The 56,016-nt window shown below is 67.6% G+C and carries 50 protein-coding genes and 1 riboswitch (2 of these 51 cut by a window edge); of the genes, 24 read left to right on the top strand and 26 right to left on the bottom strand.

From position 1 onward, the window contains the following. On the bottom strand, positions 1–753 hold the 5' portion of the coding sequence (locus tag ABQJ54_RS08675; RefSeq protein WP_367853896.1) for an aldo/keto reductase. It extends 240 nt beyond the left edge of the window; only the first 753 of its 993 coding nucleotides appear in the window; its start codon is at positions 751–753; its stop codon lies beyond the left edge, outside the window. A 104-nt stretch (positions 754–857) separates the two neighbouring features. Here ABQJ54_RS08675 and ABQJ54_RS08680 point away from each other — a divergent pair, with 104 nt between their 5' ends. Next, positions 858–1,760 carry a LysR family transcriptional regulator gene (locus ABQJ54_RS08680; protein WP_367853897.1) on the top strand — a complete coding sequence of 301 codons (903 nt, stop codon included), beginning with the start codon at positions 858–860 and terminating at the stop codon, positions 1,758–1,760. A 15-nt stretch (positions 1,761–1,775) separates the two neighbouring features. On the opposite strand, the gene ABQJ54_RS08685 is transcribed toward ABQJ54_RS08680, so the two are convergent. Together ABQJ54_RS08685 and ABQJ54_RS08690 are read right to left on the bottom strand one after the other, a co-directional pair. Then, positions 1,776–2,285 (bottom strand): hypothetical protein, encoded by a 510-nt coding sequence (locus ABQJ54_RS08685; RefSeq protein ID WP_367853898.1) that lies wholly within the window; start codon positions 2,283–2,285, stop codon positions 1,776–1,778. A 142-nt stretch (positions 2,286–2,427) separates the two neighbouring features. Further along, positions 2,428–3,180: a glutathione S-transferase family protein gene (locus tag ABQJ54_RS08690; RefSeq protein ID WP_367853899.1), complete on the bottom strand. Its 753-nt coding sequence runs from the start codon at positions 3,178–3,180 to the stop codon at positions 2,428–2,430. 583 nt (positions 3,181–3,763) lie between these two features. Here ABQJ54_RS08690 and ABQJ54_RS08695 point away from each other — a divergent pair. Both ABQJ54_RS08695 and ABQJ54_RS08700 read left to right on the top strand, forming a co-directional pair. Next, positions 3,764–5,503 carry a S53 family peptidase gene (locus tag ABQJ54_RS08695; protein WP_367853900.1) on the top strand — a complete coding sequence of 580 codons (1,740 nt, stop codon included), beginning with the start codon at positions 3,764–3,766 and terminating at the stop codon, positions 5,501–5,503. 487 nt (positions 5,504–5,990) lie between these two features. Next, on the top strand, positions 5,991–6,353 hold the full coding sequence (locus tag ABQJ54_RS08700; protein WP_367853901.1) for a hypothetical protein: 363 nt from the start codon (positions 5,991–5,993) through the stop codon (positions 6,351–6,353). A 74-nt stretch (positions 6,354–6,427) separates the two neighbouring features. Here the strand turns inward: ABQJ54_RS08700 and ABQJ54_RS08705 are convergent, their stop codons facing one another. Next, complete coding sequence (locus tag ABQJ54_RS08705; RefSeq protein ID WP_367853902.1) at positions 6,428–6,826, bottom strand: acyl-CoA thioesterase; 399 nt, start codon at positions 6,824–6,826, stop codon at positions 6,428–6,430. Between the two features lie 181 nt (positions 6,827–7,007). Here ABQJ54_RS08705 and ABQJ54_RS08710 point away from each other — a divergent pair, with 181 nt between their 5' ends. Continuing rightward, positions 7,008–7,961 (top strand): FecR family protein, encoded by a 954-nt coding sequence (locus ABQJ54_RS08710; protein WP_367853903.1) that lies wholly within the window; start codon positions 7,008–7,010, stop codon positions 7,959–7,961. A 157-nt stretch (positions 7,962–8,118) separates the two neighbouring features. Further along, positions 8,119–10,461, top strand: coding sequence for a S9 family peptidase (locus tag ABQJ54_RS08715; RefSeq protein ID WP_367853904.1), 2,343 nt, complete (start codon positions 8,119–8,121; stop codon positions 10,459–10,461). A gap of 182 nt (positions 10,462–10,643) precedes the next feature. On the opposite strand, the gene ABQJ54_RS08720 is transcribed toward ABQJ54_RS08715, so the two are convergent. The 5 genes from ABQJ54_RS08720 to glnK form a co-directional block, all read right to left on the bottom strand. After that, positions 10,644–12,560, bottom strand: a complete 1,917-nt coding sequence (locus ABQJ54_RS08720; RefSeq protein ID WP_367853905.1) for a M56 family metallopeptidase — start codon at positions 12,558–12,560, stop codon at positions 10,644–10,646. A gap of 1 nt (position 12,561) precedes the next feature. Further along, positions 12,562–12,948 (bottom strand): BlaI/MecI/CopY family transcriptional regulator, encoded by a 387-nt coding sequence (locus tag ABQJ54_RS08725; protein ID WP_367853906.1) that lies wholly within the window; start codon positions 12,946–12,948, stop codon positions 12,562–12,564. A gap of 137 nt (positions 12,949–13,085) precedes the next feature. Then, positions 13,086–14,111, bottom strand: coding sequence for a ribonucleotide-diphosphate reductase subunit beta (locus ABQJ54_RS08730; RefSeq protein ID WP_367853907.1), 1,026 nt, complete (start codon positions 14,109–14,111; stop codon positions 13,086–13,088). A 229-nt stretch (positions 14,112–14,340) separates the two neighbouring features. After that, positions 14,341–16,767 (bottom strand): ribonucleoside-diphosphate reductase subunit alpha, encoded by a 2,427-nt coding sequence (locus tag ABQJ54_RS08735; RefSeq protein WP_437343342.1) that lies wholly within the window; start codon positions 16,765–16,767, stop codon positions 14,341–14,343. Positions 16,768–17,026: 259 nt separating this feature from the next. Beyond that, positions 17,027–17,240, bottom strand: a riboswitch (cobalamin riboswitch). 513 nt (positions 17,241–17,753) lie between these two features. Next, the gene (glnK, locus tag ABQJ54_RS08740; RefSeq protein ID WP_367853909.1) at positions 17,754–18,092 is read right to left on the bottom strand and encodes a P-II family nitrogen regulator; all 339 of its coding nucleotides are present in this window, start codon (positions 18,090–18,092) and stop codon (positions 17,754–17,756) included. 181 nt (positions 18,093–18,273) lie between these two features. Between glnK and ubiK the strand changes: the two genes are divergently transcribed. The 3 genes from ubiK (at position 18,274) to ABQJ54_RS08755 (ending at position 22,041) form a co-directional block, all read left to right on the top strand. Further along, the gene (gene ubiK / locus ABQJ54_RS08745; RefSeq protein ID WP_367853910.1) at positions 18,274–18,531 is read left to right on the top strand and encodes a ubiquinone biosynthesis accessory factor UbiK; all 258 of its coding nucleotides are present in this window, start codon (positions 18,274–18,276) and stop codon (positions 18,529–18,531) included. Positions 18,532–18,684: 153 nt separating this feature from the next. Continuing rightward, positions 18,685–20,184, top strand: coding sequence for a YifB family Mg chelatase-like AAA ATPase (locus ABQJ54_RS08750; protein ID WP_367853911.1), 1,500 nt, complete (start codon positions 18,685–18,687; stop codon positions 20,182–20,184). Positions 20,185–20,250: 66 nt separating this feature from the next. Next, positions 20,251–22,041, top strand: coding sequence for a cation:proton antiporter (locus ABQJ54_RS08755; protein ID WP_367853912.1), 1,791 nt, complete (start codon positions 20,251–20,253; stop codon positions 22,039–22,041). Between the two features lie 88 nt (positions 22,042–22,129). On the opposite strand, the gene aceA is transcribed toward ABQJ54_RS08755, so the two are convergent. Together aceA and aceB are read right to left on the bottom strand one after the other, a co-directional pair. Continuing rightward, positions 22,130–23,425, bottom strand: coding sequence for an isocitrate lyase (gene aceA, locus ABQJ54_RS08760; RefSeq protein WP_367853913.1), 1,296 nt, complete (start codon positions 23,423–23,425; stop codon positions 22,130–22,132). 101 nt (positions 23,426–23,526) lie between these two features. Further along, a complete protein-coding gene (gene aceB / locus ABQJ54_RS08765) occupies positions 23,527–25,125 on the bottom strand; it encodes a malate synthase A (protein WP_367853914.1) in 1,599 nt (532 codons plus the stop codon). Between the two features lie 114 nt (positions 25,126–25,239). On the opposite strand from aceB, the gene ABQJ54_RS08770 reads away from it, so the two are divergent. Then, positions 25,240–26,289: a LysR family transcriptional regulator gene (locus ABQJ54_RS08770; protein ID WP_367853915.1), complete on the top strand. Its 1,050-nt coding sequence runs from the start codon at positions 25,240–25,242 to the stop codon at positions 26,287–26,289. A 9-nt stretch (positions 26,290–26,298) separates the two neighbouring features. On the opposite strand, the gene ABQJ54_RS08775 is transcribed toward ABQJ54_RS08770, so the two are convergent. The 8 genes from ABQJ54_RS08775 to ABQJ54_RS08810 all read right to left on the bottom strand — a co-directional run bounded on the left by ABQJ54_RS08775 (position 26,299) and on the right by ABQJ54_RS08810 (position 31,517). Next, the gene (locus ABQJ54_RS08775) at positions 26,299–26,895 is read right to left on the bottom strand and encodes a 1-acyl-sn-glycerol-3-phosphate acyltransferase (protein ID WP_367853916.1); all 597 of its coding nucleotides are present in this window, start codon (positions 26,893–26,895) and stop codon (positions 26,299–26,301) included. Continuing rightward, a complete protein-coding gene (gene arfB / locus ABQJ54_RS08780; protein ID WP_367853917.1) occupies positions 26,892–27,314 on the bottom strand; it encodes an alternative ribosome rescue aminoacyl-tRNA hydrolase ArfB in 423 nt (140 codons plus the stop codon). Before arfB ends, ABQJ54_RS08775 begins: the two co-directional genes overlap by 4 nt. Before the next feature lie 78 nt (positions 27,315–27,392). After that, the gene (locus ABQJ54_RS08785) at positions 27,393–28,103 is read right to left on the bottom strand and encodes a pseudouridine synthase (protein WP_367854418.1); all 711 of its coding nucleotides are present in this window, start codon (positions 28,101–28,103) and stop codon (positions 27,393–27,395) included. An 89-nt stretch (positions 28,104–28,192) separates the two neighbouring features. Then, the gene (gene ubiB, locus ABQJ54_RS08790) at positions 28,193–29,842 is read right to left on the bottom strand and encodes a ubiquinone biosynthesis regulatory protein kinase UbiB (protein ID WP_367853918.1); all 1,650 of its coding nucleotides are present in this window, start codon (positions 29,840–29,842) and stop codon (positions 28,193–28,195) included. Next, the gene (locus tag ABQJ54_RS08795) at positions 29,839–30,513 is read right to left on the bottom strand and encodes a ubiquinone biosynthesis accessory factor UbiJ (RefSeq protein ID WP_367853919.1); all 675 of its coding nucleotides are present in this window, start codon (positions 30,511–30,513) and stop codon (positions 29,839–29,841) included. The genes ubiB and ABQJ54_RS08795 overlap by 4 nt, the downstream gene beginning before the upstream one ends. A 62-nt stretch (positions 30,514–30,575) precedes the next feature. Further along, a complete protein-coding gene (trmL, locus tag ABQJ54_RS08800) occupies positions 30,576–31,043 on the bottom strand; it encodes a tRNA (uridine(34)/cytosine(34)/5-carboxymethylaminomethyluridine(34)-2'-O)-methyltransferase TrmL (RefSeq protein ID WP_367853920.1) in 468 nt (155 codons plus the stop codon). Positions 31,044–31,091: 48 nt separating this feature from the next. Continuing rightward, a complete protein-coding gene (locus tag ABQJ54_RS08805; RefSeq protein WP_367853921.1) occupies positions 31,092–31,280 on the bottom strand; it encodes a hypothetical protein in 189 nt (62 codons plus the stop codon). A 36-nt stretch (positions 31,281–31,316) separates the two neighbouring features. Then, positions 31,317–31,517: a hypothetical protein gene (locus ABQJ54_RS08810; RefSeq protein WP_367853922.1), complete on the bottom strand. Its 201-nt coding sequence runs from the start codon at positions 31,515–31,517 to the stop codon at positions 31,317–31,319. Positions 31,518–31,778: 261 nt separating this feature from the next. On the opposite strand from ABQJ54_RS08810, the gene ABQJ54_RS08815 reads away from it, so the two are divergent. Both ABQJ54_RS08815 and ABQJ54_RS08820 read left to right on the top strand, forming a co-directional pair. After that, the gene (locus tag ABQJ54_RS08815; RefSeq protein WP_367853923.1) at positions 31,779–34,649 is read left to right on the top strand and encodes a M16 family metallopeptidase; all 2,871 of its coding nucleotides are present in this window, start codon (positions 31,779–31,781) and stop codon (positions 34,647–34,649) included. A gap of 181 nt (positions 34,650–34,830) precedes the next feature. Then, positions 34,831–35,235, top strand: coding sequence for a DUF4156 domain-containing protein (locus tag ABQJ54_RS08820; RefSeq protein WP_367853924.1), 405 nt, complete (start codon positions 34,831–34,833; stop codon positions 35,233–35,235). Between the two features lie 144 nt (positions 35,236–35,379). On the opposite strand, the gene ABQJ54_RS08825 is transcribed toward ABQJ54_RS08820, so the two are convergent. Beyond that, positions 35,380–37,461 (bottom strand): S46 family peptidase, encoded by a 2,082-nt coding sequence (locus tag ABQJ54_RS08825; protein ID WP_367853925.1) that lies wholly within the window; start codon positions 37,459–37,461, stop codon positions 35,380–35,382. A gap of 213 nt (positions 37,462–37,674) precedes the next feature. On the opposite strand from ABQJ54_RS08825, the gene ABQJ54_RS08830 reads away from it, so the two are divergent. Genes ABQJ54_RS08830 through pssA form a run of 6 tightly spaced genes read left to right on the top strand, consistent with a single transcriptional unit; the run spans position 37,675 to position 44,447 of the window. After that, positions 37,675–38,169, top strand: coding sequence for a MarR family winged helix-turn-helix transcriptional regulator (locus tag ABQJ54_RS08830; protein ID WP_367853926.1), 495 nt, complete (start codon positions 37,675–37,677; stop codon positions 38,167–38,169). 21 nt (positions 38,170–38,190) lie between these two features. Beyond that, positions 38,191–40,296 (top strand): FUSC family protein, encoded by a 2,106-nt coding sequence (locus ABQJ54_RS08835; protein ID WP_367853927.1) that lies wholly within the window; start codon positions 38,191–38,193, stop codon positions 40,294–40,296. Further along, positions 40,286–40,486, top strand: a complete 201-nt coding sequence (locus tag ABQJ54_RS08840) for a DUF1656 domain-containing protein (RefSeq protein ID WP_367853928.1) — start codon at positions 40,286–40,288, stop codon at positions 40,484–40,486. Before ABQJ54_RS08835 ends, ABQJ54_RS08840 begins: the two co-directional genes overlap by 11 nt. 8 nt (positions 40,487–40,494) lie before the next feature. Next, a complete protein-coding gene (locus tag ABQJ54_RS08845) occupies positions 40,495–41,526 on the top strand; it encodes an HlyD family secretion protein (protein WP_367853929.1) in 1,032 nt (343 codons plus the stop codon). Beyond that, positions 41,523–43,001: an efflux transporter outer membrane subunit gene (locus ABQJ54_RS08850; protein ID WP_367853930.1), complete on the top strand. Its 1,479-nt coding sequence runs from the start codon at positions 41,523–41,525 to the stop codon at positions 42,999–43,001. Before ABQJ54_RS08845 ends, ABQJ54_RS08850 begins: the two co-directional genes overlap by 4 nt. Positions 43,002–43,049: 48 nt before the next feature. Further along, complete coding sequence (gene pssA / locus ABQJ54_RS08855; RefSeq protein WP_367853931.1) at positions 43,050–44,447, top strand: CDP-diacylglycerol--serine O-phosphatidyltransferase; 1,398 nt, start codon at positions 43,050–43,052, stop codon at positions 44,445–44,447. 67 nt (positions 44,448–44,514) lie between these two features. Here the strand turns inward: pssA and ABQJ54_RS08860 are convergent, their stop codons facing one another. Together ABQJ54_RS08860 and ABQJ54_RS08865 are read right to left on the bottom strand one after the other, a co-directional pair. Beyond that, positions 44,515–45,123: a GNAT family N-acetyltransferase gene (locus tag ABQJ54_RS08860; RefSeq protein WP_367853932.1), complete on the bottom strand. Its 609-nt coding sequence runs from the start codon at positions 45,121–45,123 to the stop codon at positions 44,515–44,517. Between the two features lie 12 nt (positions 45,124–45,135). Beyond that, positions 45,136–45,342, bottom strand: coding sequence for a YdcH family protein (locus ABQJ54_RS08865; RefSeq protein ID WP_367843160.1), 207 nt, complete (start codon positions 45,340–45,342; stop codon positions 45,136–45,138). 101 nt (positions 45,343–45,443) lie between these two features. On the opposite strand from ABQJ54_RS08865, the gene ttcA reads away from it, so the two are divergent. From ttcA to ABQJ54_RS08885, 4 genes are all read left to right on the top strand, one after another. Then, positions 45,444–46,274, top strand: a complete 831-nt coding sequence (gene ttcA / locus ABQJ54_RS08870) for a tRNA 2-thiocytidine(32) synthetase TtcA (RefSeq protein ID WP_367853933.1) — start codon at positions 45,444–45,446, stop codon at positions 46,272–46,274. Positions 46,275–46,338: 64 nt separating this feature from the next. After that, positions 46,339–47,541 (top strand): amino acid aminotransferase, encoded by a 1,203-nt coding sequence (locus tag ABQJ54_RS08875; protein ID WP_367853934.1) that lies wholly within the window; start codon positions 46,339–46,341, stop codon positions 47,539–47,541. Positions 47,542–47,687: 146 nt separating this feature from the next. After that, on the top strand, positions 47,688–48,605 hold the full coding sequence (locus ABQJ54_RS08880; RefSeq protein WP_367853935.1) for a recombination-associated protein RdgC: 918 nt from the start codon (positions 47,688–47,690) through the stop codon (positions 48,603–48,605). 255 nt (positions 48,606–48,860) lie between these two features. Further along, positions 48,861–49,631: a M48 family metallopeptidase gene (locus ABQJ54_RS08885; RefSeq protein ID WP_367853936.1), complete on the top strand. Its 771-nt coding sequence runs from the start codon at positions 48,861–48,863 to the stop codon at positions 49,629–49,631. Between the two features lie 128 nt (positions 49,632–49,759). On the opposite strand, the gene ABQJ54_RS08890 is transcribed toward ABQJ54_RS08885, so the two are convergent. Continuing rightward, entirely contained in the window at positions 49,760–50,281 is a 522-nt protein-coding gene (locus tag ABQJ54_RS08890; protein ID WP_367853937.1) for a hypothetical protein, read from the bottom strand. Between the two features lie 119 nt (positions 50,282–50,400). Between ABQJ54_RS08890 and ABQJ54_RS08895 the strand changes: the two genes are divergently transcribed. After that, positions 50,401–51,012, top strand: a complete 612-nt coding sequence (locus ABQJ54_RS08895) for a methyltransferase family protein (RefSeq protein WP_367853938.1) — start codon at positions 50,401–50,403, stop codon at positions 51,010–51,012. Between the two features lie 67 nt (positions 51,013–51,079). Here ABQJ54_RS08895 and ABQJ54_RS08900 read toward each other — a convergent pair whose 3' ends face one another. From ABQJ54_RS08900 to ABQJ54_RS08910, 3 genes are all read right to left on the bottom strand, one after another. Beyond that, positions 51,080–52,066: an alpha/beta fold hydrolase gene (locus tag ABQJ54_RS08900; RefSeq protein ID WP_367853939.1), complete on the bottom strand. Its 987-nt coding sequence runs from the start codon at positions 52,064–52,066 to the stop codon at positions 51,080–51,082. A 101-nt stretch (positions 52,067–52,167) separates the two neighbouring features. Continuing rightward, complete coding sequence (locus ABQJ54_RS08905; RefSeq protein ID WP_367853940.1) at positions 52,168–54,039, bottom strand: M1 family metallopeptidase; 1,872 nt, start codon at positions 54,037–54,039, stop codon at positions 52,168–52,170. A 141-nt stretch (positions 54,040–54,180) separates the two neighbouring features. Then, a complete protein-coding gene (locus ABQJ54_RS08910) occupies positions 54,181–54,822 on the bottom strand; it encodes a glutathione S-transferase family protein (protein WP_367853941.1) in 642 nt (213 codons plus the stop codon). A gap of 171 nt (positions 54,823–54,993) precedes the next feature. On the opposite strand from ABQJ54_RS08910, the gene ABQJ54_RS08915 reads away from it, so the two are divergent. Together ABQJ54_RS08915 and ABQJ54_RS08920 are read left to right on the top strand one after the other, a co-directional pair. After that, positions 54,994–55,683: a DUF3348 domain-containing protein gene (locus ABQJ54_RS08915; RefSeq protein ID WP_367853942.1), complete on the top strand. Its 690-nt coding sequence runs from the start codon at positions 54,994–54,996 to the stop codon at positions 55,681–55,683. A 2-nt stretch (positions 55,684–55,685) separates the two neighbouring features. Next, on the top strand, positions 55,686–56,016 hold the 5' end (the start) of the coding sequence (locus ABQJ54_RS08920) for a DUF802 domain-containing protein (RefSeq protein ID WP_367853943.1). The gene runs 1,832 nt beyond the window's last position; only the first 331 of its 2,163 coding nucleotides appear in the window; the start codon lies at positions 55,686–55,688; the stop codon falls past the right edge of the window.

Consider the following 56,016-nt stretch of genomic DNA (forward strand, 5'->3'; position numbering starts at 1 on the left):
CGCCTTCACCCTGTCCACCAGCGCCAGGTTGCGCGCGAAATTCTCTCCCTGGAAGCGCGGGCTGGAACGACGGTAGTCGTCGGCTTCGAAGTCATCCGGCGAGCGGATTGCGCCGGTGAGGAAGCCGCGACCCAGCGGCGAGTAGGCCACCAGACTGATACCCAGCCGGTGGCAGGCGTCGAGCACACCGTTGCTCTCGGGATCGCGTGTCCACAGCGAGAACTCGCTCTGCAGCGCGGCGATGGGATGCACCTTGCTGGCCCGCTCCAGCGTGGCGGCGGAAGCTTCGCTCAGGCCCAGGTGGCGCACCTTGCCGGTCTGCACCAGTTCGGCCATCGCGCCCACGGTCTCCTCGATCGGCACGTTCGGGTCCACGCGATGCTGGTAGTACAGGTCGATGGTCTCGATGCCGAGTCGCTTCAGGCTGCCTTCGCAGGCGGCGCGCACGTATTCGGGGCGGCCGTTGATGCCGCGCGCCTGCGGGTTGACCGGATCGCGCATGATGCCGAACTTGGTGGCGACGAAGGCCTGCCCGCGACGTCCCTTGATCGCCTTGCCCACCAGTTCCTCGTTGGTGTGCGGACCGTACATGTCGGCGGTGTCGAGCAGGCTGAGGCCGCGCTCCAGTGCGTGATGGATGGTGGCGATGGATTCGGCGTCGTCGCGGTCGCCGTAGAAATCGCTCATACCCATGCAGCCGAGGCCGAGGGCGGAGACTTGCGGGCCGTTGTTTCCTAGCGTGCGGGTTTGCATGGGGGAATCACTCACATGGGGGAAGGTGGCGCCATCCTGCGCCGTGGCGGTTGTGGAATAAATACCCAATAATCATCATCACTATTCCACTGAAAACAACAATCATGGATCGCCTGGACACCATGCGGCTGTATGCGCGGATCGTCGAGCTGGGCAGCTTCACCGCTGCCGCCAACGACCTCGGTCTGCCCCGCGCCACGGTCACCCACGCCATCAAGCAGCTGGAGGCACGGCTGGGCGCGCAGCTGTTGCAGCGGACCACGCGCTGCCAGCGCGTCACCCGCGACGGCCAGGCCTACTACGCGCATTGCGTACGCCTGCTGGCCGACCTGGACGAGGTGGAGGCGGATTTCCGCGAGGCTGCGCTGAAACCGCAGGGCCGCCTGCGCATCGATCTGCCGGCCACGCTGGCGCGGCAGCTGGTGATACCCGCGTTGCCCGAGTTCTGTGCACGCTTTCCGCAAATCGAATTGGACATCGGCACCAGCGACCGCTTCGTGGACCTGCTGCGCGAAGGCGTGGACTGCGTGCTGCGCGTGGGCGAATTGCCGGACTCGGGCCTGGTGGGGCGGCGCGTGGCCACACTGGCCCAGGTCACCGTGGCCAGCGCCGCCTACCTGCGTCGTCATGGCAAGCCTGCCGCGCTGGCCGATCTGCAGCAGGGCCATCTGGCGGTGAACTGGGCGTCGCCCACCACGCGTCGACCCGAACCCTCGCTGGAGTTCGTGGTGAACCGCCGTCGCCGCGAAGTCAGTCTGCCCGCACGCATCACGGTCAGCGGCGTGGATGCCTACCTCGCCTGTTGCGAGGCGGGACTGGGCATCGCGCAATTTCCGCGTTATCGCATCGTCGATGCGCTGGCCAAGGGCACGCTGCGCGAGATCCTGCCCGGATTGCCGCCGCCCACGCTGCCGGTGCACGTGCTGTACGCACAGCAGCGGCAGATGCCGGCACGGTTGCGCGTGTTCGTGGACTGGCTGGTGGAGTTGATGGAGCGGCAGCAGTGATGGCCGGGCGGTGGCTCAGCGCGGCTTGATCGACGTCTGCTGCGCAAAGTACACATGCCATGCGCCGCGATCCCAGACGTAGTAATCGGCAAACCATTGCCGTCGGACCTGCCCGTTGGCGCCCTTCGATGTGCTGACGCCATAGGCGACGGCCGCGTCGCCATGCAGCAACACTTTCTCGCCGGGAAAATCCGGTATCGGCAAGTGCTTCCCTTGGTTGGCTCGTGCAAGGGCGAGCTCGTCGCTTAAGTGCCCTGTGCGGCCGTCGCCGAAGATTTCGGTGAATGTCGGCAGCAGCAGGCACGACTCCAGTGCCGCGTCGCCCGTGAGGAAGGCGACGGACCAGGCCCGTTCGAGCCGTTGGATGGTGGCCGCGTCCGGTCTTTGTCCTTGCAGCTCGTGGCGATGGCATGCCGCGGTGGCCTGTGCGTGGACAGGCATGCACGCCGCGGCGGCAAGACCCGCGGCCAAGGGCCATGCGCGTCCACGTCGCGGATGCACGAGCAGGTCGGAACGATGTTTCACGGGCATCTCTCCGGCGGTGACCTGTCGTCAAGTTATCGCCCTCGCGCAGGGCTGCCGCGGTCCTGTGATGGCCGACGGGATTGCAGTGACGAGCGGCCGGATCCCGGGAGTGGGCGGAAGGAGGCCGACGAAAAAGCCCGGCTCAGGAGCTGCGCGGCAGCACGGGCCGCGGCGCACAGGTACCCATCGTCTCGCTGCTGAGCGGCGCGCCGGCGGCGAGCAGGGCGGCGCGCTGCTCGGCCAGCGGCAGGCGCAGCGTGCAGTCTTCGTAGCGGGCCAGCTTCTGCAGGGCAGGTTGCGATTGCACCAGGGCCACCAGCGCGGCGGCGCGCGGCCAGCGCGCGGCATCGATCTCGTAGCGCACGAAGGTGGCGGTGCGGAAACAGCTGGCTATGCTGAGGTCGGCGATCGACAACGCGCCGAAGATGAAGCCGTCTTCCGGCAACTGCGTTTCCAGGTAGTCGATCGCAGCGGGAATCTCCACTTCCAGCGCCTGTGCCACCACGGCCTCGTCGGGGGCTTCGCCGAATACGCGGCGACGGATCGAACGCTGGTAGAACAACCGCCAGATCAACCCGTCGGCCAGCCGCGTGTCGGCGTATTCCTCCAGCCAGCGTGCGCGGGCGCGATCGGCGATGTCGCGCGGGTAGAGCGACGGGGTGGGATGCCTGTCCTCCAGGTACTGGCAGATCACCGAGGAGTCGTTCAGCACCAGCCCGTCGTCGATCAGCACCGGCACGCGCCGCAGCGGACTCAGCCGCGCGAAGGCCTCGTTGCCGACGAACGGCGGCATCGGGTCGATCTCGTAGTCCAGTTCCTTCAGCTCCAGACAGGCCAGCACCTTGCGCACGTAGGGCGAGAGGTAGCTGCCGATCACTTTGCGTTGCGCGGGCACGACGCTGATCTCCTGGCACTGATGCTGGGGAAAATCCTACACGAATGCCGTGGATTGTCTTCTTTGGGTATGCCTGCCTTTGGATGTCCATCGGTGCGGAAGGCGTTGCCGCGGCGATGCGGTTTCCACGCTGCGCGGGTTGCCTTCCGGTCCTTTCAGCCGCAGCTTCCCATCGCCGTCCTGCTTCGCCCGTGATGCCGTGACCGGATCCTGGCGCATGAACATCACGGCGACGATCGCAAGCGATTGCGGCGACGTGTATTCGACAAGGTCTTGCGCCGCATATCGCGGCGTCGATCACCCTTCCGGCCACGGCTGGAAGCGTATCGTCTCGCGGAAATCGTCGTCTTGCGATTTGGGGATGGGTGATCTGTTGAGCAGAGCGGCAGTCGGGACTCGAATGGCCGCAACAGCGCGCATCGCTGTGAACGATGGGGGCGTGTCAATGGGCGAGCGGGGAGCCACGCCGTCGTGACGGTTTCACGATGGCGGCGCGTCCTGTCCGGCGCAGCCATGAACGATCGCCGGGAACGCATGCCGTTCCCCGCTCCACTTCACTGTCTACATGCAGAGGTGGCTACCAATGATCAAGTCGATTTCGATGGGGAACGGTTTCACGGGCGGAACTTCCCGCCTGGTGCGGCGGGCATGCCTGCTTTCGTTTGCCGTGGCGATGGCGCTTGGCGCGACCACGACCGTGCAGGCCGCGCAGTTCCTGACCCACCACGTGCGCGATGCGGTGAGCCAGGGTACGGCGAAGCAGATCGGCGAACTTCCCGCCAGCCAGCTGATGAGCCTCGATGTGGTCCTGCCCGTGAGCGACCAGGCGGGGCTGGCAAGGTTCGTGGCGGGCGTCACCGATCCCAGCAGCATCAGCTACCGCGACTACCTCACTCCGGCCCAGTTCACGGTGATGTTCGGTCCGACCCAGCATGACTACGACGCCGTGGTCCAGTACCTTGTCAGGAATGGCTTCACGGTCACCGGCGGAAGCCGCGACGGCATGGACGTGCAGGTCGTCGGGCCGGTTTCCGCGGTGGAGAAGGCCTTCAACGTCAGGATGCGCACCTACCAGCATCCCACCGAGAACCGCATCTTCTACAGTCCCGACCGCGAGCCCACGACCGCGCTGGGCATCCCGCTATGGCATGTCTCGGGCCTGAGCAATTACTCGATCCCGCATCCCATGCTGGTCAAGCGGAGCGACTATGCGCTGGCCCACGGCATTGCCGCCGACAAGGTCGTGTCGCACGCCACCACGGGTTCGGGCCCCTCGGCCTCGTTCCTGGGCAGCGACATGCGCGCGGCCTACTACGGCGGCAGCACGCTGACCGGCGCCGGCCAGAACCTGGGCCTGTTCGAGTTCGTGGGCACCGACCTGGCGGACCTGGTGACGTACTACAAGAACACGGGGCAGACCAACAACGTGCCGGTCACCGTGCTTTCGACGGACGGCACCAGCGCTTCCTGTGTCGACTCGAGGGCCGGCGGCAGCTGCGACGACACCGAGCAGACGCTCGACATGACGCAGGCGCTCGGCATGGCGCCGGGGCTCGCCAGCCTGACGATGTACGTCGGCTCCACCGACACCGCCATCCTCAGCGCCATGACCACGCACAGCCCGCTGCCGACGACCATCGGCTGTTCTTGGGGCTGGACGCCGGCTGATCCGTCGACCCTCAATCCCTATTGGGAAAAGATGGCGGCCCAGGGCCAGAGCTTCTTCGCGGCGTCCGGCGACAGCTCGACCTGGTCGAAGCGGAACGAGGCGTGGCCCGCCGATGCCGCCTACGTCATCTCCGTCGGCGGAACCGACCTGACCACCGCTTCGGCGGCCGGGGCCTGGAAGTCGGAGACGGCCTGGGTCGACAGTGGCGGCGGCATCTCGCCCGACAAGATCGCCATCCCCTCGTGGCAGGCGGCTGCAGGGGTGATCAACTCCAGCAACAAGGGCTCGACCACCTATCGCAATGGCCCGGATGTCGCGGCCAATGCCAACTTCACGTTCTACGTGTGCGCGGACCAGACCACCTGCACGGCCAACGAGTACGGCGGCACCAGCTTTGCCGCGCCGATGTGGGCCGCCTTCGTCGCGCTGGCCAACCAGCAGTCGGCCGCCAGCGGCGGCGCGCCGGTCGGTTTCTTCGATCCGGCCGTCTACGCGCAGAACGAGTCGGGCGGCAAGCTGACCAGTGCCTACACTGCCGACTTCCACGACATCACCAGTGGCAAGTCCGGCACCTACTCCGCGGTGGCAGGCTATGACCTGGTGACCGGCTGGGGCAGTCCGAAGGCAGCGTTGATCTCGGCGCTGATCCCGTAAACGCGGCGCGCCCGGTACAGGCGTCCGGGCGTTCTGAAACCTGGCCCGGGGATGGATCCCCGGGCCTCTCCGTCCCGGTGGCGTCGGAACCCGGCAAAGAAATCAGCCTGCCTCGTCGGCAGCGACACCACGATGGGCGTGTCATTGGAATCCGGTGCGATCGTCGCGAAGCGACCGGTGGTGCGATGCGCCGGTTGCCACCAATGCATTGCGCGGGCATGTCGTCACCACCCTGGCGGTGTCAGGCGAACCCTACACGAATGGCCGGAATTGCCCGCTTTGACGTGTCGGGCAACTTGCCTAGCATCCCCAACCGATTCCGCCCCGTAGTAGCGCCGGGCGCAATCCCGCCAGGGCACAGGGGCACATTCGATCAGTCGCCGTTTCCGAAGCCGTGTCCACCGGAGGTGGCTGGTTTCGGGCGGCCCATCCTGCCTCGGCGATCACCCACCTCACGAGGAAACCGTCTGTGAAGATCAAGTCGCTCATGTTCATGTCGTCCCTGGGGCTGCTCGCGGCCTATGCGCCCCTGGCACTCGGTGCCGGTGCCCCGAAGGACGAGGCGGCCGTCGTGGGTACGCCCGCGCCCGACAGCAAGTTCGCCAAGATCCAGGTCGGCATGTATTCCAAGGAGGTCATGGACCTGATCGGTCCGCCCACCGACCAGAAGACCTACATGACCGGCAAGGCCTGGATTCCTTTCCATTTCGGCGGCGACAACTCCCGCACGGAGTTCCATTACAAGGGCGAGGGCGTGCTGACCTTTGCTGATGGTGGCGTGGGCAACGTGGGCTCGATGAAACTCATCAGGATCACGGTCAACACCTCCGAGTCCGGTTACATCCATTGATCCGGTGACCACCCGCAGTGCGGCCCGGCGCCCGCCGGGCCGCACTGCGGCCCTTCCTTGCGGCAGGGCGGGTATCAGCCTGCGGCAGGCAGTGCAGGCAGTGCAGGCACCATGGTGGGCGTACCGTTGGAATCCAGCGCGATCATCACGAAGCGGCCGGTGGTGCAGACGCGCCGGTCGCCGCTCAGCGGATCCTCGGCGGTCATCTCGACTTCCACCTGCATCGAGCTGCGACCGGTGCCGACGATGCGGGCCACCAGCTCCACCAGCTGGCCCTCGCGCACCGGCACGCGGAAACTCACTTCCTCCGAACGTGCGGTGACCACGGTGCGCCGCGCGTGGCGCGAAGCCACGATGAAGGCCGCCTTGTCCATCCATGCCAGCGCCTGGCCGCCGAACAGCGTGCCGAGATGGTTGGTGTGGTCGGGGAAAACCATTTCCAGCAGGCGGGCTTCGGGCAGGGTGCTCGGCATGGGCGGGTCCGGAGAGGGTGGAAAGCCCGCCATTCTGCCGCAGAAGCCTTGACCGCTGCCTATGACGGGCGGATGGCGCCGCCGATGTTGCGGCGCCAGATGACAGATTGTCGCAGGCATGGGCTACTGGTACCCAAGTCGTGCCGTCGGGGGACGGCAGCGGAGGTCGGGCGTCATCGTCATGGCTCGCATATACGCCGACAACGTCGTGTTCCTGATGCGTCCGGGCGAGACGGCGCGGCGACGTGTCGAGCGCGCGCCGGACCGGCGCAGCCCGCCATCCAACGACACCGCCGTGGCATGCCACGCCACGAGCGCGAATGCCTCGCTGGGATACAGTCATACCGTGGCGCCCCGTCCCGCTGTCGACAGCGGGACCCGGCAGCAAACTGGAGCGAATGCCCGTCGCGCCCCGCTGCGCTGGGTGCTGCTGCTGGCCGCCGCCTGCGTGTTGCCGGTAGCCGTGTGCACCTGGCGCGCCGTGGCCCATCAGGCCTCGCTGCAGCACTACGCCACTGCCACCGGCGAGCAGCGCAAGCTGCCGCTGCCCGGTGGTGGCACGGCCTTGCTGGATACGGATACCGCGGTCAGCACGCCTGCCGGGCAAGGGCGCGAGCTGAGACTGGAGCATGGCCGCGCGCAGTTCGACCTGAAGCCCGCGTTGTCGCAGCCGTTCGCGGTGCACGCCGGCGACGGCGTCGTCAGCGCGGCAGGCGGCCGTTTCCAGGTGAGCCGACTGGCTCACGAAGTCCGCGTGGTCGCGCTCGCCGGCACGGTGTCGGTGAACCTGCCGGCCAGCAACGAGCAGGTGACGCTGCGTCCCGGCCAGCAGGTCGACTACGGCTACGGTCGCCTGGGCGGCACGCAACCGGCGGACCTGGCTGCCGCGCGTGGCTGGCCCCGGGGCGAGCTGGTGTTCTACCGGCGCAACCTCGCCGAACTGGTGGCGGCGATGAACCGCTATTCGGATACCCGGCTGGTCATCGGCGACGATGCCTTGCGCAACCTGCCGGTCAGCGGCGTCTTCGACGCGGGCGATCCGGCCGGGCTGGCGCAGGCGCTGCAGCGCAGCCGGCTGCTGCGGGCCGTCCGGGTGGCGCCGGACGAGATCGTGCTGCAGCCCGCGGCACGCTGAGCCCGCCCCTTTCTTCCCGTTCCACCTCGTGGTGCATCCGGCATGGCCTCAACCTTTGGCAGGGGTGCCGAAGGTCATGGCGCGCTAGCATCGGGCGCTCGCGCACGGCGCGAAGGTCGCTTCACCAGAACACCCGCATCCCGAGGGGAACACGACAATGCATTCGACGATCGGCAAGAAACGCCTGTGTGGCGCGCTGGCGGCAGGGCTGCTGACCTGCGCCAGCGGCGCGATGGCGCAGGGGCGCACGCTCACCGCGCAGGATTACGCGCAGGCAGAGCGCTTCATGAGCTACAACACCATGCCGCTGGTCGACCACGACGTGCAGCGGGTGAAATGGCTGGACGACACCCACTTCTGGTATGTCGACCACGACGCCAGCGGCGACCACGCGATGGAGATGGACACCGCCACCGGCAAGGCCGCGCCGGCGTTCGACCAGGCCAAGCTGGCCGCCGCGCTGGGCAAGGTTGCCGGCAGGCCGGTGCAGGCGAACAAGCTGCCGCCGCGCGGCTTCGGCTTCAGCGTGCAGGCCAACGGCGACTACGACGTCGCGCTGATGGGCAAACACTACATCTGCGATCTCAAGGGCGCCGGCGAGTGCATGGCCAAGGCGGTGGCGAAGACCGGCGACGAGCCCGGCATCCTTTCGCCCGACAAGACCAAGGAAGCCTTCATCCGCGACTGGAACCTGTGGGTGCGCGACCTCGCCACCGGCAAGGAGACCCAGCTCACCACCGACGGCGTGAAGGATTTCGGCTACGCCACCGACAACGCCGGCTGGATCCACACCGACCGCGCCGTGCTGAACTGGTCGCCCGACTCGAAGAAGATCGCCACCTACCAGCAGGACCAGCGCGGCGTGGGCGAGATGTACACCGTGCGCACCCAGGTCGGCCACCCGGTGCTGGACGCCTGGAAGTACCCGCTGCCTGGCGACAAGAAGGTGTTCATGATCGAGCCGGTGGTGATCGACCTGGCCAGCCACAAGGTGATGCGCCTGAAGATCGATCCGCAGCAGCGCCTCTCCAGCCTGTGCGACGACATCAGCTGCAGCAGCGACGGTCACTGGGACGACCTGAAGTGGGCGCCAGACAGCAAGACTTTCGCCATGGTCAACAGCTCGCGCGACCGCAAGCAGGTGTGGTATCGCATTGCCAACGCCGACACCGGTGCCGTGCGCACCGCCTTCGACGAGAAGGTGGCGACCTATTACGAGAGCGGCATGGAGCACGCCAACTGGCGCTACCTGCCGGATTCGCACGAAGCCATCTGGCCGTCCGAACGCAACGACTGGCAGAACCTCTACCTGTACGACACCAACACCGGCAAGGAGCTGCGCCCCATCACCACCGGCGACGGCAACGTCATCGACGTGATGCACCTCGACCGCAAGTCGCACGAACTGTGGTTCACCGGTACGGGCCGCCTGCCGGGCGTGAACCCGTACTACAAGCAGTTCTGGAAGGTGGGCCTGGATGGCGGCAAGCCGGTGCTGCTCACGCCGGAGGACGCCGACCACACCATCAGCATGTCGCCCGACGGCAAGACCTTCGTGGACAGTTACTCCACGCCTACCGTGCCGCCGGTCACCGTGCTGCGTTCGGCCGATGACGGCCACGTCATCGCCACCGTGGCGAAGGCTGACATCAGCCGCCTGAAGGCCGCCGGCTGGGTGCCGCCGATCCCGTTCACGGTGAAGGCGCGCGACGGCAAGACGGAACTGTACGGTGTCATGTTCAAGCCCACCAACTTCGATCCGCACAAGAAGTATCCGGTCATCGACTACGTCTATCCGGGCCCGCAGACCGGCTCGGTGCGCGGGCGCAGCTTCCTGCCCTCGCGCGGCGACAACCAGGCGCTGGCCGAGCTGGGCTTCATCGTGGTCGCACTCGACGGCATGGGCACGCCGTGGCGCAGCGCCAGCTTCCACCACACCTGGTACGGTGACATGGGCGACAACACGCTGCCCGACCAGGTCAAGGGCATCCAGGAACTGGCGCAGCGCTATGCATGGATCGACATCAACCGCGTCGGCATCTGGGGCCATTCCGGCGGCGGCAACACCACCGCCGACGCGATGTTCCGCTACCCCGACTTCTTCAAGGTCGGCTGGGCCGAGAGCGGCAACCACGACAACCGCAACTACGAAAACGACTGGGGCGAGAAGTACCAAGGCCTGCTGGTGACGAACAAGGACGGCACCACCAGCTACGACAACCAGGCCAACCAGGACATGGCGAAGAACCTCAAGGGCCGCCTGATGCTGGTGCACGGCACGATCGACGACAACGTGCCGCTGGGCGAGACCATGCTGGTGGCCGATGCCTTGATCAAGGCCAACAAGGACTTCGACATGCTGATCATCCCCAACGTCCACCACGGCTACGCTGCCGCAACGCCCTATGCCACGCGCCGTCGCTGGGACTACTTCGTGCAGTACCTCGCCGGCAACACGCCGCCGAAGGAGTACGAATTGAAGAAGTGGCCGTGGTTCTGATCGCAGTTGCTTGGGTGATGTAGCAAAAAGGCCGGGGTGCGAGCTCCGGCCTTTTTGTCGTTTTGGCAGCTGGATACGGATGCGTCAGAGAAGCTCTGATTTTGTCCGCCATCCTGGCGGGGCGCTTCAGGAAAGCTCCTCCCGGGAGCGACGAGCAAGGAGCCGATCGATCAGGCCATCCTTCAGGTGTTGTCGACTGGCTTTGTGAGGCCTTTGGTAATCACTTCGTCGATCAGCTGATCCATTGCGCGATTCGCTTTGTCGGCGGCTTCCCGCAACTGTCGACTCTGGACGGCAAGTTGTTTGTCGAGTGCGGCCTGTTGCTGATCGAGTACGCGTTGGTGGCCATCCTGTTGTGCCTGCAACGCAGCCAGGCGTCGATCAAGTTCGGCTTGCTGTGCGTCGATGGCATGTTGCTTGGCTTCGATGGCGCGTTGTTGCGCAGTATCCACGCCATCTTGACCAGAGCGCGCTGCCGCAGCGGCCATCCGAGCTTGCGCGGCCAGTTCGGTTTGCTTGCCTGCCAGCTCGACCTGAGTACGTGCGAGCTCGGCGGTGCGCATGGCAATGCCCGCGTTTTGTCGGGCAGCAGCGCGTTCCTGGGCGGCAAGGCCGATTTGCTGGTGCGACAGCCCGGATACGGGCGCGAGGATCCGCTTTGCCTGCTCAATGGTGGCGGGATCGCGGACGAGATAGACCTTGTTGCCACGACGGATCCAGAACAGCGGGTCGCCGTTCTTGGGGAGGCGCTTGATGGCATCGGCGTCCGCAGGGATGCCGCGTACCGTCAGACTACTGCCATCGAACAACGCGTAACCCTGCTTCGCTCCCGAGTCGATGTCGATGTTCACGCTGTTGGCATTGAAGCCAAAGTTGGGTGCAGGTGGTGGAGGTGGAGGAACAGGCGGCGGCGGTGGTATGGCATGCGGCGGTGGGGGCGGAGGCGGCGGCGGAAGGGTGCCGGGCATCTGCGAGGGTGGTGCCGGCGGCTTCGGCGGCAGTGGTGGCAGCGTGGTGGAACTGGCCGATACGGGAGCGGCGGAAGACGCGGCATGGTCGGTTGCCACCACGCGATACGGCAGCACGCCGATCAGCGCGACCAGCGCGACGAGCAGCCAGCCGCGGGCACGCGGCATGGCCGTAGAGGTCTGTTGCAGCATGAGCAGTCGCCTCTTGAGGTTGTGGAAGGTGGGGGATGCGCCGGCCAGCGCGGCATGCAGCGGGCGGGCTACGCCGAGGCGCAGCAGCAGGCGGCCGTAGTCCTGTGGTGCGATGCGTTGCTGCTCCACGGCCAGCGCATCGCAGGCGGCTTCGCGGTTGAGCGCGTATTCGCGCATCGCCCAGCGCAGCAGCGGGTGGAAGAAGAACAGGCGCGTGGCCAGTGCGGGAATCCAGCCAAGCAGCAAGTCGCCGCGTTTCAGATGCGCGAGTTCGTGGGCCAGCGCCAGTAGCGCTTCATCCGCATTCAACTCGTCGTGTGCCGGCCACAGCACCACCGGACGCAAGCCGCCGCTGACTTGCGGCGAGGTGATATCGGCCGACGCAAGCACGGCAGGCGCGCGGCGCAAGCCGAGCATGCGCGACTGTCGCGCGCAGCGCGTCAGCAGTTCGGCATCCGTCGTTGAGCGCGCGGCGCGGTGCAGGCGACGCGCGCGGGCATGGTCGCGAATCAACGCGGGTAATTGCGCCAGCAGCAGGAGCAACCATGCGGCAAACAGAGTCCCGCGCCAGTACGCGGAGATCCAGCTGCCATGGACATCGGGAATCGCGGCTGGTGCACTCACGGAGTGCTTGCCTGCATGGTCGAAGCTGGCGGTATGGATGATTACGTCGGCCGGCGAGCTGCGTGGCAACGCGGCAGCCGGTGCTTCGACCGCCGTCGACGGTGCCAGCAACGGCAGCCGGATCGGTGCTTGCCAGCACAACCCCAGCAGCGCCTGCAGTCCCACCAGCCACCACAGCGCGCAGCGTGCGGCGGCAGGCAGGCGCGGAAGCGTGCGGATGAGCAGCATTACCACCGCAACCAGCAGTGCGGCCTGCAATGAAGTCCAGGCCAGGCGTTCTAGCCAGATGGAGGCCAGATGATCGAGCGTCGACATCTCACTTCTCCTTGCGCGTGCCCTGGAGTTGTTTCACCAGCGCCTGCAGTTCGGCCAGTTCGTCGTCGCTGACTTCGCCACGCTCCGCCATCCACGCCACGAATGGTGACACCGAGCCACTCAGGGTGCTTTCCACGAACCGGCCCACCGCGCTGCGCATCGCCTCACCGGGGCCGGTGGCGGTGCTGTAGCGGTACACGCCCTGCGCCTGCCGGCGCTTGAGGTAACCCTTGGCGCGCAGGCGCTCCATCATCGTCAGCACGGTGGAGCGGGCGAGGCCGTGCGTCTCGCCGAAGCCGGCGGCCACTTCGCCCACGGAGGCGGGTTCGTGCTCGGCCAGGTAATGCAGCAGGGCGAGTTCCTGGTCGCCGATGGATGGTCTGGGCATGCGGGTACACCTGTTTTGACTACACGTGTCAGCACGCTACGCCTGACGACACGTGTAGTCAATAGGGTCCGGAATGCACATGGGCGGTATGCCTTTCGGCAAACCGCCCATGCATGCACGATGCCAGTACGCCGGATTCAGAAGGTCATGTCGAACGCTACTTCGCCCTCCACGCCGACCTGGTAGGCGGAAACGCGGCGCTCGAAGAAATTGGTGACTTCCTGCACGTCCTGCAGGTCCATGAAGTCGAACGGGTTCTTCGCGCCGTACTTCTTCGGCAGGTCGAGCTGGGCGAGGCGCTGGTCGGCGCAGTATTCCAGGTACTGGCGCATCTCCTTCGACGACAGACCGACCACGCCGCCGGAGAGCACGTCCTCGGCGAACTGCGTCTCGCAGGCGATAGCGTCTTCCAGCATTTCCTCCACCTGCGCGCGCATCGGCTCGTCGAACAGGTCGGGTTCCTCCGCGCGCACGGTGCGCACCACCTCGAAGGCGAACGCCATATGGCAGCTCTCGTCGCGGAACACCCAGTTGGTACCCGAGGCCAGGCCGTGCAACAGGCCACGCGAGCGGAAGTAGTACACGTAGGCGAACGCAGCGAAGAAGAACAGGCCTTCGATGCAGGCGGCGAAGCAGATCAGGTTGAGCAGGAATTGCCGGCGCTGCTCGCGCGTCTCCAGCTTCTGCAGGCCCTGGATGGAATCGATCCACTTGAAGCAGAACTCGCCCTTGGCGCGGATCGAGGGGATGTTCTCGATCGCCGCGAAGGCCTTCGCGCGCTCGCCAGGATCGGGGATGTAGGTGTCCAGCAGGGTGAGGTAGAACTGCACGTGCAGCGCTTCCTCGTAAAGCTGGCGCGACAGGTACATGCGCGCCTCGGGTGCGTTGATGTGCTGGTACAGGTTCAGCACCAGGTTGTTCGACACGATGGTGTCGCCGGTGGCGAAGAATGCGATCAGACGGTGGATCAGGTGGCGGTCGGCCGCCGACATCTTCGCGTTGAGGTCGGCGGTGTCCAGCGAGAAATCCACTTCGTCCACCGTCCAGGTGTTCTTGATGGCGTTGCGGTACATCTCGTAGAACGCCGGGTAGCGCATCGGGCGCAACGTGAGTTCGAAACCCGGGTCGAGGATGTGCTGGGGGCGTTCGGGTTGGGCGGACATGGCTGTTCCTTGAGGAGACATTGGACGAGCGATCCTTCTCTCTGTTGGGAGACAAATCGGCAGGATTGCCGATTTGTGCGGTGAAGCCGCCCGAAGGGTGAGCCACAGGGATGTGGCGAATACAGGTGCCCCGGAGAGGCGGATGAGGGTTCGGGCCCGCGTGGCGTTTGCGCGGAGTCGAACCCTCACCCCGGACCCCTCTCCCGACGGGAGAGGGGAGCAAGCGGTGTTACTGGCAGGCTTCGCAGTACTCCGGGTTTTCCAGCGAGCAGAACACCGCCGCCGTGGCTTGTTCCTGGTCGCTGGCGGGTGCGGGTTTCGCGATCGCCGGCGCCGACACCGTGGTCTTGGCAATCTTGGTCGCGGGGCGCGAGCGCAGGTAGTAGGTGGTCTTGATGCCCGACTTCCACGCGTACATGTACATCGAGCTCAGCTGACCGATGTTCGGGTTCTCCATGAACAGGTTCAGCGACTGGCTCTGGTCGATGTACGCACCACGCGCGGCGCCCAGGTCGATCAGCGCCTTCTGCGGCAGCTCCCATACCGTGCGGTAGATCGTGCGCAGGCGTTCCGGGATCGCGCCGATGCCTTGGATCGAGCCTTCCGCCAGCTTGATGGCATCGCGGATCTCGGCCGTCCACAGGCCCAGTGTCTTCAGCTCTTCCACCAGATAGCGGTTCACCACCAGGAAGTCGCCGGACAGCGTCTCGCGCTTGAACAGGTTGCTCACCTGCGGCTCGATGCACTCGTAGCAGCCGGCGATGGAGGCGATGGTCGCGGTCGGCGCAATCGCGATCAGCAGCGAGTTGCGCAGGCCCTTGGCCTTGATCGACTCGCGCAGCGCGTCCCAGCGTGCCTGGTCGTTCGGCCTGGCGTTGGTCCAGTAGTCGAACTGCAGCTCGCCGTTGGCGGCGCGGCTCTCGACGAAGCCCGGGTGCGGGCCGTGCTCCATCGCCAGTTCGTTCGACTGCGACAGCGCGTTGAAGTAGATCTCCTCGGCGATGCGCGTGGACAGTTCCAGCGCTTCGGCCGAATCGAACGGCAGGCGCAGCTTGAAGAACACATCCTGCAGGCCCATCACGCCCAGGCCGACCGGACGCCACTTGCGGTTGGCGGTGGCGGCCGTGTCGATCGGGTAGAAGTTGAGGTCGATCACGCGATCCAGCTGGCGCACCGCGGTGCGCACGGTGGCGGCGAGCTTGTCGAAATCGAAGCGACCGTCGACCACGTGGCGGGACAGGTTCACCGAACCCAGGTTGCACACCGCCGTTTCGCCGGCATGGGTGACTTCCAGGATCTCGGTGCACAGGTTCGACAGGTGGATGACGTTTTCCGCCTTCGCCGTCTGGTTGCTGGTGGCGTTGCTGCGGTCCTTGAAGGTCATCCAGCCGTTGCCGGTCTGCGCCAGCGTGCGCAGCATGCGGGCATACAGCTCGCGTGCCTTCACTTTCTTGGTGGCAAGGCCGGCGGCTTCCGCTTCGCGATAGGCCTGCTCGAAGGTCTCGCCCCAGCTGTCGACGAAGTGCGGCACGATCTTGGGATCGAACAGCGACCACTCGCCGTCGGTTTCCACGCGACGCATGAATTCGTCGGGGATCCAGTTGGCCAGGTTGAGGTTGTGCGTGCGGCGGGCGTCGTCGCCGGTGTTGTCGCGCAGTTCGAGGAATTCCTCGATGTCGCCGTGCCACGGCTCCAGGTACACGCAGGCCGCGCCCTTGCGCTTGCCGCCCTGGTTCACCGCCGCCACGGAGGCGTCCAGCGTCTTCAGCCACGGCACCAGGCCGTTGGAGTGGCCGTTGGTGCCCTTGATCAGCGAGCCGCGCGAACGCACGCGCGAGTAGGCCAGGCCGATGCCGCCGGCGAACTTGCTGAGCTTGGCCACGTCGCCGTACTTCTCGTAGATCGACTCCAGCGAGTCGGCCGGCGAGTCGAGCAGGAAGCAGGAGCTGAGCTGCTCGTGCGCGGTGCCGGCGTTGAACAGCGTCGGCGAGCTGGCGATGTATTCCAGCGAGGACAGCAGGCGGTACAGCTCCAGCGTCTCGCCGATCTCGCTGCCGCCCAGCGCGCAGGCGATGCGCATGAAGAAGTGCTGCGGCGTCTCGATCACCAGGCGCTTCTGCGGATGGCGCAGCAGGTAGCGGTCGTACACCGTACGTAGGCCGAAATATTCGAAGCGGCGCGTGGCCAGCGCATCGATCGCGTCGTTGAGCTTGCGCGCGTTGGCGGCCACGAAGTCACGCAGGCGGTCGTTGAGGATGCCGAGTTCGGCGCCGCGCGCGATCGATTGCGAGAAGCTCTGGATTTCCTGGCCGCTCACTTCCTTGTCGATATACGCGCCCAGCAGGCGCGCGGCCAACTGGCCGTATTCGGGTTCCTCGGCAGTGAGGGCGGCGGCGGTGCGGATGGAGAGCTGGTCCAGCTCCTGGGTGGTGGCGCCGTCGTACAGGCCGCCGATGGTCTTGAGCGCCACGCGCAGCGGATCGACTGCGTGCAGGCCTTCGGCGCTGCGGGTCACCGCGCGCACGATCTTGTTGACATCCACCGTCTCATGGCCGCCGTTGCGCTTGGTCACGCGCATCTGGCCGGGGTTGTGCGGCGGGGTGAGTGCGAAGGGTTCGGTCGCGGCGGCTTGTTGTTTTTCTTGTGTGGCGGGCATCGGGGTTTCGCTGGTGGGGACCGCGGCCTCGTCGGCCCCGGCGGAAAACGCGGACGGCTCCGCGCGGGCGCCGGAACGCTCGCGGGTAGCGGTATCGAGAGGCTGCATGTCGGTGACTCCAGACCGTGGTGATCAACCGCCTGCTCCCGCGCGCAGGGCTGAAGTGGCGGTTGCTCGCGGACGGTCGCGCCATCGGACGGCAAGGGCCCGATGAACCGACGCGCCTCCCCGCGGAAGCCGTCACCACTCGGCATGGCGCTCCGGCCGTGCCGTGTCGGCAGGTCTTCGGACTCGCGGACAAGGGCCATGCGACCCACCTACTTGCCTTCGCTTCCCGGCCGCTGCGAGCCAGTGCGATCTCAAGGCGTTCGTTTCCGCTTACCGCTGCGGGGCAGTTCCGGATTCGCACCGGATTCCCTTTTGAGCCCTGCCGACGATCGCGTCTGGCGGGGCACCGACAGACACAACATATCGGGATGATTGGGATGGGTCAACCCAATAAATTGTGTATAAGCCGTGGATAAGTACGCCCAGCCGGTGTCGCGCCTGGCTTGCACGTCGACAAGGCACGCATGCAAGCCGGGTTGCGGCTGACGGCTGGAAAGAGGTGCCCAGCAGTGGCATGGCCACCATCCAAGCCATGCTGGCAGATGGTGCCGTGGACCAACGATTGCCTCGTTTCGGCACGGCGGATTTGCCAGGCCGCCAGCTTAAGGAGGAGACCCATCGGTTCTTTGATGGCAAGGACCTAAGGACCGGCCGGGCAATACCGGCAGTTGGCGCTGTAGGGCCGTGTGGCCCCAAAGCCATCGCGCAGGAATGGTCCGGATAGTCGCACTGCAGGTGCGGCCTAATGGCAGCACCGCGATCTCGGCCGCATCAAAGCCATGCACGGCTTCAGCGAGCCTGCTTTCGGCGTACCACTGCCGAAGCTTGGCGAGCAGGAGAAGCGCTGAGCAGTCGGCGGCTGAAAGCGCCGGGGCGCGTTACAGCGCGTCCTGGTCCAGTTCGCCGGTGCGGATGCGGATCACCTGTTCCAGCGAACTGACGAAGATCTTGCCGTCGCCGATCTTGCCGGTGCGGGCGGAGTTCTGGATCGCTTCCAGCACGCGCTCCAGCTGCTCGTCGGCGACCGCCGCCTCCAGCTTGATCTTGGGCAGGAAGTCGACCACATACTCGGCACCGCGGTACAGCTCGGTGTGGCCCTTCTGGCGGCCGAAACCCTTCACCTCGGTCACGGTGATGCCCTGCACGCCGACCTCGGCCAGCGCCTCGCGCACGTCGTCGAGCTTGAACGGCTTGATGATCGCCACGACCAGCTTCATGGGATGTCCTCGGCAGGGGCGTCGGAATGGGACGCGGACGACCATTTTGCCTTCACGGCCTTCCGCTGTCGCGGGATGGGTGCCTGTAGGACAATTCCTACACCAAATCACGGAGTCCGCCGATGGTGCATCCACCAGTTGTTCATAGACACTTTCTCCCGACAAGTTCGAGGCGCCGTCCATGATGGATAGGCTGGATATCGATCAGCTGGCACGACGCCTGGCATCGTTGGTTCCGCCCGGAGTGGCACAGGCGCAACAGGATTTGCGAACCAATTTCCACGATGTCCTGGCACAGGGATTGCGCCGCCTCGACCTGGTCACCCGCGAGGAATTCGACGTCCAGAGCCAGGTGCTAGCGCGCACCCGGGCCAAGGTCGAGGAATTGGAGCGGCGCGTGGCCGAACTCGAGGCCGCAGCCTCCACCCGCGGGGACTAGCACGACCAAGCCTCCCGGGAGCCGCCCCCGATTGTCACCCTCACCCCGAGCTAACGGTCGGGGGCGGTTATTTCTGACCTGCCGCCGTGAATGGAGTCGCTCGATGCGGGTGTGTGACAGCGGCCTCCATGCGAGCTGGCAACGGGCGGCCGCATGAGTCTCGCCGTCACCCTCAGTCGTGCCCAGGAAGGCATCGCCGCACCCCAGGTGATGGTCGAGGTGCATCTGTCCGGCGGACTGCCGGCCACCAGCATCGTGGGTCTGCCCGAAGCCGCTGTGCGCGAGGCGCGCGACCGCGTACGGGTGGCGATCCAGAACACCGCGTTCGAATATCCCGGCCGCAAGGTCACCGTGAATCTGGCGCCGGCCGAGCTGCCCAAGGACGGCGGCCGTTTCGATCTGCCGATCGCGCTGGGCATCCTCGCCGCCAGCGGGCAGGTGCCGCGCGAGAAGCTGGACGACTGCGAATTCCTCGGCGAACTGGCGCTCAGCGGCTCGCTGCGCAGTGTGTCCGGCGTGTTGCCGGCGCTGCTGCGTGCACGGGCGCGTGGCCGCCGCGTGGTGGTGCCGCGCGCGAACGCCGCCGAGGCCGCGCTGGTGTCGGAAGTGGATGTACGCGTGGCCGACACCCTGGCAGAGGTCTGCGGCTGGTTGCACGGTGCGCAGGAGCTGGCGGCGCCGGCGGGCATAGGCAACGATGGTGGCGTCCACGACGGCCCGGACCTGCGCGACGTGCGCGGCCAGTTGCAGGCGCGGCGCGCGCTGGAGATCGCCGCCGTGGGCGGGCATCACCTGCTGCTGGTGGGGCCGCCTGGCACCGGCAAGACCATGCTGGCCGAGCGCCTGCCAGGCATCTTGCCGCCGCTCTCCGAATCCGAGGCACTGGAGACTTGCGCGGTGTTGTCGGTGGCCGGCCAGCCCACCGATCCCACGCGCTGGCGGCGCAGGCCGTTCCGCGCACCGCACCACACTGCTTCGGCGGTGGCGCTGGTGGGCGGCGGTTCGCAGCCGCGGCCGGGCGAGATCTCGCTGGCCCACAACGGCGTGCTGTTCCTCGACGAACTGCCGGAATTCAGCCGCCACGTGCTGGAGGTGCTGCGCGAACCGCTGGAGTCGGGCCACATCGTGGTCTCGCGCGCGGCGCGGCAATCCACCTTTCCCGCGCAGTTCCAGCTGGTGGCGGCGATGAATCCCTGCCCCTGCGGCTACGCCGGCGATCCGCGGCGGCAATGCCGGTGCACGCCCGAGCAGATCCAGCGCTACCGCGCGAAGGTGTCCGGGCCGCTCATGGATCGCATTGACCTTGCGGTCGAGGTGCCGCCCTTGCCGCTGCACGAGATGGATACGGCACGCGGCGCGCGCGACGAGGACTCCGCCACGGTGCGTGCCCGCGTGCTGCAGGCGCGGCGGTACGCCCTGATGCGCGCGGGCCGGTCCAATGCGGAGATCAACCATCGCGAGCTGGAGCGCGACTGTGCGCTGGGCTCGGCCGAGCGGCGCTGGTACGAACAGGCGCTGGAACGGCTGGGCCTGTCCGCACGCGCCTACCACCGCGTGTTGCGCGTGGCGCGCACGATCGCCGACCTCGACGGCGGCGCCGCACTGCTCGAACGCGAGCACCTGGCAGAGGCGCTTCAGTACCGCCGCTTCTGACGGCCGGCTGGACGCGTCGAACCGGTGCGTGTTCCGATAGCGCCCGGAGCACGGACAAGGATCGCAATGAGCATCGAACCCGGCGTGATGCTGACCGGCATGCTGGTGATCGGGTACCTGTGCCAATGGCTGGCGTGGCGGGTGAAGCTGCCGGCGATCGTGTTCCTGCTGCTGGCCGGCTTGCTGCTCGGGCCGGTGAGCGGCTTGCTGCATCCGGACAAGCTGCTCGGGCCGCTGCTGTTTCCGATGGTGTCGCTGGCGGTGGCGGTGATTCTGTTCGAGGGCAGTCTCACGCTGCGTTTCCACGAGCTGCCCGGCATCGGCGGCGCGGTACGCGGCCTGGTGAGTTACGGCGCTCTGCTCGCGCTGCTGCTGCTGGCCGCGGCGGCGCACGTGGTGGCCGGCGCGGCCTGGCCGATCGCGCTGCTGTTCGGTGCGCTCACCTGCGTCACCGGGCCCACCGTGATCGCGCCGATGCTGCGCACGCTGCGGCCCAACGCGCGCATCGCCAACACCTTGCGCTGGGAAGGCATCGTGATCGATCCGCTGGGCGCGCTGTTCGCGGTATTGATCTACGAGGCGGTGGTCTCGCACCAGGAAGGCCATACCCTCGGTGTGTTTGTCGCCACGGTGGGTTGCGGCGCGCTGGTCGGTGCGCTGGCCGCACTGTTGCTGGGCTTCCTGCTGCGGCGCCAGCTGATTCCCGAGTACCTGCAGAACTATGGCGTGCTGGCCGCGGTGCTGCTGGCGTTCACCGGTTCCAACGCGATCGCGCACGAATCGGGCCTGCTCACCGTGACGATCATGGGCATCGCACTGGGCAACATGCGCGGCGTGCACATCGACGACATCCTCGACTTCAAGGAGCATCTCACCACCCTGCTGGTGTCGCTGCTGTTCATCCTGCTGGCGGCGCGTTTGCCGTGGCCGCTGCCGGGACACCTGCTGTGGGAAGGCCTGGTGATCTTCCTGTTCGCGCAGTTCGCGGTGCGGCCGCTCACCGTGGTGATCGCGAGTTTCGGCAGTGCGCTGAACTGGCGCGAGCGCGCGCTGATCGGCTGGGTGGCACCACGCGGCATCGTGGCCGCCTCGGTTTCCGCGCTGTTCGCGTTGCGCCTGCAGGCGCTTGGCGTGGCCGGTGCCGAAGTGCTGGTGCCGCTGGTGTTCATCCTGATCATCGGTACCGTGGTGGTGCAGAGCGCCACCGCGCGGCCGCTGGCCTGGTGGCTGAAGGTGGCCGAGCCGGAACCGCACGGCGTGCTGATCTTCGGCGCCGACGCGGTGGCGCGCGGCGTGGGACGGGCGTTGCACGACGCGGGCTTCCGCGTGGTGCTGGCGGACGACGACCACGATGGCATCCGCCGTGCGCGCATGGAGGGACTGAACACGTTCTTCGGCAATCCGGCCTCGCCGCATGCCGAACGCCATCTCGATCTTGCCGGCATCGGCCGGCTGCTGGCGATGTCCACCCACCGCGAGCGCAACACCCTGGCCTGCGTGCACTACCGGCCGGAGTTCGGCCGCGAGAAGGTCTATCGCCTGCGCGTGCTGGCACCGGAAGAGAGCACCGGGCGCGTCGCGCTGGCCGACAAGCTGCTGGCGCCGCCGTTGTTCGACGATACGATGACCCATGCGCGCTTTGCCGAACTGCTGGCGCGCGGCTGGCGCATCAAGTCCACCCGGCTCAGCAGCACCTTCGACTGGTCGCACTTCATCGGGCAGTACGGCTCGAACAGCGTGCTGTTGTTCGGCGTGGAGGAGCGCGGCACGCTGCGGGTGGCTTCCGCCAAGCGTGAGCTGGAGCCCAGGCCGGGCTGGATGGTGATCGTGCTGGTGCCGCCGGAAAGCGCTGCGTAGGAGCGGCTTCAGCCGCGATGCTCCTTCTGCTTCTGCGCCAAATGGGCAAAGAGCATCGCGGCTGAAGCCGCTCCTACGGGCGCGTGGATCATGCTGCCGCGTGACGCGCGAACTGCGCCTCTTCCGTCGAACCCTTCAGCGCGGTGGTCGACGACTGGCCCTGCTGGATCGTCTGCGTCACCGCATCGAAGTAGCCGGTGCCCACTTCGCGCTGGTGCTTCACCGCGGTGAAGCCGCGCTCGGCGGCGGCGAATTCCCTTTCCTGCAGCTCCACGAAGGCGCTCATCTGGCGGTGTGCGTAGCCGTGGGCGAGGTCGAACATGCCGTAGTTGAGGCTGTGGAAGCCGGCCAGCGTGATGAACTGGAACTTGTAGCCCATCGCGCCCAGCTCGCGCTGGAACTTCGCGATGGTGCTGTCGTCGAGGTGCTTCTTCCAGTTGAAGCTGGGCGAGCAGTTGTAGGCGAGCAGCTTGCCGGGGAACTGCTTGCGGATGGCTTCGGCGAACTGGCGCGCTTCCTCCAGGTTTGGCTTGCTGGTTTCGCACCACACCAGGTCGGCGTAGGGCGCATACGCGAGGCCGCGGCTGATCGCCTGGGCCAGGCCGGCGCGCACGCGGAAGAAACCTTCCACGGTGCGCTCGCCGGTGACGAAGGGCTTGTCGTTGTCGTCGACATCGGAGGTGAGCAGGTCGGCGGCATCGGCGTCGGTGCGCGCCACGATCAGCGTAGGCACGCCTGCCACGTCGGCGGCGAGGCGCGCGGCGGTGAGCTTGTCCACCGCTTCGCGCGTGGGCACCAACACCTTGCCGCCCATGTGGCCGCACTTCTTCACCGAGGCCAGTTGATCTTCGAAGTGCACGCCCGCTGCGCCGGCCTCGATCATCGCCTTCATCAACTCGAAGGCGTTGAGCACGCTGCCGAAGCCGGCTTCCGCGTCGGCCACGATCGGCGCTAGCCAGTCGATGCCGTCCTGGCCTTCCGCGTGGTGCAGTTGGTCGGCGCGCAGCAGGGTGTTGTTGATGCGCTTCACTACCTGCGGCACCGAGTTGGCGGGGTAGAGCGACTGGTCGGGATACATCTCGCCGGCGAGGTTGGCGTCGGCGGCGACCTGCCAGCCCGAGAGGTAGATCGCCTTGAGGCCGGCCTTCACCTGCTGCATCGCCTGATTGCCGGTGAGCGCGCCCAATGCGTTGACGAAGTCTTCCTCGTGCAGGCTCTTCCACAAGCGTTCGGCGCCGTGGCGTGCCAGCGAGTGCTCGATCGCCACGGTACCGCGCAGGCGCACCACGTCGGCGGCGCCGTAGTGGCGGCGGATGCCGGCCCAGCGAGGGTTGTTGTTCCAGTCCAGTTCGATCTGTTCGGCGGTGGGCAGGGTGGTCTTCATGGCGTGGCTCCGGGTAAAGCGATGCGATGGGCGTAGGAGCGGCTTCAGCCGCGATGGATCTGCGGAATCGCGGCTGAAGCCGCTCCTACGGCAGAGGGCGGTCAGGCGAGCTGTTCGTACGCGGGCAGGGTGAGGAAATCGGCCAGCGTGTCGGCGTGGATCAGTTCGCGCAGCAGTCGCGCGGCGGCATCCACGTGCGTGGCACCGGGCACGTTGCTGTCGCGCAGGCGATGGGCATGCGTGGCCAGCGCGTGATCGAACAGGGCGAAGTCGATGGGCGCGTGGTCAGGAAACTCCACGCCACCGTGATGCAGCCACTGCCACAACTGCGCGCGGGCGATCTCGGCCGTGGCGGCGTCTTCCATCAGGTGGTGGATCGGCACGCAGCCCTGTCCGTCCAGCCACGCCGCGGTGTAGCGCAGGCACACCTCGACGTTGTTGTCGAAGCCGGCGCGGGTGATGGTGCCCACGCACGGCGCCAGCAACTGCTCGCGGCCCACGCGCACGTCGTCGCGCTCCACGTCGCGCTGGTTCGGCTCGGGCATGTATTCGTCGAACACCGCCTGGGCGATGGGTACCAGCGCGGGATGCGCCACCCAGGTGCCGTCGTGGCCGGCCTTCACCTCGCGCAGCTTGTCGGCGCGCACCTTGGCCAGCGCGGCCTCGTTCGCGGCCTCGTCGCCCTTGATCGGGATCTGCGCTGCCATGCCGCCCATGGCGAACGCGCCGCGACGGTGGCAGGTCTGGATCAGCAGTTCCGAATACGCCTTGAGGAAGGGCACCGTCATCAGTACCTGGCCGCGTTCGGGCAGAAGGCGGTCGCGGTGGCCGCGCAGGGTCTTCAGGTAGGAGAAGATGTAGTCCCAGCGCCCGCAGTTGAGGCCCACGGCGCGCGACTGCAGCGCGTGCAGGATCTCGTGCATCTGGAACGCGGCGGGCAGCGTCTCGATCAGCACGGTGACCTTCATGCTGCCGGGCGGGAGGTCCAGTTCGGTTTCCGCGTGCGCCATCACCGCGTCCCATAGCGCGGCCTCCTCCATGCATTCCAGCTTGGGCAGGTAGAAGTACGGGCCGAGGTCGCGGCGGTGCAGGGCGCGTGCGTTGTGGAAGGCGTACAGGCCGAAGTCCACCAGCGCGCCGCTCATGGTTTCGCCGTCCACCGTGATGTGGCGCTCCGGCAGGTGCCAGCCGCGCGGGCGCACCACCAGCACGGCGGGGTTGTCGGCCACGCGGTAGTGCTTGCCCTCGGGCGAGGTGTAGTCGAGCTTGCCGGCCACCGCGTCGCGCAGGTTGATCTGGCCGTCCAGCTGGTTGGCGAGGCTGGGCGCGGAGGAATCCTCGAAGTCCGCCATGAATACCTTCGCGCCCGAGTTCAGCGCGTTGATGATCATCTTGCGTTCCACCGGCCCGGTGATCTCGACGCGGCGGTCGCGCAGCGCGGGCGGGATCGGCCCCACCGTCCATTCCGATTCGCGGATCGCGGCGGTGTCGGCGCGGAAGTCCGGCAGCTCGCCGGCGTCGTAACGGGCCTGCCGTTCGCGGCGGGCGGCCTGCCGTTCGCGGCGGGTGGCGTCGAAGCGGCGGTGCAGGTCGGCGAGGAAGGCCAGCGCCTGCGGGATGAGGATCGCCTGCTGGGCAGGGCTGGTTTGGCCGTGCAACTGCACGGCGTCGGTGGTCAGGCGTTCGCGGGGCAAGGCCATGGTCGGCTCCGGTCGTTGGACGACTCGAAGCTAGGCCATCGATTTGTAATTTGACAAAGCAAATGTTTCAATTTTTGATATTGTAAATATCAATGCATATTGCAAGTCATTGACATGACAGAGCGAAAAGTACCGGCCAAGACGGCGAAATCGCCCAAAAAAGCGCTACCCGGCGCAGCAAAAAAACGTACTCCTGCGCATGGTTCGCCAAGCGAACCCGCCCGTTTTTATTACAAGGGCAACCGCCACAAGCAGCTGCGTGCCTTCGTGGCCACGGTGAAGCTGGGCACGCTGAGCCGCGCCGCCGAGGCGCTGTACCTGTCCCAGCCGTCGGTGAGCCTGCAGCTGCAGGCGCTGGAGCGCGAACTGGGCGCGACCCTGCTGGAGCGCCGCCGCCGCCGCATCAACCTCACCGACGCGGGCGAGGCGCTGTACGAACTGGCGCGTCCGCTGGTGGAGGGCTGGGACAACCTCGACCGCGATTTCCAGGCCAGGGTGCAAGGCCTCACCGCCGGCAAGCTCACCATCGCCGCCGGCACCTCCACTATCCAGTACCTGCTGCCGGAGCTGGTGCGCCGTTACCGCGAGCGCCATCCAGCCGTGCACCTGCAGCTCGCCAATGTCACCGGCAAGGACGGTATGGCGATGCTGCGCGAAGACAAGGCCGACTTCGCCGTGGGCTCGATGCTGGACGTGCCGCACGACATCGCGTGGGCGCCGGTGCGCCACTACGACCCCATGCTGATCCTGCCACCCGGCCACCCGCTGGCGGAAAAAGCCGAAGTGACGCTGGCGGATCTCTCGCCCTACGGCCTGATCCTGCCGCCGCAGCGGCTGTCCACCTATCGGCTGGTGGATCTGGTGTTCCAGCAGAACCAGGTGCCTTACCAGGTAGCCATCGAAGTGGGTGGCTGGGACGTGATCAAGGAATACGTGGCGATGGGCCTCGGCATCTCCATCGTCACCGGCATCTGCATCACCGAAGCCGACCACGCGCGGCTCGCCGTGCGCAACATGCAGCGCTGGTTCCCGCAACGCAGCTACGGCGTGGTGATGCGCAAGGGCAAATTCCTCAGCGCCGAGGCGCGCGCCTTCATCGACCTGATCCGCCCGGGGCTGCTGACGCATCGCGATTACGACGAGCCGGGGCACTCGGAACGGTAGTGCGCCGGATCACACCCCGTGATGCTTGCCCTGGAACGGCGCATAGAACGCGCGCAGCCGTTCGATGTCGGCGGCCATGTCGCCGGTGGTGGCGAACAGCGGGCCGAGCCGGATGGTCTTGTCGGGGTAGTTGAAGGCGACCGGGAACACCGGCACGCCGGCGCCGTGGGCCATGCGCCAGAAGCCGGTTTTCCAACGCGGCATGTGGCGGCGCGTGCCTTCGGGGGCGATGCCCAGCCACAGCGCCTGTTGCTGGCCGAAGCGCTCGACCATCTGCTCCACCATGCCGGCGGCGGCGCCGCGGTCGATGGGAATGCCGCCGAGTTTGGCGAGCAGCGCGCCCAGCGGGCCGCGGAACAGTTCGCGCTTGGCCATGAAGTGCACGTCGGCGCCGATCGCGGCCTTCATCAGCAGGCCCCAGATGCCGTCCCACCACGAGGAATGCGGCGCGGCGATCAGCACCAGCTTCGGCACGTCGGGGAACGCGCCGACGAGGCTCCAGCCGCACAGGTGCAGCACGCCGCGGCACAGCTTGCGGCGCCAGCCGTCGCGCAGGCGGGGCATGTGCGGCGGCAGTTGCGCCGGCGCGAAAACGCTTCCCTTCATTCGAGTCCCGGCTTCTTCGCGCGCAGTTGCTTCAGCTTGCCGCGTTGTTGTTTGCCGACGAGGCGGCGCTCCTTCGAGGCGCGCGTGGGTTTGGTGGCCACGCGTTTCTTCGGCACCACTTGCGCGGCGCGGATGATTTCGACCAGCCGTTCGCGTGCGTCGTCGCGATTGCGGGCCTGGTCGCGGAAACGGCGCGCCTGGATCACCAGCACGCCATCGTCGGTGAGGCGGCGATCGCGTCGCGCCAGCAGGCGTTCGCGCAGCGGCTCCGGCAGCGTGGGCGAACGCGCCACGTCGAAACGCAGTTCCACCGCGCTCTCGGTGCGGTTCACGTGCTGGCCGCCCGGGCCGTCGGCACGCAGGAAGCGCTCGACCAGTTCGGATTCGGGCAGGGCAAGGGTGCGGCTGATGGTCAGCATGCGGGGAGTTTAGGGGATGGTGCGGGCGAGAGGCGGCATATTCCGTTCGGGCTGAGCGTCGTGCCTGCGGCGCTGCGCTCAGCCCGAACGGGGTAGCGTCCAGCCGAAGCGTTCGAGCAGGCTGGCGTATTCGTGATCCAGCGGCGCCTGCAGCATCATCGCCTCACCGCTCAGCGGATGCCGGAAGTCCAGCTTCCACGCATGCAGCAGCATGCGGTGGCAGGCGAAGTGCTGTTTGTAGAGGCGGTTGTGGTCGCCGCGACCGTGCTGGCAGTCACCGATCACCGGATGGTGGATGTGCGCGAGGTGCTTGCGGATCTGGCGGAAGCGGCCGCTTTCCGGTTCGGCCAGCAGCAGGGCATAGCGCTGCTGCGGGTAGCGGCCGAGTTCGATGGGCACTTCGACGGTGGCGAGGCCGCGATAGTGCGTGCGCGCTTCGCGGCGCGGGCCGGTTTCGCGCGAGCCGGGCAGCGCGTAGTCGATCACGCCTTCGGCCGGCTCGGGCCAGCCGCGCACCACGACCAGGTACTGCTTGCGCACGTCGCGGCCCATGAACTGTTCGCCCAGCGCGGCGGCGACTTCGCTGGATCGCGCCACCAGCAGCACGCCGCTGGTCGCACGGTCGAGCCGATGCGCGAGGTAGACGTTGCCGCCGACCTGTTCGCGCAGCACGTCCACCAGGTATTGCTCGGCATCGTTCACCATCGCGGAGCGATGCACGGGCAGGCCCGCGGGCTTGTTCACCGCGATCAGGGCGTCGTCCTGGTGGAGGATCTCGATAGGTTGCATGGTGGAAGGGGTAGGAGCGGCTTCAGCCGCGATGCTCTTGTCCTGCATGGTGCCGGAAAGCCGGAAAGGCATCGCGGCTGAAGCCGCTCCTACCTGTGGTCCAGCCAGCCCCAGCCGAAGGCCAGCAGCCCGGCCACGCCCATGCCCAGCGGCAACCAGAAGCCATGCTGCGGCGCCAGCGCCCACAGCAGGGTGGCGCAGAGGATCAGGGTGGCGCCGAACGCGCTGCCTGCGATCATGCGCAGCAATCGGCGCAGCAGGTGGCGCTGGTGGCTGAGCGTGTCCACGTCGGCGAGCAGACGGTGTTCGCCGCGCGCGATGCGCTCCAGCGAGTCGTGCACCAGTTCGGGCAGCCGCGGGGCGAGGTGGAACCACTCGGGCAGGCGCTTGCGTACCTCGCGCAGCGTGCGCAGCGGGCTGTAGCGCTCGCGCAGGATGCGCTTCAGCACCGGGTGCGCCACCGCCCAGATGTCGATCTCGGGATCCAGCAGGCGGCCCACGCCCTCGATGTTGAGCAGGGTCTTCTGCAGCAGGATCAGCTGCGGCTGCAGGGTCAGTTCGAAGCGGCGTGCGGTCTGGAAAAGCTTCACCACCAGTTCGGCCAGCGAGATCTGCGACAGTGGGCGGGTGAAGTAGGGCTCGCACACCGTGCGCACCGCCGCTTCCAGCTCGTCCAGCCGTACCGTGGACGGCATCCAGCCGGCATCGACGTGCAGCTTGGCGATGCGCGCGTAGTCGCGCTCGAACAGCGCGATGAAGTTCTGCGCCAGCCAGTACTGGTCGGCCTCAGGCAGCGAACCCATGATGCCGAAGTCCAGCGCGATGAAGCGCGGCTCGGCGGGGCGCGTGGGGTCTACCCAGATGTTGCCGGGGTGGGCGTCGGCGTGGAAGAAGTTGTCGCGGAACACCTGTTCGTAGAACACCCGCACGCCCTTGGCGGCCAGCGCCTTGCGGTCGATGCCGGCGGCGTCGATCGCGGCGATGTCGTCGCTGCTGATGCCGTGCACGCGTTCCAGCGTGAGCACGCGCGCGCTGGTGAGCTCCCAGTGCACCTCGGGCACGTAGAGATCCACACCGCTGGCGAAGTTGCGCCGCAGCAGGCTGGCGCTGGCGCCTTCGCGCTGCAGGTCCAGCTCGTGCTCCAGCATCTTCTCGACTTCGGTCACCACGTCGAGCGGGCGGATCTTGTCGGCGTTCGGATGCCAGCGCTGCGCGAGCAGGCCCAGCGAATGCAGCAGTCGCACGTCGCGCGCGATCTTGGCGTCGATGCCGGGGCGCAGCACCTTCACCACCACGGTGCGGCCGTCCGGCAGGGTGGCCGCGTGCACCTGGGCGATCGAGGCGGAGGCCAGCGGCGTCTCGTCGAAGTGCGCGTACAGCAGGTGGATCGGCGACTTCAGCTCGCGCTCGACGATGAGCTTGGCCTCGACGCCGGGGAAGGGCGGCACCTGGTCCTGCAGCAGGGCCAGCTCGTCGGCGATGTCCTCGGGCACCAGGTCGCGGCGGGTCGACAGCACCTGGCCGGCCTTGACGAAGATCGGGCCCAGCTCGGTGAGCGCCAGGCGCAGGCGCGCGCCGCGCGGCAGCAGGCGCACGTCGACGACGGGCCGGCCCAACAGCGGGCGCAGCAGCTTCAGCGGCCGGAACAGATGGGCGGCGTCGACCAGCTCGTCGAGCCGGTAGCGCAGCAGCACGATGGCGACGCGTAGCAGGCGCGGTACGACGGCGAGCGGCGTCACGTGCCCGCTCCTTTGGTGTGCGTCCCTTTCAGGCGCGCTTCCAGCCGGGCGAGGCGGGCTTCCAGCCGCTCGCCGCGTTCGCGCAGCGCATCCACGCCGTCGAGGAAGGCTTCCGCCTCGCCGGGTGCCAGCGCGAGGCGCGACTCGTCGCGCAGCCAGGCGGCGCCGTCCTCGGTGAGGTGGCTGGCGGTTTCCTTCGCGTGCGCGAGCGCCTTGCGCACGGCGCGCGCCAGCGGCACGCCGAGCACGTCGCCGAAGCTGCGCGCGAACGCTTCCTCGAAGTCCGGCGCGAACTGCGCGGCGAGCTTTTCCAGCCGCCGCGCAAGGTCGGCATCGCCGGCGATCTCCACCTTGCCTGGCGCCACGCCGTCGCCGCTGCGCAGCGCCATCGCCAGCAGGCTGCCGGGCGTGGCAGCCACGCGCAGCGTGCTTGCGTCGGCCTCGCCTGCGTCCGGCGGCCCGACCTTGAGGCGGCCGTCTTCCACGCGCACGGCCAGTGCCAGCTCCGGCCCGCGCAGGTGCAACAGCACGCGGCGGCCGTTCAGGGCGGCGAGCTTGTGCCGTGTGTCGGGATCGAGCGACAGCGTGTGGTTCAGCGCGGTTTCCAGCGCGCGCCCGGCCAGCTTGCGCAGTGGCGACGGCAGCCAGGCATTGGGAATGGGATCGATCATCCGTCGATTGTAGCGGGCGAGCGGCGATTGGCTCCCCTCTCTCGCTTGCGGGAGAGGGGTGTTTAGTCGGTAGCGCCGTCGAAGCCGAGCTGCCGCCAGGCTTCGTACACAGCCACCGCGACCGCGTTGGAAAGGTTGAGGCTGCGGCAGTCCGGCCGCATCGGCAGCCGCATGCGCTGCGCCTCGGGAATGGCGTCCAGCACCTCGGCAGGCAGGCCGGCGGTCTCGCAGCCGAACAGGAGTGCGTCGCCGTCGGTGTAGCTGACATCGACATGGCGCGTGTGGCCGCGGGTGGTGAACGCGTACACGCGTGGCTGGCCAATGGTCGCGAGGCAGTCGTCAAGGCTGTCGTGCACCAGCACGCGGGTGTATTCGTGGTAGTCCAGCCCCGCGCGGCGCAGGCGCGTGTCGTCGAGCGCGAAGCCGAGCGGGCGGATCAGGTGCAGCGCGGCGCCGGTGTTGGCGCACAGGCGGATGACGTTGCCGGTGTTCGGCGGAATTTCAGGATGGAACAGGATGACGTGCAGCATCCGGCGATTATCGCGTGCGCGGCGGCGCGCGAGCCAATCATCCGGTGCTCAGCCGCGCGGCAGCGGGCACTGCACACCATCCGGCGCCACGCAGGAACTGGTCGAGACTGCCAGTGCATGGGCGCCGGCTGGCCGCAACGAGGCGGGGCTGGCCGTCAGCATCGAGCCCAGCACCAGGGTGCAGACCAGCAGGCAGGCGGCGAACAGGCCATGCAGCATCAGGGTTTCGTGTTTCATGGCGATACTCCTTTGATCGTATCGAGGGGATGGGGCTCAGCCCGGCAGACGCGGGCAGATCACGCCGTCGGCCGGCAGCGCGCATTGCGCGGGGGCAGCCAGCAGGACGCTGCTGATGCTGGTGGTGGCCAGCTGCACCGACGACGGGGTGGCTTTCAGCATCGCGCCCAGCACCAGGGTGCAAACCAGCAGGCAGGCGACGAACAGACCGCTCAGCATCAGGTTCTCGTATTTCATGATGTGTCTCCGACAAGGGTGGGTGGTTCCTGCACGTATCAATGTGCAATCCGCGTGCCAAGCCGGAGCAGTCTTTCAATATATTGAATTTAAAGAAATTTCATAAAGAGGTGGGCGAACCAACCGGTTGTCCGCGGACAACCGGACGAGCCAACCGGACAGCTGTCCGGACGGATAGCGGGGTCGTGTCCTTCGTCACTACCAGGAACTTGCGATCTCCCCTAGCCTCGGGCGATACCCGACCCGAAAAGGAGCAACACGATGGGAAGCAAGCCACTCGCCCTGCTGATCACAGGCCTGATGAGCGTCGCCGGCGGTGTCGCGCCGGACGTGGCGGCAGCCGCGCAGAGCGCGCCGGCCACGCATGGCATTCCGGAGATCGCCTATACCCGCTTCACCCTGCCGAACGGCCTCACCGTGATCGTGCACGAGGACCACAAGGCGCCGGTGGTGGCGGTGAGCATCTGGTACCACATCGGTTCGGCCGACGAGCCGAAGGGCAAGACCGGCTTCGCCCATCTGTTCGAGCACCTGATGTTCTCGGGCTCGGAGCATCACAAGGGCACCTATTTCCAGCCGTTCGAGCTGGCCGGCGCCACCGACATGAACGGCACCACCTGGTTCGACCGCACCAACTATTTCGAGACCGTGCCCACCACCGCGCTGGACATGGCGCTGTGGATGGAGTCCGACCGCATGGGCCACCTGCTTGGCGCGATCGGCCAGAAGGAGCTCGACACCCAGCGCGGCGTGGTGCAGAACGAGAAGCGCCAGGGCGAGAACCGCCCCTACGGCCGCGTGGACGAGAACATCCTCGCCAACACCTATCCCGCGAACCACCCTTACCAGCACGACACCATCGGCTCGATGGCCGACCTCGACGCGGCCTCGCTGGCCGACGTGAAGCAGTGGTTCCACGACAACTACGGCGCCGCCAACACCACCCTGGTGCTGGCCGGCGACATCACCGTGGCCGAGGCGCGCGCGAAGGCGATGAAGTACTTCGGCGACATCCCGGCCGGCAAGCCGGTGGCGCGCCAGCAGCCGTGGATCACCCCGCTGGCGGTGTCCACCCGCGGCGTGCAGCACGACCACGTGGCGCAGCCGCGCATCTATCGCACCTGGGTGGTACCGCAGCTGGGCAGCGACGCCGCGATCCAGCTCGACCTCGCCAGCACCGTGCTCGGCGGCGGCAAGACCTCGCGGCTGTACCAGCGGCTGGTTTATCGGGACAAGCTGGCGGACGACGTCACCGCCAGCATCGCGCCCTTCGCGCTGGCCAGCCAGTTCCAGATCCAGGCCGACGTGAAGCAGGGCGTCGATCCGGCGAAGGTGGAAGCCGCCATCAATGACGAGCTGGAGAAGTTCCTCGCCAGCGGCCCCACCGCCGATGAGCTCAATCGCGCCAAGATCGGCAACCGCGCCCAGTTCGTGCGGGGGCTGGAGAAGGTGGGTGGTTTCGGTGGCAAGGCGGTGATCCTCGCCGAGGGCCAGGTCTACCGTGGCAATCCCGGCGCCTACCGGCTCGACCTCGAACGCGCCGACGCGGCCACGCCGGCGTCCGTCAAGGCGGCGGCCGACCAGTGGTTGAGCAAGGGCGATTACCTGCTCACCGTGCTGCCCGCCGGCAAGGGCTTCGATCCGGTGGCCGAGGACAAGGCGGTGAAGCCGCTGGGCGACGCCGCCGGCCGCCTGCAGTCGAAGCTGCCGGCCGCGCACGCGTACAGCGTGGCGAAGAGCGACGTGGACCGCGGCGAGGGCGTGCCGCAGGTCGACGCCTTCCCCGCACTGAGCTTCCCGAAGCTCGAGCGCGGCAAGCTGAAGAACGGCATCGAGGTGATCCTCGCCCAGCGCCACACCATTCCGGTGACCCAGGTGCAGTTGCTGTTCGACGCCGGCTACGCCGCCGACCAGGGCCGCAAGCTCGGCACCGCGAACTTCACCGCCACCCTGATGAACGAGAGCACCACCCGGCTCGATTCAGTGGCGATCGCCGAAGCCCGGCAGCGGCTGGGTGCGATCACCAATGTCGGCTGCGGCCTGGACAACTGCAGCGCCTCGCTCAACGCGCTGAACGACCAGCTCCAGTCCTCGCTGGCGCTGTTTGCCGACATCGTGCGCAATCCCGCGTTCAAGCCGGCTGACATCGAGCGCGTGCGCGGCCAGTGGCTGGCCGACATCGCACAGGAGAAGACCCAGCCGGTCGGCCTCGCACTGCGCGTACTGCCGCCGCTGCTGTACGGCGCCGACCACGCCTACGGCATCCCGTTCACCGGCAGCGGCACCGAGGGCAGCATCAAGGCGCTCACCGCCGCCGACCTGCGCGCGTTCCAGCAGAACTGGCTGCGCCCGGACAACGTGAAGATCCTCGTGGCCGGCGATACCACGCTGGACAAGATCATTCCCGAGTTGAATGCCGCCTTCGGCGACTGGAAAGCTCCGGCCACCGCGATCCCGCACAAGAACATCGCCAAGGTGGCCGCGCAGGCCAGGCCACGCGTGTTCCTGATCGACCGGCCCGATGCGCCGCAGTCGCTGATCATGGCCGGCCTGCTCGCGCCGTCCACGCGCGCGCCGGACAACCTCGCCATCCAGGTGGCGAATGGCGCGTTCGGCGGCACCTTCACCTCACGCCTCAACATGAACCTGCGCGAGGACAAGCGCTGGGCGTATGGCGCGCAGAGCTTCCTGATGGATGCCCAGGGCCAGCGGCCGATGCTGTTCTATGCGCCGGTGCAGACCGACAAGACCGCGCCGTCCGCCGAGGAGGTGCTGAAGGAGGCGCGCGCCGTGGTTGGCGACAGGCCGCTGACCGCCGCCGAGATCGCCAAGATCAAGGACCAGCGCATCCGCGCGCTGCCGGGCAGCTACGAGACCACCAGCGCGGTGCTGGGCGCGATGAACGGCATCGTCGAGTACGGCCGTCCCGACGACTACGTGCAGACGCTGAAGCCGAAGCTGGAAGCGATCACGCCGGCCGAGGCCGAGGTTGCGATCAAGGAAATCGTGCAGCCTGCGGCGATGACCTGGGTGATCGTGGGCGACCTCAAGCAGATCGAGGCGCCGGTGCGTGCGCTGGACCTGGGCGAGGTGCAGGTGCTCGACGCCGACGGCAAGCCGGTGGCGAAGTAGCTTTTGTTCGCCATTCCGGCCTGCGCCGGAATGACGAGCGGAACAGGGTGCGCGTTCGACCATCGATGGCAGGATTGGCGGACGGAGCATTACCCATACAGGCGCGATCCAGCATCGCGCGCTAGCATGGAGGCCGGGCGGTTCGCCGCCCGGCCTTTTCATCCCGACATCGGAGTCGTCCATGCGCAAGACCGTGCTGCTGCTCGTTCCCACCCTGCTGCTGGGCGCCTGCACGTGGGGCATCAATCCCACCCCGGCGTCGCAGAACGTGCGCACGGCGTGGAACGGCGATGTTTCCGGCTGCCGCGACCTGGGCAAGATCACCGTCTCGGTGATGGATCACGTGGGCCCGGTGGACCGCAACGACATCAAGGTACGCGACGAACTGCAGGTGATGGCGCGCAACGAAGCCGCCACCATGCACGCCGACACCATCAAGCCGCTGGCCGAACCCAGCGACGGCTCGCAGCCCTGGGGCGCCTACCAGTGCGGCTCGCGCGTCATCCAGCCTGCTGCCGCACCGGGCAACCAACCCCCGCCGGCACAGGGCGGTGGTGCGCAGACCTTTCCGGTCAAGGGCAACTGAGCTTCGGTTTGCCGCCACGGACAAAGAACAGAAGGGCGCCGATCGGCGCCCTTTGCGTTTGTGGATGACCGCCCGTCTGATCCTCGCGATCAGGGATGATCGCGAGGATATTTTCGGATCGCTGCGCAGCGCGGCAAGGAAGGGTCACAGGTGTCCGCTGGCCAGCTCGTCCGCCAGCCGTGGCAGCTTGTAGACCTTGCGGACCGCTTCCATCAATGCGGCGGTATCCACCGCCACCGCGCGATTGTTGCTGCCGTCGTAGGTGAAGTCGCCGCCGATGGAATGGATGTTGCCATCGAAGATCAGGCCTATCGCGTGGCCGTCGCGGTCGACCACCGGGCTGCCCGAGTTGCCGCCGATGATGTCGTTGTCGGTGACAAAATCGAACGGAGTGGAGAGATCCAGCGAACCCTTCGCCTTGATCCAGCTGTCCGGCAGCTTGAACGGGTCGGCGCCGGTGGCGCGGGTGTAGGCGCCGGCGAAGTCGGTGAACGGCGGCACCTCGTGGTCGCCTTCCTTCCAGCCCACCACCTTGCCGTAGGACAGGCGCAAGGTGAAGGTGGCGTCGGGGTAGCTGCTGGTGCCTTCACGGGCGAAGCGGGCCTGGGCGATCGCCTCGTCGGCCTTGGTGGTGGGCGCCTGCACCTCGTCCTCGTACTGCTTGCGCAGCTTCGTCGCCGTCGGTTCGATCTGGCGCGCGAACACGATCATCGGGTCGGTGGATGCCTCGATGGCCTTCTCGCCGCCGTCCCACAGCTGCTTGCGCACCGCGGGATCGGCCAGCTTGGTGCCGTCCACCAGCGTCTTCGCCAGCTCGTCGGGCGACTGCTTGCCCAGCGTTGCGTGCACGAAGGGGTCGTCGGCACCGAGGATCTGGCGCATCTTCTCCATCGACCACGCCATCATGGTGCGTTCGTACTCCGGATACACCGGCACCTTCGCCTCCAGTTCCTGCTCCACCGCGGGCAGGTTGGCATCGCGGAACTGCGGCAGGCGTTCGGCGTCGGGCTTGGCGCGCTGCGCCGCACCGCGCACCAGGGTCATCGCGTCGGCGAACAGCTGGGTGCCCACGCCGAAGCCACGTCCGCCGGCGATCATCATGTAGCGGTCCTGCAATTCCTTGCCGCGTTGCTGGGCCTTGGCCAGCTCCGCCCACGGGTCGCCGTACTTCGCGCGGCGTGCCGGGTCGGCGGCGATCCAGTCGCGCAGGGCGGCGTCATCCTTCTGCTTCTTCTCGATGAAGCCTTCGTTGGTGAGCGTCTCCAGCCAGCCCTTGAACACCTTCAGCGTGTTCTCGATGCCGAACTGCATGTCCTGCGCTTCCTTGGCCTGCTGCGCGCCGGCGCGGCCGTACTGCCACAGCACGCCGCGCAGGTCGGACAGGTAGCCGTAGAACGGGATCAGCATGTCGTCGCGCATGGCCGACAGCTGGATCCACGGCGTCTGGCGCTGGGTGGAGCCGGGGTTGCCGACCACGAAGGCGAGCTCGCCGGCCTTCGGCCCGTGCGGGTCGAACTTCAGGAACTGCGGAGTTTTCGCCGGCTTGTTGTCGACATAGGCACGGAAGAAGGTGACGTCGAGGTCGTAGCGCGGGAAGTTGAAGTTGTCCGGGTCGCCGCCGAAGAAGGCGATGCTCTGCTCGGGCGCGAACACCAGGCGCACGTCCTGGTAGCGGCGGTACTTGTACAGCGCGTAGCGGCCGCCGTGGTACAGCGAGATCACGTCGCAACGCCACGTCTTCGGGTCGCCGGCCACGCATTGCTCTTCCAGCTTGCTGTCGATCGCGCGTTCGGCCTTGATGCGCTCGGCGCCGCTCTTGCCGTTCGTCGCCGCGTTCACCTTGGCGGTAACGTCGGTGATCGAGTCGAGCTGGTTGAGCTCCACGTCGGGGCACTTCGGCTCGTCCTCCTGCTTCATCGCCACGTAGCCGTCGGCCATGTAGTTGTGGCCGTTGCCGGAGAGCTGGGACAGGCAGGCGTTGGCGCAGTGGTGGTTGGTCATCACCAGGCCGTCGGCGGAGACGAACGAGCCGGAGCAGCCTTCGGCCAGCCGCACCGCCGCGTGCTGGATCAGGTCGATCCACTGCGGCGTAGGCGTGAAGCCGTAGCGCTGCTGCAGCTGTTTCACCGGCAGATGGTCCAGCGTCCACATGCCTTCGTCGGCCATCGCGCCGGCAGCGCTGCCCAGCAGCAGACCGGAAAACCCAAGGAGCAACCAGCGTTTCATCGCGTCCCCTCCGTGTGTGGGCGGATCGGCGCGGATGGCGCGTGGCCGCCGTTGGCGTGTCGAACCGGCAACCATCGTGGCACCGGCTGCGCGGGCGCGGAAGTGAAGGTCGGCATGGGAGGGCTTGCAGGTCGCCCGCCCGGGGCATAAAATTCACATCCATATATTTCATATATGAAATACATACACAGACAGTAACAACCGCCTTTGGCCATGAACAGCTTTGCCCCCACCGAACAACGCCTCGCCGTCACCTGCCGCCTCCAGCCCGCGTTCCCGCGCGAGCCGGCGGTGCTGGTGCGCCTGATCAAGCACCTCTACAAGCGCGTGCACGACGACGCCAATGCGTTGCTGAAGCCATGGGGGATCAGCCATCCGGAATACAACATCCTGATGATGCTGTACGGCACCGAGGGCTACACGCTGAATCCCTCGCAGCTGGCCGAGGCGGCGGGCGAGAAGTCGGCCAATATCACGCGGCTTGCAGACAGCCTGTGCGAAAAGGGGCTGATCGAGCGCACCGCCAGCGACGAGGACCGGCGCAAGGTGAGCCTGACCCTGAGCCGGCAGGGGCTGGCGATGATCGACGATTTCATGCCCGCGATCTGCACGCTGCTGGAGCGCCAGACCGCCGGCCTGAAGCCTGCCGAGACGGCGCAACTGGAGCGTCTGCTCAAGAAATTCCTGGACCAGCTGGAACGCGACTGATGTTGGAGCAGGGTTGAGGCCATGTCGTCGGTATCGATGAAGGTGGGGCAGGCGGCGCGTCGCTGGCCGGCGCTGGCGGAGGTATTCGCCGGCGAACGTGGTGCCTGGCTGTTCGTGGCCAAGACGCTGCTGGCGTTGTACCTGGCTGCATGGCTGGCGATGTGGCTGCGGCTGGAGCAGCCGGCCACCGCGATGATCACGGTGGGCATCGTGATGCACCCGCACAGCGGCATGGTGCTGGCGAAGGGCTTCTATCGCGCGATCGGCACGCTGTGCGGCAGCGCGTTCGGGCTGGCGCTGATGTGCGTGTTTCCGCAGCAGCGCGAGCTGTTCCTGCTCAGCCTGTCGATCTGGGTGGGGCTGTGCGCCGGCGGCGCCACGCTGTATCGCAACTTCATGTCCTACGGCTTCGTGCTGGCCGGCTACACCGCGGCGATCGTGGCGCTGCCGGCGGTCAACGATCCGCTGGGCGTGTTCGATTCGGCGCTGATGCGTGTGAGCGAGGTGATGCTGGGCATCGTGGTGGCCGGCGTGGTCAGCGACCTGGTGTTCCCCGAGCGCCTGCGCCCGGTGCTGCGGCAGAGCGCCCGCGAGCATTTCGCGCACTTCATCGACTTCGTGCGCGGCAGCACCGGCGGCAGCATCCCGCGCGCGGAGATGGAGCAGGCGCACCTGCGCTTCGTGCGCGCCGCGGTGCAGCTGGAGAACCTGCGCGCATCGGTGATTTTCGAGGACCCGGAAATCCGCGTGCGCAGCACCCGCATGCGCCTGCTCAACCAGCACAACATGGCGGCGGCGACCAGCTTCCAGTCGCTGCACCACATCATCAACCGGCTGCAGCGCGAGGGCCGCGCGGCCGAGGTGGATGCGCTGATCGCGCTGTACCGCCCGCTGGGCGCGGCGCTGACCACGGCGCCCGAGGATCTGCACAACCCCGCGGTGCTGGCGCCGCGCCTGCGCGAATGCGCGCGACAGCTACCGGCACTGCAGGCGGAGCTGCGCGAAAGCCTGGCGCCGGGACGTCCGCAGCTGGCCTTCGACACCGGCGCAACGCTGCTCAGGCGCTTCCTCGACGAGCTGTGCGGCTATGTCGAGGTGGAGCTGGCGCTGCGCGGGCAGGTGCAGCGAGGCGGCGTGGAGCGCGTGCATTTCCGCCGCGGCAACGACGCCACCGGCGCCATGGTGGCCGTGCTGCGCACCTTCCTCACCATGACCGTGTTGAGCGCGTTCTGGATCGCCAGCGGTTGGCCGTTCGGCGTCAGCGCGATGCTGCTGGCCACCATCTTCAGCGGCCTGCTCGCGGCGACGCCGAACCCGCTGGCCTCCGCGTTCAGCATGCTGCTTGGCTATGCCCTGGGCATGCTGGCCGGCATCTATGCGGCGTACTGGCTGCTGCCGGGCAGCGACGGCTTCGTGATGCTGGTCGCGGCGACCCTGCCACTGCTGGTCATCGGGGCGTGGCTCAATGCCCATGCCGAATTCAGCGGCGTGGGCGGCGGCTACGCGATCGGCGTCGTCTACATTCTCGCCCTGAGGAACCCGATGGTGTACGACCTGGTGCATGCCCTGAACGACGCCATCGCGCAACTCGCCGGCGTGGCGCTGGCGGCGGTCGCCTTCGTGTTCGTGCCGCGCGTCACCGGCAGCGGTTGGCAGCGCCGCCGGCAGTTCCAGCGTCTGCGCGAGCAGGTGGTGCAGGCGGCCAGTGCGCCGCTGGAGGGCCTGCCGTGGCGCTTCGAGAGTGTCAGCCGCGACCTGTTCCACCAGGTGATCGTGCACACCCGTCCGGGCAGCCGGCAGTCACGCGAACTGCTGGGTTGGGCGCTGGCGGTGCAGGAAAGCGGGCGTGCGCTGATCGAGCTGCGCCAGCAGCTGCGCGCCAGCACGGCGGCGCTCGAAGTGCGCGAGGCAGTGGAGCGCGCGGTACAGGCAGTGGCGCAGTTGTACCGCCGCCCCGACGCCGCGCGCCGGCAGCACGCGGAGGACGCCGTGCGCGACGCGATCGAGACCTGCGCCGCCGCGCCCGCGCTGCGCCCGCGCCTGTATCAACTGCTGGGCGCGCTGCGCGACGACGAGTCGCCGCTGGCCACCTGGATGTCTGTCGGGGAGCCTGCCCGTGCCACGTGAGATCTCCATCTATGGCGTGCTGGTGCCCGGCCTGCTGCCGATCTTCCTCGGCTGCCTGCTGCTGATGGTGCTGGTGGACGCGCTGATCGGCCGCTACGGCCTGCATCGCTACGTGTGGCACCCGCCACTGTTCCGCCTGGCCCTGTTCGCCTGCCTGTTCGGCCTCGCCGGCCTGCTGCTGCTCAACTGAGTACCTCCATGAACAAGACTTCGCTGCTGCGCTTCCTGCTCACCGCCGTGGTGGTGGTGATCGCCGCCTTGCTCGGCCACGCATTGTGGAAGCACTACCTGTACTCGCCGTGGACCCGCGACGGCCGCGTGCGCGCCGACGTGGTGCAGGTCGCGCCGGATGTGGCCGGCCTGGTCACCGCGGTGCCGGTGCACGACAACCAGTTCGTGCATCGCGGCGACGTGCTGCTGGTGATCGATCCGTCGCGCTACCAACTGGCGCTCGACCAGGCCCGGGCCAACCTGGCCGCGGCTGGCGCCAGCGTGCATGCCGCCGACGCCAACATCGCCGCGGCCACCGCCGCCGTGGCGGCACGCAAGACCGACTACGCGATGTACCGCGAGCAGGCGAGGCGCCGCACCCAGGTGCCGGCAGGCAGCGTGGTATCCAGCGAGGCGCGCAGCAATGCGGTCGCCGCCGCGGAGGCGGCGGAAGCGGCCTGGCACCAGTCCGAAGCCGCGCTGAAGCAGGCCCGGGCGGCCCATGACCAGGCGTTGTCGGCCATGACGCAGGCGCAGGTGGCGGTGCAGAACGCCGAGCTCAATCTCAATCGCACCCAGGTGCGCGCGCCGGTGGACGGCTACGCCACCAACGTGCAGGTGCGCGTGGGCGACTATGCCAGCGCGGGCGCGCCGCGGATGGCGCTGGTGGACAGCCACAGCTACTACCTCTACGGCTATTTCGAGGAGACCAAGCTGCCGCAGCTGCACGCGGGCGACCCGGTGGACGTGCGCCTGATGGCCGGCGGCATCCACCTCGAGGGCCGCATCGACAGCATCGCGCGCGGCATCGCCGACCGCGACAACCCCGGCAGCCCCGAGCAGCTGGCCAACGTGAATCCCACCTTCAACTGGGTGCGCCTGGCGCAGCGCATCCCGGTGCGCATCGACATCGACGCGAGTCGCATGCCCGCGGGCAGCGTGCTGGTCGCCGGCATGACCGCCACCATCGAGGTGCATCCGCGCGCCGGTGTCCGCGCCTCGCAGCAGGAGCGGCCATGATCCGCGAGGGCATCGTTCCGCGCTTGCCGCGCACGCTGGCATCGGCCGTGCTGGCGCTGGTGCTGGCCGCCTGCGCGTCCACCCACGGCCTGCGCCCCACTGGCCACGAAATCGCGCCGGACAGCCTGCAATCGCAGCAAAGCCTTGCCGGTGCGCAGCTGAGTCCCGCCGCATGGCCGCAGCAGGACTGGTGGCATGCGCTGGGCGATGCGCAGCTCGACGCGCTGATCGCCGAAGCGCTGCACGACAACCCCGGCCTCGCCGTGGCCGATGCGCGCGCACGGCTGGCGCAATCCGAGGCGCAGGCGCTCGACGCCGCGCGCGATCCCAGCGTGGAAGCCAGCTACGCCGCCACCGGCGCGCGGCTCTCCGAGAAGGAGGTCGGCCTGGTGCTGCCGGAGGTCGTGGGCACGTTCGCATGGATGCAGAGTGCCGGCATCGACTTCTCGTGGAACCTCGACCTGTGGGGTGGCCAGCGCGCCGCGTGGGAAGCCGCGCTGGGTCGCAGCCGTGCCGCGGAGGTGGATCGCCGCGCGGCGCGCATCCAGCTGTCGGCGAACGTGGCGCTGGCCTACATCCAGCTGCGCCAGGCCTTCGTGTTGCGCGACATCGCGCAGCGCGACGTCGAACGTTCGGACCACATCGCCGCGCTCACCCATACCCTCGTCGCCAGCGGCTTGGGCCTGCCCGACAGCCTGTTGCAGGCGCGTGCCGAAGCCGGCATCGCGCACCAGCATCTGGCCGCCGCCGCCGCGGCCATCGACAGCGCGCGCATCAGCCTCGCCGTGCTGCTGGGCAAGGGACCGGATCGCGGCCTGCGGATTGCGCCGCCGGCCGAGCCCCGGCCGGTGTCGCTGGCGATTCCACCCGACCTCACGGCCGACCTGCTGGGCCGCCGCCCCGACCTGGTCGCCGCGCGCTGGCGCGTGGAAGCCGCCGCGCAGGACATCAAGGCGGCCAAGTCGCAATTCATGCCCAATCTCAACATCAGCGCGATGGCGGGCTTCCTCGCGCTGGGCGACAACGTGCCGCTGTTCCAGCTGCCCGCGCGCACCTACAGCGTCGGTCCCGCGCTGTCGCTGCCGCTGTTCGACGGCAAGCGCCTGCGTGCCGGCCTCGGTGCCCGCGATGCGCTGTACGACGAGGCGGTGGCCAGCTACAACCAGACACTGGTGCACGCGGTGAACCAGGTGGCCGACCTGCTCAGCCTGTCGCGCTCCGTGCAGAGCCAGCTGCAGACACAACAGGACGTGCTGCACAACGCGCAAGGCGCCTACGACAATGCGCAGATCGGCTACAAGGCAGGGCTGGGCACGGAGCTGAACACCCTGGTCGCCCGCCGCATGCTGCTCACGGCCGAGCAGAACGAAGCCGTGCTGCAAAGCAGGCAGGCCGAGCTGGCGGTGCGCATGGTCGAGGCGCTGGGCGGCGGCTTCAGGGACGATGCGGTGCAGGCGGCCAGCGCCAGGCAGTGACGCGGTGCAGGGCGGGCAAGTTTTCCCGCTTTCGCTATCCTTTGGCGCATGAACACGCTGATCGATGCGCCACGGCGGATTGCACGCCGCCTCGTCTCGCCGCTGCGCCCGAAATCGCGGGCGTGGCTGGAGACGTTGCCCGGCTTCGCCGTGCCGCCCGGCGCCATCGAAACCCTGCAGGGACCGCAGGCCCTGCACCAGGCCCTGTTTGCGCAGATCGCGCAGGCCACGCGGCGCATCGTGATCGTGACGCTTTACCTGCAGGACGACGACGCGGGCCGGGAAGTGATGGAAGCTCTCTACGCTGCGCGTGCGCGGCGGCCCGGGCTGGAAATCGACGTGTTCGTGGACTGGCATCGCGCCCAGCGCGGCCTCATCGGCAAGCAGAAAAGCGCGGGCAACGCGGCGATGTACCGCGACTGCGCGCAGCGCCACGGCGGCGGCGTGCGCGTGTGGGGCGTGCCGGTGCAGAACCGCGAACTATTCGGCGTGCTGCACCTCAAGGGCTTCGTGTTCGACGACACGGTGCTGTACAGCGGTGCCAGCCTCAACGACGTCTATCTGGCGAAGCACGGGCGCTATCGACTCGATCGTTGCCACTGCATCCGTGATGCCGCGCTGGCCGACGGCATGGCGGCGTTTGTCCAGCGGCAGTTCCGTGACAGCGAGGCGGTGCGCCGGCTCGACCTGCCCGATCCGCCGCCGACGCGTACCCTGCTGCCGATGATCCGCGCGTTCCGCCAGCAGTTGCAGCAGGCGGGCTACGGGGTGCCGACGGTGGCATTGCCGGATGGCGCCGTGGCGGTCACCCCGCTGAAAGGCTTCGGTCGCGCCGACAATGCGCTCAACGACGCCATGCTTGCCCTGTTGCGCGGTGCGCGGCGACGCATCGTGCTGCTCACGCCGTACTTCAACCTGCCGCGGCCGGTGCGTGCAGCGGTGGGGCAGGCGCTGCGGCGCGGCTGCAGCGTCGACATCATGGTGGGCGACAAGACCGCCAACGATTTCTACATTCCGCCCGGCCAGCCGTTCCGCACCATCGGCCTGCTGCCCTACCTGTACGAGAACAACCTGCGCCGCTTCGCCCGCACGCATGCGCACCAGATCGCCAGCGGCCAGCTGAGCCTGTGGCTGTGGCGCGACGGCGACAACAGCTATCACCTGAAGGGCCTGTTCGCCGACGACGACATGGCCCTGCTCACCGGCCACAACCTCAACCCGCGCGCCTGGGCGCTGGACCTGGAAAACGGCCTGTTGCTGCGCGACCCCGCGCGGCACCTGCACGCGATGCACGAGGCCGAGTGGGCGGCGCTGCGCCGGCATGCCACGAGGCTCGCCGACTACCATGCACTGGAAAGCCCCCGGCACTATCCGCCGGAAGTGCGACGGCTGCTGCGCCGCCTGAGCCGGGTGCGGCTGGACCGGCTGGTCAACCGCCTGCTGTAGGACCGCACCCTGTGCGCGATTGCTCTTCGTCACGTAATGGAAAAGCATTCGCGCACAGGGTGCGCTCCTACGCAGGCGACCCGGCGCTCAGCCGCTGCAGGCGCAGTTCCAGCCAGCAGCTGACGTCCGGCCATTCGCGGTCGAGGATCGAATAGCACACGGTGTCGCGCAGGCTGCCGTCGGGGCGGCGCTTGTCGTTGCGCAGCACGCCGTCGCGGTGGGCGCCGAGGCGTTCGATCGCGCGCTGCGAGTCGAGGTTGCGGTGGTCGGTGTGCAGCACCACGGCCACGCAGCGCAGCGTGTCGAAGGCGTGCGCGAGCAGCAGGCGCTTGCAGGCGGTGTTGAGGTGGCTTTTCTGCCAGCGCCTGGCGTACCAGGTGTAGCCGATGGCCACGCGGGGCAGTTCCGGGGTGAGGTCGTAGTAGCGGGTGGTGCCGACGATCTCGCCGCTGCCCAGCTCGCGCACCGCGAACGGCAGCATCGTGCCATCGCGCTGGCCGGCCAGCGCCTTCTCCACGTAGGCATGGGCCTGGCCGGGGGCGGGGGCACTGGTGAACCACAGCTTCCACAGTTCGCCGTCGGCGGCGGCCGCCTCCAGCGCGGGGGCGTGGTCGAGGCTCAGCGGCTCCAGCGCGACATGCGCGTCGCGCAGCAAGGTCGTGTCGGCGAAGGGCATCGGCAGGGGGCGTCAGGCGTCGAGGTCGGGGATCAGCTTGCTTTCCAGCCGCGCGATATGGTCCTTCAGCAGCAGCTTGCGCTTCTTCAGGCGGGTGAGCTGCAGCTCGTCACGGCCGATCGCGCTGGCCAGCTGGTTGATCGCGGCATCGAGGTCGCGATGCTCCAGCCGGAGTTCGGCGAGCAGCTGGGCGGTTTCGGCGTGATCCTGTACCTGCATGACGGTGTGCGGCGGTGCGGGCGATACCCCGTAGTGTAGCGCCGCCGGAAGCGGGTGGAGCGGGCGGGTACAATAGGCGTCCCATCACCCCGATTTTCGCCATGTCCGCGCTGCCCGAAACCGTTTCCACGCCTGCCGCCGAGGTCGAGCGCCTCGCCACGCGGCTGCGCCACCAGGCCGGCAAGGCGATCACGGATTTCCGCATGATCGAGGACGGCGACAAGGTAATGGTGTGCCTGTCCGGCGGCAAGGACTCCTACACCCTGCTGGACCTGCTGCTGCAACTGCAGGCGAAGGCGCCGGTGCATTTCGAGCTGATCGCGGTGAACCTGGACCAGAAGCAGCCGGGCTTCCCGGAGCACGTGCTGCCGGAATACCTGCGCGCGCGCGGCGTGCCGTTCCACATCATCGAGCAGGACACCTACAGCACGGTGACCCGGGTGATCCCTGCGGGCAAGACCATGTGCAGCCTGTGCTCGCGGCTGCGCCGCGGCTCGCTGTACACCTGGGCGGCGGCGAACGGCGTCACCAAGATCGCGCTGGGCCATCACCGCGACGACATCCTCGCCACCTTCTTCCTCAACCTGTTCCACCAGGCCAGCCTGAAGGCAATGCCGCCCAAGCTGCGCTCGGACGACGGCCGCCACGTGGTGATCCGCCCGCTGGCCTACTGCCGCGAGAGCGAGATCGCCGAATACGCGGCGCTGCGGGAGTTCCCCATCATCCCCTGCAACCTGTGCGGCTCGCAGGAGAACCTGCAGCGCAAGCAGGTGCGGCGCATGCTGGACGAGTGGGAGCGCGAGCACCCCGGCCGCAGCGAGACGATGTTCCGCGCGCTGGGCAACGTGGCGCCGTCGCAGCTGGCCGATCGCAGGTTGTTCGATTTCGAGGGGTTGGGCGCTGGAGAACGGGCGGCCGGCGGTGAAATCTGAGATCATTGGGCGTTCGTCCGAATGGACGTCCATACTTCCATACGTGGCATCAGCGAGGAATAACGTGTCCATCTTTGCATCCGTTGAAATGGCTCCGGGCGATCCGATCCTCGGCCTCACCGAGGCCTACCTCGTCGATCCGCGCAAGGAGAAGGTGAACCTGGGCGTGGGCATCTACGTGGACGAGCAGGGCAAGGTGCCGGTGCTCGAGGCGGTGCGCCGGGTGGAACAGGTGCTGGCGCGCGACAACCTGCCGCGCAGCTACCTGCCGATCGACGGCCTGCCGGCGTACAACCGGGCGACGCAGAAACTGCTGTTCGGCGAGGGTGCGCCCGTCCTCGAGGCGGGTCGCGTGGCCACCGTGCAGACCATCGGCGGCAGCGGTGCGCTGCGCGTGGGCGCGGACCTGCTCAAGCAGGTGCTGGGTGCAAACGCGAAGCTGGCGATCAGCAATCCCAGCTGGGGCAACCACCATGCGGTGTTCCGCACCGCCGGCTTCCAGCTGGTCGACTACCGCTACTACGACGATGCCAGCCACGGCCTCGACTTCGCCGGCATGCTGGCCGATCTCGGCAAGCTGGAGCCCGGCACCGTGGTGCTGCTGCACGCCTGCTGCCACAACCCCACCGGCGTGGACCTGGACGCCGCGCAGTGGGCGCAGGTAGTGGCGCTGCTGAAGGATCGCGGCCTGCTGCCGTTCGTCGACATGGCTTACCAGGGCTTCGACAAGAACGCCGCCGCCGATGCCACCGCGGTGCGCCTGCTGGCCGACTCGGGCATCCCCGCCTTCGTGGTGGCGAACTCCTACTCCAAGTCGTTCTCGCTGTACGGCGAACGCGTGGGTGCGCTCAGCTTCGTGGGCGCCGGTCGCGACGAGGCCGCGCGCCTGCTGTCGCGCATCAAGGCCACGATCCGTGCCAACTACTCCAGCCCGGCCACCCACGGCGCCAAGCTGGTGGCGGGCGTGCTGGACAGCGTCGAACTGCATGCACTGTGGGAACAGGAGCTGGGCGCGATGCGCGGCCGCATCCACGCGATGCGCGGAGCCTTCGTCGACAAGCTCGCCGCGCTGGGCGCGCCGGACTTCGGCTTCATCAACCGGCAGGCCGGCATGTTCTCCTACTCGGGCCTCGGCAAGGCCCAGGTGGATCGCCTGCGCGACGAGTTCGCGATCTACGCGCTTTCCAGCGGCCGCATTTGCGTGGCGGCGCTCAACACCGGCAATATCGACTATGTGACCAAGGCAGTTGCCGCCGTCTGCCGCTGATCACCTCGCACAGCACCACGAGCCGTTCGCGTTGAGCGTAGCCCGCGTGGCGGGCGGAGTCGAAACGTCACTGCACTTCGACTTCGGCCCTTCGGGCCTACGCTCAGTGCGAACGGCGTTTTCGTCGCGCTTTTATTGGATACCCCATGTTCTTCCGCAACCTCACCCTGTTCCGTTTTTCCCCCGCCGTTGCCGACGACCTGAAGCGCCTCGATGAAGCGCTTGGCGAGCACCGCCTGCGTCCCTGCGGCCCGCTGGAGATGTTCACCAAGGGCTTCGTGCCGCCGGTCGGCCGGGGCGACGAGGCGCCGCTCACCCACGCGGTGAAGCACTGCACCTGGCTCACCGTGGGCGGCGAGGACAAGCTGCTGCCTGCCGCGGTGGTCAACGACGAGCTGCAGCGCAAGGTGCGCAAGATCGCCGAGGAGGAGGGCCGCAAGGTGGGCGGACGCGAGCGCAAGCGCCTCAAGGAAGACCTGCTCACCGAGCTGCTGCCGCGCGCCTTCGTGCGCAGCTCGCGGATGTCGGCCTACGTGGACACGAAGCACGGCTGGCTGGTGCTGGACACTTCCAGCCGCAAGTCGGCCGAGAACGCGCTCAGCCAGATCCGCGAGGCACTGGGCAGCTTCCCTGCCGTGCCACTGGCGCCGGAAGAAGGCCCGCGCGCGCTGATGACCGACTGGCTCGCCAACGGCACGCTGCCCGCCGGCCTCGCGTTCGGCGACGAAGTGGAACTGCGCGACCCGGCCACCGCCACCGGCGCGATCGCCAAGTGCCGCCGCCAGGATCTCGATGCGGAAGAGGTGAAGGAGCATCTGCGCAACGGCAAGCAGGTGTTCCAGCTTGGCCTGGTGTTCGACGAGCGCCTGAGTTTCGTGCTGGGCGAAGACCTGATCGTGCGTAAGCTGAAGTTCCTCGACGTGGTGATGGACGAGCTGGGCGACAGCTTCGAGGACGCATCCGCCGAGGCCGACGCCGGTTTCGCCCTGCTCACCCTGGAGCTGGAGCGGCTGCTGGCCAAACTGGAGGAATGGTTCGGCCTGCCTCGTCCCAGTGACGGCTGAGATTGGCGCCAGGCAAGGCCTGGCGCGGTCCATGACCCGCGGCCCTTGCGCGGGGGTGCGGTTCTCCCCACATACTGTCCGTCCGGGCGCAGCGAAAATCTCGATGTGCCTGTGGCACAGGGACGCGCCGCACGCGGTCAGGCACGCAAGTGCCCGGTCGGCGGAAGCGGATCCGGACATGAGCCGTATCCGCTGACTCGAATGACTGCCACGAAGGCGGTTGTCCGGGGTTCCGAAAGGGCAGGCAGCAGGATCATGGCGCAGCATCTCGAAGGCGACTGGCTGGAACTGGCGACCGCAGGCGGCAATACCATCCGCGTGCTCAAGGCCGCCCATCCGCGTGCGCGGCGCCTGCGTCTCACCGTCACGCCCAAGGGCGCGCGGGTGACCTATCCCGACGGCACCCATCCGGCCCAGGTCAGCGCCTTCCTGCGCCACCATGCCGACTGGCTGGAACAGAAGCTCGACGAGCTGAACCTGATCGTGAAGCCGCTGCCGCCGTTGCGCGTGGGCCATGCCACCACGTTGCCGCTGCGCGGCGAAGTGGCCACGCTGGACTGGGCCGACGGCGCCTATCCGAAGATCGAGGCGCACGCCGACGGCCTCACCCTGGTGATTCCGCGCCCGCACACCCGCGCCCTGCCGGTGGCGCGCGGCCTGCTGGCCTCGCATCTCGAATCACTGATCCGTCGCGACGTCTCGCGCTGGCTCGCGTTCTACGTGCCGCAACTGGGCCTGGCGCCGACCGCGCTCAAGGTGCGGCCGATGAAGAGCCTGTGGGGCAGCCTCGACACCCGCGACCGCATCAACCTCGACCTCGCGCTGGCGCTCGCGCCACCCGCTGCGCTGCGCTACGTGCTGGTGCACGAGCTCTGCCACCTCAAGGTGCGCAGCCACGCGCCACGTTTCTGGGCGCAGGTGGGCCAGCTGCTGCCCGACTGGCGCGAGCAGCGCGACTGGCTGCGCGTCAACGGCGCCACGTTGAAGGCCGAGTTGGACCGGCTGGTGGCGGACGTGGCGGATTGACGATCGTTGAGACGACGGCAGCTTTCATCACTACTGCACCGTAGCTCTGCACGCGGCGTTCTTGCTTGGCCCAATGGTGTGAGGCGTACGTTTCGGGCCGACAGCGGAAAGCCATGGTTTCCGCAAGCTCAGATTGATAGGCGATCTGCAGCCTCAGCGGCAGCCAGGGGCGTAGTGCGCACGGTCAGGCCAATGTGATGAACACTGATGAAGTGATTCAGTTGATCGATCAACTCAGAAGGATTGCGCATCGTCAACGTAAAGAACATTTTCCCTGACGGTGTGAAGCGTATTCCTGACTTGGTCCTCGGAAAGAGGTTTAGTGCCCACACGTACTTGCTTTGTCCATTCGAAACGGGGAATTCCGCAACCCGGTCAACGTTTTCCCACCTGAACTCCTTCCATTTCCAGCCCCACAGCATTCTCGCTATGCCGTAATCAGTAATCACTACGTCTGATTTCGACAGAAGCAGAAGGCCGAAGATGACGGAAAAGAACATGGTGAAGAACGCAAATGCCGATGGGAAACCGCTTTCCCCGTGAACAAATGACAGGGCGCCAAGTGTCGCGAATATTGTTAGTAACGAAGCCCAGCCGAGTAGCACGGCAGCCTTGCCTCCGAACTCGAAGATCGCTTGCTTGCTCGACATACAGCACTCCCTTTGAGATCTTTTTGCGAAGTTTCCGCTTGGGGCCGGAAGCGCGTTGAGTATACGAGCCACCTGACAACCGTCACTCGATCCGGGTACGGCTACGGCGCATGCTTGGCATGACTTCCTCGCAGATTGCCGCCATGTCGTCCTTCGAGAATTACGCCGATCTCGCCGTCGTCGTCATCTGGGTTGCGTGGCTGCTGTACTGGTTCATCAGCGCATTCGGCAACAAGGCCGCGGCGCGGGTGGATGGCTGGGCTTCGTTCCTGACCTATCGCGTGCCGCTGGTGGTGGCCTACGTGCTGCTGTTCAGCCGGGGAACATGGCGGCTTTGGCCATGGCTGGCGCAGCGTTTCTTGCCGCATGGCGTTATATGGCCGTGCGTCGGCCTGGCCCTGTTGTTGCTGGGCCTGGCGCTCGCCTGCTGGGCGCGGGTCGTGCTCGGACGCAACTGGAGCGCCACGGTGCAGCTGAAGCAGGACCATGAACTGGTCGTGGCCGGTCCCTACCACCGGGTGCGCCACCCGATCTACACCGGCATGCTGCTGGGCCTGCTCGGCACGGCGCTGGTGCTTGGCGAATGGCGCGGCCTGCTGGCCCTGGCACTCGTCGCCGCAGCGTTCTGGTTCAAGCTGCGCCACGAGGAGGCGTGGATGCGCGAACGCTTCGGCTCCGCCTACGTGGACTACATGCGGCGCACGAAGGCGTTGATACCGGGTGTGTTGTAGGAGCGGCTTCAGCCGCGATCAACGTAACGGGATCGCGGCTGAAGCCGCTCCTGCAAGTCGTGATCGCTCAGTGCGACAGCGCGAACGAGGTGAGGATCTGCGCGGTTTCCTCGGGCTTCTCCAGTTCCGGCATGTGGCCGCAACCGATGAGCGTGCTGGTGCTGATCGCGGGGGCATGGGTGAGCCCGTTGCGCAGGCTGTCCAGTGCGGAGATGTCGATGATCTTGTCGTCCTTGCACCACAGGCCCAGCACCGGCATGGTGAGCTTGTCCAGCCGGTTCTGCACGGCGAGGTATTGCGAGGGCTCGCGCAGTTCGTCAAACACCTTGGCGATGAAGGCGTGGTCCTTCACGTTGCGCGCCACCAGCACGTCGACGAAGCGGCCTGGGATCGACGGCCGCTTGTCGAAGACCAGGTCGGCGCTGCGCCAGAAGCCGGCGCGATCGGAGAACACGAACGGGTCCTTGCCCGCCAGCGTCTCGCGGGCGAAGGCGTTTTCCTTGAACTTCAGCCCGAACGCATCGAGCAGCGCCAGTTCGCCCACGTGCTCGGGATGTTCGGCGGCGTAGACGCCGGCGATCGCACCACCCATCGAGTGGCCCACCAGCAGGAAGCGGCCCAGGCCCAGCGTCTGCACGAAGCTCTGCAGGCGCGCAGCCTGGTTGTCGATGTTGTAGCTCGCGTTCATGTCGCGCGAGGACTCGCCCCAGCCCGGCAGGTCGGGAATGACCAGGTGGAAGTGCGGCGTGAGCTGCTTGGCCACGTCCAGCCACACTTCCTTGCTGTCGGCGAAGCCGTGCAGCAGCACGATGGTGGGCCCCTGGCCGCCTTCGTAGTACGACCAGCGCGTGTCGCCCGCCTGCACCGTGTGCTTTTCCAGATGCGCGGCCATCGCTTCGCGCGCGATGTCGGCGCGGAACAGCCACTGCGGCGCGAACAGGTAGCTGCCGCCCAGCAGCACGCCCAGCACCACGACCACGATGGCGAGGAACTTCAGCCGGCGGATGAGCATGCGTTGCCAGAGCGGGCGGGTGGAGGCGTTGGAGATGGGCATGGGAGTTCTCGGGGTTTGAATGCCCTCCCGCCAGGCAGAGAGGGTTTCGGACTTGCGGAGCGTCATTCCGACTTTCGCCGGAATGACGAGCTTCAATTTTCTTACCTGCCGCCGGTTGCTTCCAGCTTCGTCTTCGCCTTGGCGAACAGCCGCTCCACCGCCTGCTGCGTCAGCGGATGGTAGCCGTCCTTCGCCCTGGCGTAGACCTGCTCGGCGTAGGCGAGGCCGTCGGGCGTCTTCGCGAAGGCGCCGTACACCGGCATGGTGAGGTAGAGCCGGCCGATGCGGGCCATGTGCTCGGCGGCGGCGGGCCAGACGGCCTTGTCGCCGGCGGCGATGGCGTGCACGTACCAGCGCATGCCGATCTCGGCGTTGTGCGTGCCGGTAAGGTGCCAAGCGGCGTCGAGCTGTTGCACCTGCTCAAGCCTGGGCTCGTCGGGCAGGCGGTCGAGGAAATACATCCACTCCTGGGTGTTCCAGTCCTTCGCGTCCAGCTTCGCGGCAGGCAGGGTGTCGGCGAGGAAGGCACCGCGTTCCTTGTCGATCGTGTCGAAGCGCGGCGAGTCGGGCAGCGGCGCATCCTTGGGGATGCCGGTGCCGTAGACCCACTGCTGCACCTCGTCCCAGCTCATCCTGCCGGGGTATTTCTCGATCAGGTTCGGCTTGAGGTACGCCAGCATCTGCTCGGTGGTGATGCTGTGCCAGGCGAAGTGGTCGAAATAGCTCTTGAGGTAGGCGTCGAAGTGCTCGCGGCCGAACCTCTGCTCCAGCGTGCGCAGGAACCAGGAGCCCTTGTCGTAGGCCACGTCGGAAAGCGCATCGTCGGCGCCCACGCCGCGCGGATCGGGCGCCAGCTTCTGCGAGTTCGCGGGCATGCGATCGATGGACTTCTCCAGCGCGCGTGCCGAGAGCAGCGCCTCCTCGTCGGCCTGGCGCTTGCCGTACAGCGCCTCGGTGATGCGGCCCTGCACGTAGGTGGTGAAGCCTTCGTTGAGCCAGATGTCGCGCCACGCGGCGCTGGTCACCAGGTTGCCCGACCACGAATGCGCCAGCTCATGCGAGATCACGCTGACCAGGCTCTTGTCGCCCACGATGATGGTGGGCGTGGCGAAGGTCATGTTCGGGTTTTCCATGCCGCCGTAGGGGAAGGAGGGCGGCAGCACCAGCAGGTCGTAGCGGCCCCAGCGGTAGGGGCCGTACAGACGCTCGGCGGTCTCGATCATCTTCTCGGTGTCGGCGAACTCGCGCGCGGCCCCGTCCACCACCGAGGGTTCGGCATACACGGCCGAGCGCGGCCCGGTCTCCTTCACCGCGATGTCGCCGGCGGCGATCGCCAGCAGGTAGGAGGGGATCGGGTGCGGCTGGTCGAAGCGGAAATCGCCGTCCAGCAGATGCTTCGCGTCGTTGAGCGCGCTCATCATCACGCGGATGTCCTTCGGCGCGCTGACGTGGGCGTCGTAGGTGAAGCGGATCGCCGGCGAATCCTGCAGCGGCACCCAGGAGCGCGCATGGATGGACTCGGACTGCGAGAACATGAAGGGTGCCTTCTTGTCCGCCGTCTGCGCGGGCGGCAGCCACTGCAGGCCGGAGGCGCCGGGCGAGGTGACGTAGCTGATGCGTACCTGCGCCGGATGCTTCGGCGCCTCGATGGTGAGCTTGCTGCCCAGCTCCTTGTCGGCGGGCGCCAGCGCGTATTTCAACGCGCTGGTCTTGCCGTCGGCGCCCACCGCGGCGATGGAGGCGATCTGCAGGTCGCGCGTGTCCAGCACCAGCGCCTGCGCGTGCGGGTTCTTCCAGTCCAGCTTCAGCGTGGCCACGCCGTCCAACTGCCTGTGCGGGAAATCGATCTTCAGGTCCAGGTCGAGATGCGTCACCACCACCTGGTCGGGCTGGGCATACGAGTTCGGATCGTTGGCGCGGGCGGCCAGCGGCAGCACGAGGGCGCCGAGGGCGAGGAAGGGAAGCAGGCGCATGCAGCGGTTCCTGGGAATGCGGGAAAGCCGCGAGTATGCCATCGGAGGGTCTTGCCTGGCCCGTGGCGGAAGGCGGGAGACAGCTGCGGGAACTTCGTTGCCGCCGATCGTGCGCGCCGCGGTCGGCGGCGCTGCCGCAGGTCAGGGCAGCTCGTCGCCGCTGTGCGGGTCCCCACTGTACGGGTACATCTGGGCGAGGAAGCCGGGCTGCGCTTCCACCCGCGCGATCCAGGCACGAACGTGCGGGTACGGCTGCAGCGGCAGGCCGGCCTCTTCGGTGCGGCTGGCATAGGCGAACACCGCGATGTCGGCGATGGTGTAGTGCCCGCTCGCGATGAATGGCCGCGCAACCAGTTCGCGCTCAAGGATCGCCAGCGTGCGCAGCGCGGCGGCGCGCTTCAGCTCGACCAGCGCGGGCGGGCGACGCGGAAGCTTGCCGGTGAGCGTCCAGTGGCGCAGCGTGCCGATCACCGACTCGACGCGCTCCTGCTCGAAGTGCAGCCATTGCTGCACCTTGGCACGGCCATACGCGTCGGCGGGCAGGTAGGGCGTGCCATCGGCAAGATAGGCGAGGATCGCGTCGGACTCGGCCAGCGTGCGGCCGTCGTCGAGCCGGACTGCCGGCACCGTGCCGGTGGGGCTGATGCGCAGGTAGTCCACGTTCTGTCCCTCGCCTTCGAAGATGCTCACCAGCTCGGTGCGGTAGGGGCGTCCAAGGTGCTGCAGCAGCTGGCGGACCTTCCAGGCGTTCTGCGAGGGACGATAATCGAACAGGGTGAGCATGGCGGGCTCCGTGGCGGGAGTCGGCAGTGTCTGGGTCCATGCGGCAGGCCACCATCCGTTTTTTGCGCAGCGCCGGCTACCTTGCTGAATCGATGCAGTTCCGCGAGGTCGCGCACGCGGGCGGGTGATTCGCGCCGCCGTGTAAAATGGCCCCTTTTCAGTTCTGGATTCATGGCGAAAGCTTCCACACGGACGCCCGTGCCGGGTCCGGCGTTCATCCGCCTGCTGGCCCGCTTCAGCGATGCCGACCTGCCGCGTACGCCGCCGGTGCTGACCGAGCGGCTGGCCGACTGGTTCGACTGGAACCGCGCACTCGTGCTGTCGCGCGCGCTGGATGGCAGCCTTCCCGCGGCCGAGGACGGCGCGGATGCCGAGGAGGCTCACGATGCCGAATGCGTGCGTGTGCGCCATGTGCTGATGGAGGCGATCGACGCCGACATCGCGCCGCCCCCGCCCGACCGCAAGGATGCTCCCGCCATCGACGACGACTACCAGCCCTATCGCCAGCACTGCATGGCTGCACAGCGCGCAATGCAGTCCGCCACCGGCCGGTTGCGCGGCCGCCTGCGCGACGCGCTTGCCCGCCAGTCGCCGGCCAAGGCGCGGCTGGCCGAGGTGGATGCGGTGATGGAGGCCGTGCTCAGCCCGCGCGAGCAGATGCTGCTGGCTGGGGTTCCCGGCTTGCTAGGCCTGCACTACCGGCGTCTGCGCGAAGCCGGCGCCCCATGCTCCACCGACACCTCCGCCGCCGGCCCCTGGCTGGCACGGTTCCGCCAGGACATGCGCATGGCGCTGCTGGCCGAACTGGAGGTCCGCTTCCACCCCATCGACGGTCTGCTCGCAGCGCTGCGTACCCGGTAACCATGTCCAGAAACCTCCTCGTCCCCGTCGTGTTCCTTGCCGGCCTGCTGGCCGTGTGCTGGATCGGCATCGGCTATCTCGGCAACCACACGCTGGCCGCTGCCGTCGCCGCGCTGATCGCCGCCTGCTACCTGGCGGGCGCGTTCGAGCTGCTGCGCTACCGCCAGGCCACCGCCACCCTGGTGCGGGCGCTGCCGTCCATCGGCGAAGCTGCCGACAACCTCGGCGGCTGGCTGTCGCAGCTGCAGCCGGGCCTGCGCAACAGCGTGCGCCTGCGCGTCGAAGGCGAGCGCGTCGGCCTGCCCGCACCGGCACTGGCGCCCTACCTCGTGG

The sequence above is a fragment of the Rhodanobacter lycopersici genome (assembly GCF_040812335.1).
GTDB classification, from domain to species: Bacteria; Pseudomonadota; Gammaproteobacteria; order Xanthomonadales; family Rhodanobacteraceae; genus Rhodanobacter_A; species Rhodanobacter_A lycopersici.

Excerpts from the sequence above, each read along its gene's own strand:
- ABQJ54_RS08680 (WP_367853897.1), top strand. The coding sequence starts at position 858 with ATGGATCGCCTGGACACCATGCGGCTGTATGCGCGGATCGTCGAGCTG.
- glnK (WP_367853909.1), bottom strand. The coding sequence starts at position 18,092 with ATGAAGCTGGTCGTGGCGATCATCAAGCCGTTCAAGCTCGACGACGTG.
- ABQJ54_RS08775 (WP_367853916.1), bottom strand. The coding sequence starts at position 26,895 with ATGAAGGGAAGCGTTTTCGCGCCGGCGCAACTGCCGCCGCACATGCCC.
- ABQJ54_RS08770 (WP_367853915.1), top strand. The coding sequence starts at position 25,240 with ATGACAGAGCGAAAAGTACCGGCCAAGACGGCGAAATCGCCCAAAAAA.
- ABQJ54_RS08720 (WP_367853905.1), bottom strand. The coding sequence starts at position 12,560 with ATGTCGACGCTCGATCATCTGGCCTCCATCTGGCTAGAACGCCTGGCC.
- aceA (WP_367853913.1), bottom strand. The coding sequence starts at position 23,425 with ATGAAGACCACCCTGCCCACCGCCGAACAGATCGAACTGGACTGGAAC.
- ABQJ54_RS08730 (WP_367853907.1), bottom strand. The coding sequence starts at position 14,111 with ATGTCCGCCCAACCCGAACGCCCCCAGCACATCCTCGACCCGGGTTTC.
- ABQJ54_RS08710 (WP_367853903.1), top strand. The coding sequence starts at position 7,008 with ATGGCTCGCATATACGCCGACAACGTCGTGTTCCTGATGCGTCCGGGC.
- ABQJ54_RS08695 (WP_367853900.1), top strand. The coding sequence starts at position 3,764 with ATGATCAAGTCGATTTCGATGGGGAACGGTTTCACGGGCGGAACTTCC.
- aceB (WP_367853914.1), bottom strand. The coding sequence starts at position 25,125 with ATGGCCTTGCCCCGCGAACGCCTGACCACCGACGCCGTGCAGTTGCAC.
- ABQJ54_RS08815 (WP_367853923.1), top strand. The coding sequence starts at position 31,779 with ATGGGAAGCAAGCCACTCGCCCTGCTGATCACAGGCCTGATGAGCGTC.
- pssA (WP_367853931.1), top strand. The coding sequence starts at position 43,050 with ATGAACACGCTGATCGATGCGCCACGGCGGATTGCACGCCGCCTCGTC.
- trmL (WP_367853920.1), bottom strand. The coding sequence starts at position 31,043 with ATGCTGCACGTCATCCTGTTCCATCCTGAAATTCCGCCGAACACCGGC.
- ABQJ54_RS08750 (WP_367853911.1), top strand. The coding sequence starts at position 18,685 with ATGAGTCTCGCCGTCACCCTCAGTCGTGCCCAGGAAGGCATCGCCGCA.
- ABQJ54_RS08895 (WP_367853938.1), top strand. The coding sequence starts at position 50,401 with ATGACTTCCTCGCAGATTGCCGCCATGTCGTCCTTCGAGAATTACGCC.
- ABQJ54_RS08810 (WP_367853922.1), bottom strand. The coding sequence starts at position 31,517 with ATGAAATACGAGAACCTGATGCTGAGCGGTCTGTTCGTCGCCTGCCTG.
- ABQJ54_RS08885 (WP_367853936.1), top strand. The coding sequence starts at position 48,861 with ATGGCGCAGCATCTCGAAGGCGACTGGCTGGAACTGGCGACCGCAGGC.
- ABQJ54_RS08715 (WP_367853904.1), top strand. The coding sequence starts at position 8,119 with ATGCATTCGACGATCGGCAAGAAACGCCTGTGTGGCGCGCTGGCGGCA.
- ABQJ54_RS08735 (WP_437343342.1), bottom strand. The coding sequence starts at position 16,767 with ATGCCCGCCACACAAGAAAAACAACAAGCCGCCGCGACCGAACCCTTC.
- ABQJ54_RS08905 (WP_367853940.1), bottom strand. The coding sequence starts at position 54,039 with ATGCGCCTGCTTCCCTTCCTCGCCCTCGGCGCCCTCGTGCTGCCGCTG.
- ABQJ54_RS08785 (WP_367854418.1), bottom strand. The coding sequence starts at position 28,103 with ATGCAACCTATCGAGATCCTCCACCAGGACGACGCCCTGATCGCGGTG.
- ABQJ54_RS08820 (WP_367853924.1), top strand. The coding sequence starts at position 34,831 with ATGCGCAAGACCGTGCTGCTGCTCGTTCCCACCCTGCTGCTGGGCGCC.
- ABQJ54_RS08705 (WP_367853902.1), bottom strand. The coding sequence starts at position 6,826 with ATGCCGAGCACCCTGCCCGAAGCCCGCCTGCTGGAAATGGTTTTCCCC.
- ABQJ54_RS08850 (WP_367853930.1), top strand. The coding sequence starts at position 41,523 with ATGATCCGCGAGGGCATCGTTCCGCGCTTGCCGCGCACGCTGGCATCG.
- ABQJ54_RS08825 (WP_367853925.1), bottom strand. The coding sequence starts at position 37,461 with ATGAAACGCTGGTTGCTCCTTGGGTTTTCCGGTCTGCTGCTGGGCAGC.
- ABQJ54_RS08915 (WP_367853942.1), top strand. The coding sequence starts at position 54,994 with ATGGCGAAAGCTTCCACACGGACGCCCGTGCCGGGTCCGGCGTTCATC.
- ABQJ54_RS08865 (WP_367843160.1), bottom strand. The coding sequence starts at position 45,342 with ATGCAGGTACAGGATCACGCCGAAACCGCCCAGCTGCTCGCCGAACTC.
- ABQJ54_RS08890 (WP_367853937.1), bottom strand. The coding sequence starts at position 50,281 with ATGTCGAGCAAGCAAGCGATCTTCGAGTTCGGAGGCAAGGCTGCCGTG.
- ABQJ54_RS08835 (WP_367853927.1), top strand. The coding sequence starts at position 38,191 with ATGTCGTCGGTATCGATGAAGGTGGGGCAGGCGGCGCGTCGCTGGCCG.
- ABQJ54_RS08910 (WP_367853941.1), bottom strand. The coding sequence starts at position 54,822 with ATGCTCACCCTGTTCGATTATCGTCCCTCGCAGAACGCCTGGAAGGTC.
- ABQJ54_RS08845 (WP_367853929.1), top strand. The coding sequence starts at position 40,495 with ATGAACAAGACTTCGCTGCTGCGCTTCCTGCTCACCGCCGTGGTGGTG.
- ABQJ54_RS08725 (WP_367853906.1), bottom strand. The coding sequence starts at position 12,948 with ATGCCCAGACCATCCATCGGCGACCAGGAACTCGCCCTGCTGCATTAC.
- arfB (WP_367853917.1), bottom strand. The coding sequence starts at position 27,314 with ATGCTGACCATCAGCCGCACCCTTGCCCTGCCCGAATCCGAACTGGTC.
- ABQJ54_RS08755 (WP_367853912.1), top strand. The coding sequence starts at position 20,251 with ATGAGCATCGAACCCGGCGTGATGCTGACCGGCATGCTGGTGATCGGG.
- ttcA (WP_367853933.1), top strand. The coding sequence starts at position 45,444 with ATGTCCGCGCTGCCCGAAACCGTTTCCACGCCTGCCGCCGAGGTCGAG.
- ABQJ54_RS08880 (WP_367853935.1), top strand. The coding sequence starts at position 47,688 with ATGTTCTTCCGCAACCTCACCCTGTTCCGTTTTTCCCCCGCCGTTGCC.
- ABQJ54_RS08900 (WP_367853939.1), bottom strand. The coding sequence starts at position 52,066 with ATGCCCATCTCCAACGCCTCCACCCGCCCGCTCTGGCAACGCATGCTC.
- ubiK (WP_367853910.1), top strand. The coding sequence starts at position 18,274 with ATGATGGATAGGCTGGATATCGATCAGCTGGCACGACGCCTGGCATCG.
- ABQJ54_RS08795 (WP_367853919.1), bottom strand. The coding sequence starts at position 30,513 with ATGATCGATCCCATTCCCAATGCCTGGCTGCCGTCGCCACTGCGCAAG.
- ABQJ54_RS08700 (WP_367853901.1), top strand. The coding sequence starts at position 5,991 with ATGTTCATGTCGTCCCTGGGGCTGCTCGCGGCCTATGCGCCCCTGGCA.
- ABQJ54_RS08830 (WP_367853926.1), top strand. The coding sequence starts at position 37,675 with ATGAACAGCTTTGCCCCCACCGAACAACGCCTCGCCGTCACCTGCCGC.
- ABQJ54_RS08860 (WP_367853932.1), bottom strand. The coding sequence starts at position 45,123 with ATGCCCTTCGCCGACACGACCTTGCTGCGCGACGCGCATGTCGCGCTG.
- ABQJ54_RS08805 (WP_367853921.1), bottom strand. The coding sequence starts at position 31,280 with ATGAAACACGAAACCCTGATGCTGCATGGCCTGTTCGCCGCCTGCCTG.